Genomic DNA, 57,351 nt, shown 5'->3' with positions numbered 1-57,351 from the left:
TCCTGACCCTGATGCTCTCGCTCCAGGCCTCGTACGCCGCCCCGCTGATCCTCCTCGCACAGAACCGGCAGGCCGACCGCGACCGGGTCAACCTCGAACAGGACCGCAAGCAGAACGAGCGGTCGATCGCGGACACCGAGTATCTGACCCGCGAGATCGCCGCGCTGCGCACCGGCCTCGGTGAGGTCGCCACCCGCGACTGGATCCGCTCGGAGCTCCACGACCTGATGAGGGAGCTGGAGGAGCAGCTGCCGGACGGACGGGGCGTATTCCCGGCGGAACACCCGCGGGGACGTGATGTAAGCGACCGCTGACAGGGCTTTCCGGGGGTGGTTGGAAGCGACGTACCATCGTCGGTATGGCTACGGAAGACGCGGTGCGCGAAGCACTGGCGACGGTGAACGACCCCGAGATCCAGCGACCCATCACTGAGCTGGGGATGGTCAAATCGGTGGAGATCGGTGCGGACGGTGCGGTCGCGGTCACCGTGTATCTGACCGTCTCCGGCTGCCCCATGCGCGAGACCATCACGGAGAACGTGACGAAGGCGGTCTCGGCGGTCGACGGTGTCACGCGGGTCGACGTCACGCTGGATGTGATGAGCGACGAGCAGCGCCGTGAGCTGACGGCCGCGCTGCGCGGCGGCCAGGCCGAGCGTGAGGTTCCGTTCGCTCAGCCGGGCTCACTCACCCGCGTCTACGCGGTCGCCTCCGGCAAGGGGGGCGTCGGCAAGTCGTCCGTGACGGTCAACATCGCGGCGGCGATGGCGGCGGACGGTCTGAAGGTGGGTGTGGTCGACGCGGACATCTACGGCCACTCCGTGCCGCGCATGCTGGGCGCCGACGGTCGTCCGACCCAGGTCGAGAACATGATCATGCCGCCGTCCGCGAACGGCGTGAAGGTCATCTCGATCGGCATGTTCACCCCGGGCAACGCACCGGTCGTCTGGCGCGGCCCGATGCTCCACCGCGCACTCCAGCAGTTCCTCGCGGATGTCTACTGGGGCGACCTGGACGTCCTGCTGCTCGACCTGCCCCCGGGCACGGGCGATATCGCGATCTCGGTCGCTCAGCTGATCCCGAACGCGGAGATCCTGGTGGTGACGACCCCTCAGCAGGCCGCCGCGGAGGTCGCGGAGCGGGCGGGCGCCATCGCCGTCCAGACCCACCAGAAGATCGTCGGCGTCGTCGAGAACATGTCCGGTCTCCCCTGCCCGCACTGCGACGAGATGGTCGACGTGTTCGGCACCGGCGGCGGCCAGAGCGTCGCGGACGGCCTCACACGCACGACCGGCGCCACGGTGCCGGTCCTCGGCGCCATCCCGATCGACGTCCGCCTCCGCGAGGGCGGCGACGAGGGCAAGCCGGTCGTCCTCACCGATCCCGACTCCCCTGCGGGTGCGGCCCTCCGAGCCATCGCAGGCAAGCTGGGCGGCCGCCAGCGCGGTCTCTCGGGCATGTCCCTGGGGATCACCCCGAGGAACAAGTTCTAAGGCTTCTCCGTACGGCGCCGGGGCGCCCCTCTCCGGGGCGCGGGGAACTGCGCGCCCAGCCACGACGAACCCGCAGTCATCCGATCCCGCACGGGGAAGGGGGCGCCGTCCAAAGACGGCGCCCCCTTCCGCATAACCTCGCCGGCTAGGCGTACGCTCCGATGTCCTTGATCAAGGCGAAGCCAAGCCCGTACGCACTCATCCCCCGCCCGTACGCGCCCAGGTGGACGCCCTGCTGGGTGGAGCCCGCGAGGACCCAGCCGAACTCGGACTCGCGGTAGTGGAAGGTGCTGGGCACCCCGTCCACGGGCAGGGCCAGCGTCGACCAGTCGGAGCCGGTGAGGTCGTCCGCGAGGACCCACGCCGCCTCGGTCTGCTGATCCACCCAGTCGTCCCGCAGGGTGTGGTCCATCTGGCCGGGCCACGTGACGGACAGCAGGCCCACGCCCGCGAGCCAGGCCGCGGAGGAGACCGAGGTGGCCTCCAGGAGCCCCGTGCCGTCGGCGCTGCGCCGGACGGGGTTGGCCGCGACGGTGACCACCACCGCGAACCGCTCCTTGGCGTCCTTCGCCGACCCGGATGTCCCCTCGCTGCGTATGGACGGCTCGTCGCCGTGCCCGATCGAGCCGTGCTCGACAGCACCATCAGCCGCAGTGCCGACCTGCATCAGCCAGCGCGGCCCCGTGAAGGCCTCGTCGAGGCCGTACCACGGGAAGGGCGCCAGTAGGTAGCCGTCGACCGTACGCCGGTCGGAGGGGACCTGTTGTCCGTCCTCCGCGTCCGACGCCTCCGCGCCTACCCGACTTGTCGTCTCCATCTGCCCGGCCGCCTCCTCGCTCTCGTCGGACCGAAGCGGCCCGCCCCCCTCGGGCGTCCTTCCGGTCCGGACAACAACTAGGCAGGATAGCCACAGCTTAAGAGCAGGCAGCGAAACCGGTCGGATCGTGGGGCGCGTACGCGTCTGATTCGGACCGCCGTGAACAGGCGGAAACGCAGGCGGCGCAAGGCTTGCGCCTCAGGTGGCGTCCGCGTCGAACGGGGGACGCTCGGCCGATTCGAGCTTCTCGCGCTTCTTCGTCATGTCGACGGTGCCCGAGCCCGACGAGGAGGAGGACGACGAGGATGACGACGCGTCGGACTCGCGGGCGTGCACGGCGTCCGTGACCTCGGCCATCTCCTTCTTCAGGTCGAAGCCGTTGCGGATCTCCTTGAGCCCCAGGTCCTCGTTGTCCAGCTGCTTGCGGATGAACGTCTTGGGGTTCAGGTCCTCGAACTCGAAGTCCTTGAACTCGGGACCGAGTTCCTGGCGGATGTCCTGCTTGGCGCTCTCCGAGAAATCACGGATCTTGCGAATGGTCCGCGAAACATCCTGGATCATCTTCGGGAGCTTCTCCGGGCCGAAGACGAGCACGGCAAGGACAACGAGCGTCACCAGCTCAAGCGGTCCTATGTCATTGAACACCTTGCAGCTCCTCGCGATGTCCTCGGCCCGCGGCGGGTTTGTCCGTGGTCCGGGCCGGGTCCACGGTACCCGCCGTTCCTGTCTGTCCGGTACTGTCCCGGGACCTCCGGCCGCGTGTACACGCCGGGTTTTCCGGGATGTTTGCCTAGTGGGACGGTACTTCGGCCCGCTCCCTGTGAAGTTTCTGTCAATCGCCCCGTCAGCCGCCGTCGGCGGAGCCGAGGACGAGGGTGACCTTCCGCTCCTTGCCGTCGCGCTCCAGCGTCAGCTCCAGGCGGTCGCCGGGACGGTGGGCGCGGGTCTTGACGATGAGCTCCTCACCGGAGTGGACGCGCTGGCCGTCGACCTCGGTGACGACGTCTCCCGCCTCGAGGCCGGCCTTGTCGCCCGGGCCGCCTTGAGTGACCGCCGGGCCGCCGTCCTTGCCCTTGGCGCCGACGCGGGCGCCGTCACCCGCGTAGTCCATGTCGAGCGTGACGCCGATCACCGGATGCGTGGCCTTACCGGTGTTGATCAGCTCCTCGGCCACGCGCTTGCCCTGGTTGATGGGGATGGCGAAGCCCAGGCCGATCGAACCCGCCTGGCTGCCTTCCAGGTCGGAGCCGCTGTCGGCGGAGCGGATGGCGCTGTTGATGCCGATGACACGGGCCTTGGTGTCGACGAGGGGTCCGCCCGAGTTGCCCGGGTTTATCGGGGCATCGGTCTGCAGCGCGTCGACGTACGAGACATCGCTGCCGCCGCCCGACTCCCCGCCCGCGGTGATGGGCCGCTCCTTCGCGCTGATGATCCCGGAGGTCACGGTGTTCTCGAGATCGAAGGGCGCGCCGATGGCCACGACGGGGTCGCCGACCTGGACGTTGTCGGAGTTGCCCAGCGGCAGCGGCTTGAGGCCGCTGACGCCGGTCACCTTCACCACGGCGAGGTCGTAGCCGGTGTCGCTCCCGACGACCTTGCCCTTGGCGGTCTCGCCGCCGCTGAAGGTCACGGTGATCTCGCCGTTCGATCCGGCGGGCTCCACCACGTGGTGGTTGGTGAGGATGTGTCCCCGTTCGTCGAGCACGAACCCGGTTCCGGTGCCCTGCGCCTCCGCCCCGCGCACATGCAGGGTCACCACGCTGGGCAGCGCGCTGGCCGCGATCCCTGCCACGCTGTCCGGCGCCCGCCCCTCGGCCTCCGCCCCGGCCTGCGGCAGCTGGACGTCGTCGATCCCGCCGTTCCGCTCCAGATACGCCCCCACGGCGCCTCCCACGCCTCCGGACACCAACGCGATGAGTACGGCCCCGAGGACCAGCATCCGCTTGACTCGCTTACGCCGCCCGCCCGTGCTTTCGACCGCTGCCCCGTTCTGCTGGAGGGGGGCGGCGGCCCAGGGGTCGTAGTGCTGCCAGGGGCCTTGAGGCTGAGCGCCCTGGGTCTGGGGATCTTGTGCGTGGCCGTGCTGGTGGCTCGTGTGAGGACCGGGCAGCCCCTGCGCCGGCGGGGGGACCGGGGCGGTGGGCGAGGGTATGTGCGTGCCGTAGGCGGGGCTGGGGGTGCCCTGGGCAGGGCCGGCGTTTCCATGGATCGGGGCCGCGACCCCTACCGGGCTGTTCGGCGGCGGAGTTGCGGCCTGCCCAGGCACCGCGCGGTCAGCGGTCGCCCCGGGCATGGCGGTACCGTGCGCCGGTGTCCCCGCCGGAACGGCCGTACCGTTCGCGGGAGTTGTCCCCGGATGCTGCACCGGGGGCGCGGGCGCCCAGGGACCGGGCTCACCGTACGGCGGCGTGCTGTAGGGGTCGGGGTCGTGCAGGGGCTTGGGCCGCCCAGCGGACGCGGGCTCACCGGACGCCGGCTCACGTGAGCCGCGCTCACTGGACGGGCTCGCGCCACCGCGCACCTCGTCCGAAACGGAACCGCCCGACACCGAACCCCCTGACACCGAACCGTGCGAACCACCGTCGGATCCGGCCCGAACAGGCGCGGCGCCCGCGGGTCGCTCCAGCTCGAAGTCTCCGTCGGTGTCGCTCCCGCGAAGCCCGCTCGCGGCGTCCGCCGCGTACCCGGCCGGAGCCGGGGCCGGGGCGCCGTCGACCGGCGCCATCTCGTCCGCGGCGGGGCCGACCTCATCCCGCTCCACCGCGGCAGCGGAATGCGCCCTGGGCCGGCTCCACCACTTCGGCTTCGTGGGCTTCCCCTCGTCCATGCTCTCCCCACACCTGGCCCGCGGCAGGCCCGTAGCCGGTCGCCGCGGATTGTCGACTCCGCGCCCCGGTTCCCTCCAGCGGGCGCGGCCCATCCCTGGATTCAACCAGGTTCACGGGCCGCCGCGCAGACGACGGGGTCAGCGCGAGGAGGGAGGCGCAGCTGAGGCCGACGAGTCGGGCACCGGCACGGCAGGCAGCCCGGACGTCGCGAACTCCGACGCCGTCGACCACGAGGTCAGCGTGACCGGCGGGGGCGTGCTGAGTGGCCGTATGAGCGGGGACATCGCGGCGGCGCCGGCCACCACGGGTGTGGTGAGCTCCGGCAGGGATCGCGTGCCCTCATCGACCGGCTGGGGCACGCCGGGCAGCAGCGGCGCGGACACCTCGGTCGGCGCGCCCAGGTCCGCACTGAAGGAGCGCTGCCCCTGCGCGAGCAGCGGCCCCGTGCCACGGCGGCGCTGCGACTCGGGTGCCATCGCACCGCCCGTGCCCTGGGTGCGCATGGGCGTTACGTTGCTGCCCGAGCCCGAGGGGCCGCCGCGCGCATCCGTGGTGTCAGCGGGCACGCCGGTCGTCACGCCGCCGAGGGCGATCGCGGCGAGCGACACCGCCCCGGCCGCGACGAACGCGAAGCGCAGCCCGCGTGAGGCCGACCGGTCGGCCTCACGTCTGCTGATGTCATGGATACGGAATCCGTGCTGCTCCGACGGCAGCATGGAGGCGTGGGGGCCCGACGGCACGTACTCGAACGGTTCCGGCTTCACTCCGAAGAGGCCGGACGATCCGAAACCCCCTCCGCCCAGCCGAGAGCCGCCCCCGTCCCCGTCACTTCCCCCCGGCAGCCCCTGAAGGCGGGCCAGGAAACTCTCCGAGGGAGGCGGTGGGGCCGCCTCCGCGAACACGTTCTTCAGACGTCGCTGTTCGTCGGCCTCGGCCTTGCACTTCGCACAGGTGGCGAGGTGGGCCAGGACGCGCTCGCGCGTCTCATGACCGAGCTCTCCGTCCACCAGGGCGGAGAGTCGGTCTCCCAGGTGCTGCTCTGCAGGCGTAGGACGTGATCCACTCACGCGGTCGCGCCCCCTCCTCCCAGAGCGGGCACTCCGGTGATCGCGAAGCCGCGCCGCTCGGCGCGGGCCTCGGGCGACCGGTGGGCGAGGGCCTTGCGCAGCTGCGAACGGCCACGGTGGATCCGGCTGCGGACCGTGCCGAGCTTGACGCCCAGGGTCGCGGCGATCTCCTCGTACGAAAGCCCTTCGATGTCACAGAGGACGACCGCGGCGCGGAACTCCGGCGCGAGCGTGTCGAGCGCCTGCTGGACGTCGGCGTCGAAGTGGGTGTCGTTGAAGACCTGCTGCGGGGATGGCTCTCGGCTGGGCAGTCGCTCGGCCGCGTCGTCGCCGAGCGCGTCGAAGCGGATGCGCTGCTTGCGGCGCACCATGTCCAGGAAGAGGTTCGTGGTGATGCGGTGCAGCCAGCCCTCGAAGGTGCCCGGCGTGTACGTCGACAGGGAGCGGAAGACCCGGACGAAGACTTCCTGGGTCAGGTCCTCGGCGTCGTGCTGGTTGCCGGTCAGGCGGTAGGCGAGCCGGTAGACCCGGCCGCTGTGCATGCTGACGATCTCCTCCCAGGTGGGCGGAGTCCACGCCTGCGAGTCCGCTTCGGACGTGAAGGTCGCGGTCTGAGCGGAGTCAGCGGTGCGGGAACGGTCAGCGATGTTGTTCACGGATTTCGGCTCACCCGCTGATCTGAGCAGGCGCCTCAGCACCCCTCCTCGATCCACAGGCGCAGCCGCACCTCCCCTGTCGGCTCTGGTGGTGTCCAGTGGAGCCCCTACCATAGCCACCTCGCCCGTTAGCTCCGGATAAGCGGTTTTACGAGAATTTGATACGCGCTTTTGGGGCTGCGTCAGCACTTGCTCGGCGTCCTGATCCATCTCTTTCCCCCCGCGTCGTTCCGCACCCCTCTAAACGACCGGTCCCATCTGCGGGTTCCCGACACCAACGGATACAGTCACGCCCAGGCAACCACGGGGACAGGAGAGGGCCATTACCGGCAACCGGCAGACGAGCTGGGCGTTCGCCGACGCCTTTGTCGCCGAGGACGACGCGCTGCACTGGGCCCGGGACCGGGCCCAGGAGGTCGGCCTGCGCTCGGTGTCGCCCGGCACGGGCGCCGCGCTGCGGTTGCTCGCCGCCACCGTGGGCGCCAAGGCGGTGGCGGAGATCGGGACCGGAACCGGAGTCTCCGGAATTCATCTGCTGCACGGTATGCGGCCCGACGGCGTACTGACCACCGTGGACACGGAGCCGGAGCGCCAGCAGTTCGCCCGGCAGGCCTTCAGGACCGCCGGCTTCGCCAGCAATCGCGCCCGCTTCATTCCGGGGCGCGCCCTGGACGTGCTGCCCCGGCTCGCGGACGCCGGATACGACCTCGTCTTCTGCGACGGCGACCGGCTGGAATATCTGGACTATCTCGCTGAATCGTTGCGCCTGCTGCGTCCGGGCGGCCTCGTCTGTTTCGAGGGCGTCTTCTCGAACGGCCGGACCGTGGACTCGGGCCCTCAGCCCACGGAGGTACTGCGCCAGCGCGAGCTGCTGCGCGCGGTCCGCGAGAACCAGGAGCTGGTGCCCTCACTGCTGCCGGTGGGCGACGGCCTGCTCTGCGCGGTCAAGCGCTGATTTGGGCATCGAGTTGCCCCCGCCCGGCGAGCGAGCCGAAAAACGGTTGGCAGGTACGCGACGAACCAGGTTTTCGTCCCCGAAAACGCCCCAAGCCGAAAAAGCTGCCCCGGCACCGCAAACCGCGGTGCCGGGGCAGCTAAAAGGTATGTCGCTTCCGCTCAGCCGACGACCTTCTTGAGGGCGTCGCCGAGCGCGTCGGCCTCGTCAGGGGTCAGCTCGACGACGAGCCGACCGCCGCCTTCGAGCGGAACGCGCATGACGATGCCCCGCCCCTCCTTGGTCACCTCGAGCGGGCCATCGCCCGTCCGCGGCTTCATGGCCGCCATGCTCGTTCCCCTTCCTGAAACCAGCTCATCGTCGCCGACGGCCCCTTGATGGGCACGCGTCCTCTCGTCGGACACGCGTCACCGGCATCGAACACATTGCTTCCAGGCCATTATCCCGCATCTCAGGACCCGATGACCAACATCAGTCGGCATCGCTTGCGCAACGCGCTTGAGCAAAACCACTCAATTCGCCGATGTGACTGCGATACTGCGCCACCGCATGGACTTTCGGGCGCAGGAATTCTTTGACGCAGGTCACATCTCCGCACCCTGCCGTCCTTCATGATCTCCGCCATGCTGTCCTCAGACGATGACGGAGCCGCGACAACGGAGGGGACCCACCATGGCCGACACCGTGCTCTACGAGGTGAGCGACGGACTCGCGACGATCACGCTGAACCGCCCCGAGGCGATGAACGCGCTGAACACCGAGACCAAGATCGCCTTCCGGGACGCGGCGCAGGCGGCAGCGACGGACGACTCCGTACGGGCGGTACTGCTCACCGCCGCCGGTGACCGGGCCTTCTGCGTGGGCCAGGACCTCAAGGAGCACGTGGGCGGGCTGCTCGCGGCGCGTGAATCGGGCGGCACCCAGGACCAGGGCGGCGTCATGAGCACGGTGCGGGAGCACTACAACCCGATCTTGCGGGCCCTGACCGGGGCGGCGAAGCCGGTCGTGGCGGCGGTCAACGGTGTCGCGGCCGGGGCCGGCTTCGGCTTCGCTCTCGCCGCGGACTACCGGATCGTCGCGGACACCGCCTCCTTCAACACCTCGTTCGCGGGGGTGGCGCTGACCGCCGACTCGGGCATCTCCTGGACGCTGCCGCGCGTCGTCGGTCCCGGCCGGGCCGCCGACCTGCTGCTCTTCCCGCGCAGCATCACCGCCCAGGAGGCGCACGACCTCGGTATCGCCAACCGCGTCGTGCCCTCCGCCGACCTGGCGGCCGAGGCCCTGAAGCTGGCCCGCACGCTGGCCGAGGGGCCGACCCTGGCGTATGCCGCGCTCAAGGAGTCCCTTGCCTACGCGCTCTCCCACTCCCTGGACGAGACGCTGGAGAAGGAGGACGAATTGCAGGCGCGGGCGGGGTCCTCCGAGGACCACACGATCGCTGTGCAGGCTTTCGTCAACAAGGAGAAGCCGAAATATCTGGGGCGGTGACGCTCTGCCGGGCGGTTACGGGGCGCTTCTGGCCACGCAGTCCGCCAAGTGGTCGTCGACCAGGCCGCACGCCTGCATCAGGGCGTACGCCGTGGTCGGGCCGACGAAGCGGATACCGCGCTTTTTGAGGGTCTTGGCGAGGGCCGTCGACTCGTCGGTGACCGCGGGGACGTCGGCGAGGGTCTTCGGGACCGGTCGGGACTCGCGATCCGGTGCGTACGACCAGATCAGCTCGTCCAGCTCCCCGGGGGACCAGTCGGCGAGCACGCGCGCGTTGGCGAGCGTCGCCTCGATCTTCGCGCGGTTGCGGATGATGCCCGGGTCGGTGAGCAGCCGCTCCTTGTCCTCGTCCGTGAAGGCCGCCACTTCGGCGATCTTGAAGTCGGCGAAGGCGGCGCGGAAGCCCTCGCGGCGGCGCAGAATCGTTATCCAGGACAGGCCGGACTGGAAGGCCTCCAGGCACAGCCGCTCGTACAGAGCGTCGTCGCCGTGGACCGGACGGCCCCACTCGTGGTCGTGGTACGCCACGTAGTCCTCGGTCGACAGGGCCCAAGGGCAGCGCAGGGCGCCGTCGGGTCCCTTCAGGGCGTCGGTCACTGCTGGTCGTCCTCCGTGTGCTTCTCCAGGGAGTGGGACCCCGGCGCCCTGGCTCCGGCCAGCGCGGTCTCCAGGTCGGCGATCCGGGCGTCCCGCTCGGCGATCTCGGCACCGAGGCGGCCCAGGGCATCGTCCACATCCGCCATGCGGTAGCCGCGGACGGCCACCGGGAAGCGGAGCATCTCCACGTCGCCGCGGTGCAGCGGGCGGTCCGCGGGCAGGGGATCCTGGAAGCGCTCGGGCGAGGCCTCGGGCAGGGCGCCGCTCTCCCCGCCGCCCACCACGGACAGGGTCACCGCGCCGACCACCACGACGAGGGCGACGACCAGGAACAAGAACATGAACATCGCTGAGGTCCCCACGCTCTGTTGTCGGCTGCTGCCGACAGCGATTGTTGCCGACGCGGACGCGTCGGCGCGGAAAGTGTCAGGCTCCGATCGTGCCATGCGACTCTGACAGTCAGGGCCGCAGGCGGCCGAACAGCGAGAACTACTCGGAGAGGTCACAGGGGATGCTCAGGCTGGGCAGGCGCGAGTTCGACGCGCACGAGCCGGTGATCATGGCCATCGTGAACCGGACCCCGGACTCCTTCTACGACCAGGGGGCCACGTTCCGCGACGAGCCCGCGCTCGCGCGCGTGGAGCAGGCGGTGTCGGAGGGTGCGGCGATCATCGACATCGGCGGGGTCAAGGCCGGACCCGGCGAGGAGGTGACGGCCGAGGAGGAGGCACGGCGGACGGTGGGGTTCGTCGCCGAGGTACGGCGCTGCTTCCCCGACGTGATCATCAGCGTCGACACCTGGCGGCATGAGGTCGGCGAGGCGGTCTGCGAGGCCGGGGCGGATCTGCTCAACGACGCCTGGGGCGGCGTCGATCCGCAGCTCGCGGAGGTCGCCGGGCGGTACGGGGTCGGGCTGGTGTGTACGCATGCGGGAGGTGCGCGGCCGCGTACCCGTCCGCATCGGGTCGCTTACGACGACGTGATGGCCGACATCCTGCGCGTGACGCTCGGGCTCGCCTCGCGGGCCGTGTCACTCGGGGTGCCCCGTGAGTCCGTCCTCATCGATCCCGGGCACGACTTCGGCAAGAACACGCGGCACAGTCTGGAGGCCACGCGTCGGCTGGGCGAGATGGTCGGGACGGGGTGGCCTGTGCTGGTGTCCCTGTCCAACAAGGACTTTGTCGGGGAGACGCTGGACAAGCCGGTGAAGGAGCGGATCGTGGGGACCCTGGCGACGACGGCCGTCTCCGCGTGGTTGGGAGCGCAGGTGTACCGGGTCCACGAGGTGGCGGAGACGCGGCAGGTACTGGACATGGTGGCGTCCATCGCGGGGCACCGGCCGCCCGCGGTCGCCCGGCGGGGGCTGGCGTAGTAGCGGTTTGCTCGCCCCCGCCTCCCCTACCCGTCCCTACCCGTCCCTTCCCCAGGGGCTTCGCCCCTTCGACCCCACCGGGGCTCCGCACCCGGACCCCGTTTCCGGGGGCCGGGGCGGAGCCCCCAGGGAAGGGACGGGAATTACCGCCCCGCCTCCTTGGACACCAGCGCCACCGCCTCGTCCACGTCGTCCGTCAGGTGGAACAGCAAAAGGTCGTGCTCCGAGGCCTTGCCCTGGGCGATGAGGGTGTTCTTGAGCCAGTCGACCAGGCCACCCCAGTACTCCGTACCGAAGAGCACGATGGGGAAGCGGGTGACCTTCTGGGTCTGGACGAGGGTGAGCGCCTCGAAGAGTTCGTCCAGTGTGCCGAGGCCGCCCGGCAGGACCACGAAACCCTGCGCGTACTTGACGAACATCATCTTGCGCACAAAGAAGTACCGGAAGTTCAGCCCGATGTCGACGTACTGGTTGAGCCCCTGCTCGAAGGGCAGCTCGATACCGAGTCCGACCGAGATGCCCTTGGCCTCGCAGGCACCCCTGTTGGCGGCCTCCATGACGCCGGGCCCACCACCGGTGATGACGGCGAAGCCGGCCTCGACGAGACCGCGGCCCAGCGCGACCCCGACTTCGTACTCCGGCGAGTCGACCGGCGTGCGGGCGGAACCGAACACGCTGATGGCAGGCGGGAGTTCGGCGAGCGTGCCGAAGCCCTCGATGAACTCCGACTGGATGCGCAGCACTCGCCAGGGGTCGGTGTGCACCCAGTCCGTGGGGGCGCGCTCGTCCAGCAGACGCTGGTCCGTCGTACTCGCCTGTACCTGGCCGCGCCTGCGCAGTACAGGGCCGAGCCGCTGCTCCTCCGGTGGCCGCTTGCCGCCCTCGGGGTTACCGGTAGCCATGTGCGCTCCCTCCACGTAGGGGCCTCCCCCTGCTCGAGCAAAGCCGGAAGCTTGGGGAGGTCGTTCCACCTCAGCCTAGATCTACGCCGGTTACGGAGGGGGGACGCGGGCATGTCCGCCGTGAACCGCCCAGGGGGACAGCGATGAGGACATCGACCGCATCGACCGCCACCGGCCGCATCAGGACGTCAGCCAGGCCCGCAGCCGCTCCTCACCCGCCAGGATCTTTGCCGTTTCGACCCGTTCATCCCTTTTGTGTGCCAAGTGAGGGTTGCCGGGACCGTAATTGACGGCCGGGACGCCGAGCGCGCTGAAGCGGGAGACGTCGGTCCAGCCGAACTTGGGCTGCGGGGTGCCGCCGAACGCCTCGATGAACGCGGCGGCCGCAGGGTGGGACAGGCCGGGCAGCGCCGCGCCACTGTGGTCGTCGACCACGAACTCCTCGACCCCGCAGTCCGCGAAGACCTCATGGACGTGGGCCAGAGCCTCCTCCTCGCTGCGGTCGGGCGCGTAACGGAAGTTGACGGTCACCACACACTCGTCCGGGATGACGTTGCCGGACACACCGCCCTCGACGCGGACCGCGTTGAGACCTTCCCGGTACTCCAGCCCGTCGATGACCGGATGACGCGGCTCGTACGAGGCCAGCCTCGCCAGGATGGGCGCGGCCTTGTGGATGGCGTTGGAGCCCATCCAGCCACGTGCGGAGTGCGCACGCTCGCCCTTCGTCTTCAGCAGCACCCGGAGCGTCCCCTGGCAGCCGCCCTCGACCTGCCCGTCGGAGGGTTCCAGCAGGACCGCGAAGTCGCCCTTCAGCCAGTCCGGGTGGGCCTCCGCAACATGCCCCAGACCGTTCAAATGGGCCGCGACCTCTTCGTTGTCGTAAAAAACGAAGGTGAGGTCCCGGTTGGGTTCGGGCACGGTGGCCGCGATGCGCAGCTGTACGGCGACGCCCGACTTCATGTCGCAGGTGCCGCAGCCCCACAGCACGCCGTCCTCGTCGAGACGCGACGGTACGTTCTCCGCGATCGGCACCGTGTCGATGTGCCCGGCGAGGAGGACGCGCTCGGTCCGCCCCAGGTTCGTACGGGCGACGACGTTGTTGCCGTACCGGTCGACCGTCAGGTGCGGCAGGGCGCGCAGCGCGGTCTCGACGGCGTCCGCGAGGGGCTTCTCGCTGCCACTCTCGGAGGGGAAGTCGACGATCTGCGCGGTGAGCCGTGCGGCGTCCAGGGTGAGGTCAAGCGGGGCGTCGGTCATGAAGTCGACCCTAACGCGCGGGGCCGGGTCACCTCACTCGTGGCCTCATGGATCGAATCTCGCCGCCTGTTGACTAATTGTCCACAGTGTCGTTCGGTCCTCAGTTGGCTCCTATACCTTGTTACGCGTGCCTGAACGCCCCACTTCCGTCCGTCGCGGCCGCTTCTTCCGTTTCGGTGCGGCCCTCGCGACGCTGCTGGCCCTCGCGGCGTACCTCGCGGTGCAGTACCTCACGGGGGGCACGGGCGCACCGCGCTGCACGGTCGTCTCGGGCAAGGGCGACGGAGCGTCGTACGAGGTCACGGCGGAGCAGGCGGCGAACGCCGCGACGATCTCGGCGGTCGGCGCCAATCGCGGTATGCCCGAGCGAGCCGTCACGATCGCCCTCGCGACGGCGCTCCAGGAGTCCGGCCTGCGCAACATCAGACACGGCGACCGGGACTCGCTCGGCCTGTTCCAGCAGCGGCCGTCGCAGGGCTGGGGCACCGAGAAGCAGATCATGGACCCGGCGTACGCGGCGGGCGAGTTCTACAAGCACCTGGCCAAGGTGCCGGGGTACTCGCGGCTGCCGCTCACCGTCGCCGCGCAGCGCGTGCAGCGCAGCGGTTTTCCGCAGGCGTACGCGAAGCACGAGCCGGACGCCACGCTGCTGGCCGCGGCACTGACCGGGCGCGCTGCCGCCACGTTCACCTGTGAGGGGCGCCCGGGAGTCCAGCCGGGCGGCCCCGACGCGGTGCGCGCCGCGCTCGTACGGGACTTCGGTCAGAGCGTGTTCCAGCAGGCGGGCGCGGAGCGATATGCCGGCACGGAACGAGGCGCGGGGCCCGATGACGGGGCAGGCAGCGAGGGGAGCACCACGCCGTCCGCCGCCCCCACGCCGTCCACGGCCGGAAGCGGCGCCGGAAACCCCCGCACCGTGACCATCCCCGTCTCCGGCGGGGCTACGGCCGCGGGCGGGGAGCGGCAGCGCGGCTGGGCGCTGGCGCACTGGGCCGTGGCCAACTCCTCCACGCTGCACATCCGGCAGGTCGCCTACGCGGGGCGGGTCTGGACGGCCGGGAACACCCGGAGCGAGTGGCGCGAGGACGGCTCACCTTCCCGGAACACGACGAGCGCCGTCCGCATCGTCGCCGGACTGTAGGACGGACAGCGGCTCGGAAAGCAGCCCGGAAAGCGGGCCGACAACAGAGCCGGCGACAGACCCGGGCAGCAGTACGAGCCCTCACTCGCCGGAGGGAGCAACCGGGGCGCCATGTCCACGGCGCGCACGGGTTTTCGCCCCGCCACTCTCCTTTCCGTCGAATCCCTTGGGGGCAAAGGGCCGTAAGGATTCAGCAGGCGTTGTCGCCAGGCGGTTTTGCCCGTTTTCTCCGCAGCCGATAATGCGACGCATTGCCAACTCTTTACTTTTGGCCACCGCAACCTTCGCGGACTTCGAGCGGTAGTCACTGCGTCCGACGCCGAAACGATCAGCAGCCAGCCGGTCAACTCCCCGTCGTGGTCGGACACTTCACCGTTCTCTCCCGTCTAAGGAGCATCATGTCCCTCCCCCTGACCCGCCGGATCGCCCGTGCCGCGCTGCTCGTCGCAGCGGGAGCGGCGCCCGTGGTCGGTGCGGCCGGCTCCGCCGGCGCGGCCGAACTGCCGGCCACCCCCGACCTCGGCGGAGTGACCACGCTGGACAACGCGGGCCCCACCGCCGACGGAGCCACGCGGCACGTCACCGGACTCGCGGGCGACGCGGGCGCGGGCGACCTGGGCGACGTGGACCGCAAGGAGGTCAAGAAGGCCGCCGGGGATGTCACCGGGTCCGCGGGTGACGCGGTCGGTGCCGCCACGAAGTCGACAGGCGGGGAGCTGCCGACCGACGGCCTCCCCCAGGGCGGCACCCTGCCCACGAAGCAGCTGCCGGTCCAGGACCTGCCGGTCGGCTGACGCTCCGCTCGTACGGCTCGGGTCGTATTGCGTCGCTCATACGGCGAAGGGGTCCAGGTGGCGCACCTGGACCCCTTCGCCGTGCGTACGAAACGGCAGTGCGGGCGCTTACAGGCGCTCCACAGCCGCCCGCACCCGCTCGTCCGTCGCCGTCAGCGCCACGCGTACGAACTTCTCGCCCGCCGGCCCGTAGAAGTCACCCGGCGCGACCAGGATCCCCAGCTCCGCCAGGTGGCCCACCGTGTCCCAGCAGGACTCGTCCCGGCTCGCCCAGAGGTACAGGCTCGCCTCGCTGTGCTCGATGCGGAAACCGTGCTTCAGGAGGGCGTCGCGCAGGGCCGTGCGGCGGGCCGCGTAGCGCTCGCGCTGTTCGCGCACGTGGGTGTCGTCACCGAGCGCGGCGACCACCGCCGCCTGGGTCGGCGCGGACGTCATCATGCCGCCGTGCTTGCGGATCTGGAGGAGGTCGCCGAGCACGGTCTCGTCGCCGGCCAGGAACGCGGCGCGGTAACCCGCGAGGTTCGACCGCTTCGAGAGCGAGTGGACCGACACGATCCCCTCGTACGAACCGCCGCACACGTCGGGGTGCAGGACGGAGACCGGGTCGGCCTCCCAGCCCAGCTCGATGTAGCACTCGTCCGAGAAGACGAGGATGCCGTGCTCACGCGCCCACGCGACGATCCGGGTCAGTTCGTCCTGGGACAGGACACGGCCCGTGGGGTTGGAGGGCGAGTTGAGCCACAAGAGCTTCAGGCCGGCCGGGTCGAGCTCCGTCGGATCCTCGTACGCGACGTGGTCCGCGCGTGCCAGACGGGCGCCGACCTCGTACGTCGGGTAGGCGAGGCGCGGATGGGCGACCTTGTCCCCGGGGCCGAGGCCCAGCTGGGTCGGCAGCCAGGCCACCAGCTCCTTCGAGCCGACGACCGGCAGGACGTTGCGATGGGTGACGCCCCGCGCGCCCAGCCTCCGCTCGCACCAGCCCGTGAGCGCGTCCCGCAGCTCCGGCGTGCCCCACACCGTGGGATAGCCGGGCGAGTCGGCCGCGGCCACCAGAGCTTTCTGGATCAGCTCGGGCACCGGGTCGACCGGAGTGCCGACGGACAGGTCGACGATGCCACCCGGGTGAGCGGCGGCCGTCGCCTTGAAGGGCTCCAGCTTGTCCCAGGGAAAGGTGGGAAGCCGGTCGGAGACTGCGGACACGGGGATCACTTTCTGCTCGGGCAAACGCCTCGGTCCCGTACGGCGACGCGATCGAGGTGATCAGGCCGTACGGGACCGAGGCGGCGCGCGGATGCGGGCCGCTTACTGGTTCTGCGGCGGCAGCGCTGCGATGAAGGGGTGGTCGCGTTCGATCAGTCCCAGCTTGCTGGCGCCACCGGGCGAGCCGAGCTCGTCGAAGAACTCGACGTTCGCCTTGTAATAGTCCTTCCACTCTTCCGGAGTGTCGTCTTCGTAGAAGATCGCCTCGACCGGGCAGACCGGCTCACAGGCTCCACAGTCGACGCATTCGTCCGGGTGGATGTACAAGGACCGGGAGCCCTCGTAGATGCAGTCGACCGGGCACTCCTCGATGCACGCCTTGTCCTTGACGTCGACACAAGGCTGCGCGATGACGTAGGTCACGCTGTCGTTCCTCCTCGATAGGGCGCTGGCGAGCCGTCCACAGGCTCCGCCACCTGGCGCGCGGGAGCGCGGCGTCGTCGATGCCCACACCTAGTATCTCCGTTCCTGGGCATGATCCGAACAGGAGGGTTGGACTGAGCTGTGGAATTCTCCGCGCGCATACGGCTTGAGGTCCGCATTACCCCTGCTGACGTGGGCAAACGCGTCTCCCTACGGCAGCTGGACGAACACGCACCGAAGGGTGAGAAGTTCACCGACACGGTTGGTGTTCTCACATCATGGGACGACGATGTGCTGCTGATCACACGGCGCTCCGGGGAGGTCGTCCGCATTCCGGAAAGCTCGCTCGTCGCGGGCAAGGTCGTCCCGTCCGCACCGGCCCGTCGGCGTGGCCCTTCGGCGACGTACGAGGAGCTGGCACGGGTCGCCGCTCGGGCGTGGCAGCCGGTGGAGCGCACGCGCCTCGGCGACTGGGAGCTGCGAGCCGCCGCCGGTTTCACCCGCCGGGCCAACTCGGTGCTGCCGCTCGGGGACCCCGGTCTGCCGCTCGACGCGGCGCTGGCCTTCGTGCGGGACTGGTACGCGGCCCGGGATCTGCCCGCGTACGTCCAGACCGCGACCGGGGCCGAGGGCACGCAGGAGCTGCTGTGCGCGGAGCTGGCGGAGCGGGGATGGACACGTGAGGTGACCGCCGAGATGTGGATCGGCGCGCTGGCCCCGGTCGGTGACCTCCCGGACCCGGATCGCCCCGTGATCCTCTCCCGCACGGCGGACGAGGCGTGGCTGGGCCGCTACCAGCGCAAGGGGATGAGCGACGTGGCCCTGAAGGTGCTGGGCAGCGGGCCTTCGGTGTGGTTCGCCACGGTGCCCGGCGCCGAGCCGGGCATACCCGCCGCGATCGGCCGCTGTGTGGTCGACGGCCGCTGGGCCGGCTTCGCCGCGGTCGAGGTCGACCCGTCCCTCCGCCGCCAAGGTCTGGCCGGCACGGTCATGACGGCCCTGGCCCGCCAGGCCCTCTCCGAGGGCGCCTCGGCGGCGTGGCTGCAAGTGGAGACGGACAACGCTGCGGCGCGTGCGCTGTACGCCCGCATGGGCTTCACGGCCCACCACGCGTACCACCACTACCGCGCTGGTGGCGAAGGTACGGACGGACGAGCCGATGCCTGAGGCGGCGGCACCGCGGAGGGCGGAATCCCGCCGTACGACGAGAGCAGCCGCGCGACTCGGTGACCGAACCGAACGCCGACGCTCCACGGGCACCCCGGACCGCAGGAGGGCCACGCGCCACGCACACCGGCAGACGGCCCGCGGACGGACCCCGCGACCGCACCCGCGGCATCCCGGCCCACCCGGCCCCGGACCGGAAGGCGCGACCGCGGCCACGACAGCCTCGGCTCCCGACCTCCGCCCCGGCGGGGCGTACGACCGGCAGCCGCACGGAGCGGCACTTGGCCGACAACGGAACCGTCCCGCCCCAGGGACGGCTACGGCCGACGCGCCGGAGGCGCAGGGCAGCGGCCCGGACAGGGCCGGGGCAGGCACAGCCCCCGGCAACCGAATCAGTCCCGGCCCAGGGCGGCCACGGCCGGCGCACCACAAGCACAGGGCAGCGGCCCAGGCAGTGGCCGAGACGTGCGCGCCACAGCAACCGAACCGGCCCCGCCTCGCGGCAGCCACAGCGGGCGCGCCGGAGGCACGGGGCGATGGCCGCGGCGGGACGCGTGCCCCGGCAACGGGCCCGATCCCCACCCCACGGCAATCACCACCAGTGCGCCGGAGGCGCAGGGCTGCGGCTGGGGGCGGGCGCGCCGGAGAGTGAATGGCCGGGGAAACTGGTCGTAAGAGCCACGCAGCGGTAGCGATCGGCGTGAAAGGGCACGAGGCAGTTATGGGTCCCCCTCATCCTCCTGGGCCGGAGCAGAGTGCCGTGTGGCGACAGCGCTTCAGCGAGGAGGCGCGGGCCGACCGGCCCGATTTGTCCATGTTGTGCCTCCTGATCGGCGCCCAAGCAGACGGGGCGCTGGACGAGGCGGGGATGGATGCCGCTCAGATCGAGCTGGACCGGCTGGCCGGGGAGTTGCCGTTCCAGCCGGGCGGGCCGCGCTCCTGGGCCACGGCGCTGGCGGAGCACCTCGGCGAGCGTTGCGGGTTCCGCGGTACGCCCGGGGACTATCAGCGACTGGAGTCCTCGCTCCTGCACGAGGTGCTGCGGCGGCGGCGCGGGCTGCCCATCCTGCTGTCGGTGGTGTGGATGGAGGTCGCACGCCGGGCCGGGGCGCCGGTCTACGGGGTCGCCCTGCCCGGACACTTCGTCGTGGGCTTCGGTCCCCCGGAGCAGCAGGTTCTCGCCGACCCCTTCGACGGCGGCCGCGTGCTGACCGGCCCCGACGCGGAGCTGCTCGTGGCGGGCGCCACCGGCGCGCCCCTGGACCCGTCGATGCTCACCCCCGCCGACCCGCTCGACGTCGTCCTGCGCATTCTCAACAACATCCGCGCGTGGGCCGCCGCCCGCCCCGAACGCGGTGACGTCGCCCTGTGGGCCGTGGAGCTCTCCCTCCTCCTCCCGTCCCACCCCGCCCGCCTGCGCTACGACCGCGCGCAACTCCTCGTCCAGCGAGGCGATTTCCTGCTGGGCGCGGCCGAACTCGACGCGTACGCCGAGATCGTGGCCGGCGTCGATGAACCGGCCGCGGACCGCATACACCAACAGGCCCGCGCGGCCCGCGCGATGCTCAACTGACGTTCCCACACCATGGGTTGCCGACCGCAGCACCACGTCACCGTCGACGCGGTCGACGCGGTCGACGCGGTCGACGCCGTCCTGGTCACCCATGGGCACCCGGGCGGGCATCGCCCGGCTGTTTCTGACCCACCTGTGGCCGGGGACGGACCCGGCGACCGCGGTGAAGGCAGCCGCCGGGGTCTACGACTGCCCGGCCGACGTGGCGACGACCAGGCTCGTCGTGGAGATCTGACCGATCACCCTCGACACGCGGACCATCTGATCGAATCGGCCCGAATCGGAATGAATCTGGCCGAATCCGTCTAGCTCGGGTTCGTCTCGATCACACCCGTGCGTTCGGAGGCCGACTTGCCGAGGAGCGCGGGGCGCAGCGCGTTGACCACGTCCTGCGGCGTGACCGCGGTCTTCCTGCCGGTGCCCCGCGTGATCGTCACGCCCTCGAACGTGGTGCCGTAGAGCTGCTTGAGCGCTTCGAGGTCGTACGTGTCCACGAGCTTGCCGTCGACGGCCTTCACGCCAAGGAACTTCCAGAGGGAGTTCTCCGGGCTGAAGCGGATCTCCGCGGTACCGGCCCTGACGGTGACGATGCCCGACATCGCCGGCTCCGCGAACTTCTTCATCATCGCGTCGACTTCGGCCTTCGAGATCGTCGGCTGCCGCGTGGTGGTGGGGACCTTCACGGGGGCGGGCTTCCCGGTCTCCACCTGCGTGCGGTACGCCTCCTCGACGGCCTCCGTCGACTTCGCTATGGCGATGCCCTTGCCCGTCTTGCCGTACACAGCGACGGCCTTGCCCGACTCGAACTTGATCGTTCCCTCGGTCGCCGAGCCGGTGCCGCCCGCCTCGCGCTCCAGCGCAGCCCGCAGCTTCTCCCCGTCGACGGGCATCACCGGGTCGATGACGCGCTTGTTGCCGAACAGCGAGCCCACCACCGACACGGGGTTGTAGTCGGCGCCCGCCGCGGCACGGACCGTGGCCTGGCTGTCGAACTGGAGGCCCGCCTGATCGGGCTTGAGCGAGACCGTGTCGCCGTCGACCGACAACTGGATCGCCTTGTTCATACGGTCGCCGAAGGCGTCGTTGAGCTTCTTGACGGCGTCGTCGCGAGTGCCGCCGCCGATGTCGACGCCGAGCACCGTGGTGCCCTTGGGCACGTCGGAGTGGTTCATCAGCAGCCCGGCGCCGTAGACCCCGCCGCCGAGGACCACCACACCGACGCCCAGGAGCACCAGCTTGCTGCGCCCCTTCTTCTTCGGCTTGGCCGCGGCGGGCGCGGCCGGCGAGACGGGCTCGGGCAGCTTCGGGGGCTGGTGCGGCAGCGGGCCGTCGGAAAGCGCGCCCGGCCCGAACGGCGAGTTCTGCTGGGACGGTACGACGGGGATGCCGCTGGTCAGGGTGTGTCCGGAGACGTTGTCACCTGGGCCACCGCTGTAACCGGGTGGTTCGGGGGCTGGCTTCTGCGGCGTGAGGATCGCGGTGTCGTCGCTCAGTCCGCCGCCGGGTCGACCGGGGCCGCCGGCCGAAGCACCAGGGCTGCCCGGGCCACCGGGACCACCCGGCGCACCAGGACCACCGGGGCCACCGGGGCCACCAGGACCATCCGGCCCACCCGGGCCCCCCGGACGAGCAGGGCCTCCCGGACGAGCGGGACCCGCATACCCGTCGGGGCTCCCCGGGCCGCCCGGGCCGCCCGGACCTCCGGCACCGGCGGGCGGCGCGAGCGGCCCGTCTCCGGTGACCGGTCCGCCCGTCGGGCCCGAGGGCCCGCCCCGGCCGTTCTCGGAGCCGTCGGAGAAATAGGGCAGGTCATCGCGTCGCGACGAGTCGCCGCCGTCGCCCGCGCCCTTCGCCTTCGGGGGGTACCCTCCGGTGCCGGTACCGAGCGGCCCCGCCGCCAGCGCGCTGGACACGTCGAAGGACCCGGTGCCGCCGCCGTGCCCGGGCGCCACAGCACTCGTACCGCCCGCGCCGGGCAGCCCGGTGCCACTCGTGCCGTTCGCACCGCCGGGCGGACCGCCGATGCCGCCACCGGGCCGGGGCGCTCCACCGGACCCTCCAGCAGAACGCGGCCCCGGAACGGCGGGCCCGCTCGGCGCGCCCGCACCAGCACCAGCACCAGCACCCTGCGTATCCGAGCCCGGCGTGCCTGAACCTCCGGGCAGCCCGGCCCCGTTGGTGCCGCCACCGCCCGGACCGCCCTTGGGGGCACCGGACTTGCGTGGCGCGAACCAGTCGCTCGTCTTCTCCTTCTCCTCCGCGGGAGCGGCGGGTCCGGAGGAAGGGGCAGGGATCGAGGCCGGGGCAGGGGCGGGGGCGGGGATTGAGGCCGGGTCCGAGGCCTTGGGCGCACCCGAGGCAGCACTCGGTCCCGGCTCCGCGGCGGCCGACGCCACCCCGTTCGTACCGCTGTCGGAGGTTTCCGCGTCCCCGACGGGTGTTCTCACGACGACGGGCGGAATGGGCCGCGATCCAGGGATGTTGATCCGGATCCGCGTCGTCAGCGTGGTCTCGGTCTTGCGCTCCTCCGGCCGGTCACCAGCGGAACGCCCCGCGTCGGCACCGCCCTCGGAACCCGTGGGGGTTCCGTAGGGCGGCGTACCCGACGGGTATGCGGCTCCGCCGCGCCCGTTGGGCCCGGAGGACGAACTGTCAGTTTCACGACTCAAGGCAAGCTCTCCTGGTTGGCTCCGCCGCCCATAGACCCCATCGCTGGGGTCCCCCCTGCTCGGCGAAGCCGAGAGCTCGGGGGAGGCTCGGCGCGCGCACCACCATACTGGCCACTTCTTGCGCGTATCCCGCGACCGCTGAGGAAACTCACACCGGACCCGCACGCGCGTTCTGCGGCGAACTAGTACGTCACTTGCCAAGTCGGGCGGCAGGGCCGCCAGGTTGCCGCCCCGCACCAAGGGTGGCGCACATCACAGCCACAGCCATGCCTCCGAGCAGGAAAAGATAGGAACCTGCTCCCACGCCGAAGAGGAAATCGCCTTCCGGACGACTCGCGGTGAGCAGGATGACCGCGATCACCCACCCACCGGCGGGCGCGACCGCCCCGGCCCTGCTGCCCATCGCCCGCGCCCCGCCCAGGAAGAGCCCGGCCGCGCCGGCCAGCGCGAGGATCAACCCGCCCGGGAACCAGCCGGATTGGACCAGCCCGCCCGCGCCCGCGACCACGGCACCCAGGACAAAAAGGCCGAAGTAAGCGGCTGTCCGTGCGGCCGACGGCAGCTTCGGCGGCTGGGCGAGCATGCTTCCGGCACCGGAGCTTCCCGCACCGGAGCCACCCACGCCTGCGCCCCCTACGCCGGAGCCTCGCCCACCGGGGCTTGCCGACCCGGCCCTGTTCGCACCACGCCCGTTCGCCCCCGCCTTGTTCGCACCAGAGCCCTTCTCCCCGGACCTGTCCACGCCAGACCCCGGCTTGCCGGCCCCTGACCTGTTCGCCTTCGCCCTGTTCCGCGTACTCATCAGGCACTCCCCTTGGAAATCCCCGCGGAGATCCCCGCGGAAATCCCCGCGAACAGGTCCGTCTCCCGCGGCCCGGCCTGCACCCCCGCCCGCTCATCGCGCACCAACTCGTAGTACTCCACGACGAACAGCGGCTGGGCGAGTTCATTGGAGAGCGCGAACCACGGCTCGGCGACCTCGATCTGCGTGGCGTGCGCCCGCATCGCGGCGGCCTTCGCGGCGGCGAAGGGCGTACCGTCGATCTCCGTGGTGATCATGGAGTCGTCCACCACACCCGGTACGTCGTCGACGGCGGCGGAGGCGGGGAACGGCAGCTCGTCCAGTACGTCCTTCAGGCGCGCGAAGCCCTTTTCGGCCACGGAGCGCGGCACGCGGTTCCAATAGATCTTGGTGATCGTCCACGGTGTGCCGAGCTCGGGGCGGACGTCCGGCCGGGCGGCCAGGTCGGCGGCGCGCATGGCGACCCGGTGGGCCTGGATGTGGTCCGGGTGGCCGTAACCCCCGTTGGGGTCGTAGGTGACCAGAACCTGAGGACGTACCTCGCGAATCACCCGGACAAGCTCCGCGGCGGCCTCGTCCACGTCCGCCTGCCAGAAGCAGCGTGGGTTGTCGTTGTCGGGGAGGCCCATCATCCCGGAGTCCTGATACCGGCCGGGACCGCCGAGGAAGCGGGCGTCACGCACGCCCAGCGCGTCCATCGCCCTGCCGAGCTCCACCTGGCGGTGGCTGCCGAGGGCCCCGCCCGTCAGGTGCGCGAGCTCGGGCGGGATGACCTCGCCCTGCTCGCCCTGCGTGCAGGTCACCAGCGTGACATGGGCACCCTCGGCCGCGTACCGAGCCATGGTCGCGCCGTTGTTGATCGCCTCGTCGTCCGGGTGCGCGTGCACCAGGAGCAGACGGCGAGCGGAGCGAGATGGGGGTCCCCCCGGCCGGATGCTGGGGGAAGGGGGTTCCGTCATGGACCCCACCCTACGAGGCGCAGGCCGTACGAGGCGCAGGCCGTACGCGCCCCGGGCCGCCCCAGGAGGGCCCGGCGCACACCCCACCAGCGCGGGTCAGAACTTTATGTCCCCGATCATGCCCGCGATGTTCGTCGTCAGCTCGTTGATCGTGGGCGCGATCGTCGAGCTGGCCAGGTAGAAGCCGAGCAGGACGCAGACGACCGCGTGCCCGGCCTTCAGTCCTGATTTCTTGACCAGCAGGAAGACGATGATCGCCAGCAGCACCACCGCCGAAATCGAGAGTGCCACGGCGGCTCACCTCCAAGGATCCCAGGGATGTGGGGGGCAGAGCAGGGAAAATTGTTGATCCGTACAGCAGCCAGCAGGTTCATACCCACGCGGCGCCATTGATCATAACTATCCATGGCTGCGCATCGATCGGCGCACGGCCGCACAAGGGGGCGCATGGCCAATATGGTCGGGGCATGACGACCGAGCCTCTCTCCTTTCCGCGCCGGCAGGCGCGCACCCTGCGGTTCACGCTCGGTGCGCCCCGCGCGTTCACCGTGGCCCCCGACGGTTCCCGTGTCGTGTTCCTGCGGTCTCGCTCGGGTACGGACCGGGCGAATCTGCTGTGGGTCCTCGACGTGGCGGACGGTGACGGGCGGAGCGAGGCGGGGGGCCCTTCGGCCGAAGGACGGGAGCGCGTGGCCGCGGACCCGCGGACGCTGCTCGAGGGGGCGTCCGAGCGGCTGTCGGCCCAGGAGCGGGCGCGCCGCGAGCGCAGCCGGGAGGGCGGCGCGGGCATCGTCGGCTATGCCACCGACAAGGCCGTGGAGTTGGCCTCTTTCGCCTTGTCGGGGCGGCTCTTCACCGCGGAGCTGCGGGCCGGCACGGCACGTGAACTGCCCGTCCCCGGACCGGTGCTGGACCCGCGCCCGTCCCCCGACGGACGGCTCGTCGCGTATGTCTGCGGGGGTGCCCTGCGGGTCGTCGGCGCCGAGGGCGAGGACGACCGGGCGCTCGCGGAGCCGGAGCCCTCGGCGGGTTCGGCGACGGTCACCTATGGGCTGGCCGAGTTCATCGCGGCCGAGGAGATGGGCCGCTCGCGCGGGTTCTGGTGGTCGCCGGACTCGGACCGGCTGCTCGTCGCGCGGGTCGACGACGCGCCCGTACGCCGCTGGTGGATCGCCGATCCCGCGCGGCCGGAGCAGGCTCCGCAGCAGGTCGCGTACCCGGCGGCCGGTACCGGCAACGCGGAGGTACGCCTCTTCGTGGTCGGGCTCGACGGGGCGCGCACGGAGGTCGTCTGGGACCGGGCGCGCTATCCGTACGTGGCACGAGTGCACTGGTCAGCGGCCGGAGCACCGCTTCTGCTCGTGCAGGCGCGGGACCAGAAGAGCCAGCTCTATCTGGCCGTGGACGCCGACACCGGGGCGACCCGGATGGTGCACGCGGACGAAGATCCACAATGGCTTGATCTTTTCCCCGGCGCACCGTGCTGGAGCCCCGGCGGACAGCTCGTACGGATCGCCGACGAGGGCGGGGCGCGGGTCCTCGCGGTGGGTGAACGCCCCCTGACGGGACCGCAGTTGCATGTGCGGGCGGTGCTGGACGTTTCGGACGACGATGTGCTGGTGTCCGCGTCGGCGGGCGAGGCCGCGGCGGCCCCCGAGATCGGTGAGATCCACGTCTACCGCGTCAACGACCTCGGCATGGAGCGGCTGTCGCAGGAGCCGGGGGTGCACTCGGCGGTCCGCTCGGGCAACGTGACCGTGCTCGTCTCGGCGGTGCCCGACCGGCCCGGGGCACAGGTGCATGTGCTGCGCGACGGAAAGCCTGCGGCGACCGTGGCCTCGTACGCCGACCGTCCTGGACTGCGCCCGCGCGTGAGCCTCACGGAGGCGGGCGAGCGCCGGGTGCCGTGCGCCGTCCTGCTCCCCGCGGGCCACACCGACGGCCCGCTGCCGGTCCTGATGGATCCGTACGGCGGACCGCACGCACAGCGCGTGCTGGCCGCGCACAACCCGCACCTCACCTCACAGTGGTTCGCCGACCAGGGCTTCGCGGTGATCGTCGCGGACGGACGCGGCACACCGGGCCGCTCCCCCGCCTGGGAGAAGGCGATCAAGGACGATCTGGCCGCGATCGTCCTGGAGGACCAGATCCACGCGCTCCGGGCGCTCGCCGAGCACTTCCCGCTGGACCTGAACCGGGTCGCCATCCGCGGCTGGTCGTTCGGCGGCTATCTCGCGGGACTCGCGGTGCTGCGCCGCCCGGACGTCTTCCACGCGGGCATCGTGGGCGCGCCGGTCACCGACCAGCGGCTGTACGACACCCACTACACGGAGCGCTACCTGGGCGATCCGAACCGACAGCCCGAGGTCTACGCCGCGAACTCGCTGATCGACGACAACGGTCTGGTGGACGCCGCCGAGCCGGCCCGCCCGATGATGATCGTGCACGGCCTCGCCGACGACAACGTGGTGGTCGCGCACTCCCTGCGGCTGTCCTCCGCGCTGCTGGCCGCGGGCCGCCCGCACGAGGTGCTGCCGCTCTCCGGGGTCACCCACATGACCCCGCAGGAACAGGTGGCCGAGAACCTGCTGCTGCTCCAGGTGAACTTTCTGAAGCGCTCACTGGGCATCGCGTAGCCGGGCAACCGGCCGGGGCGACATGGCGCGCCCCGGCCGGTCTACGGCACCCGCACGGCCGTACGTTGTTCAGACTGACGCGTCCGTATATCGGTACCGCTTCAGCCAAGTTGCCTGCGTGTTAACGCAGTTGACAAGCATTTAACGTGTTATGTCACGGATACGGCCTCCGCGAAATGGCAGGCCGATGCGTGCACCGCGGGACCCGTGTCGTACCGGAACCCGGCGGGCACCGCGAGCAGCGGCACCTCGAGCGCGCACCGTTCCCGTGCCTTCCAGCAGCGCGTGCGAAAGCGGCAGCCGGACGGGATGTTCGCCGGTGAGGGCACATCACCGTGGAGGATGATCCGCTCCCGGTGCTCCCGTGCCTCCGGGTCCGGGACGGGCACGGCGGACAGCAGGGCCTGGGTATAGGGGTGCGTCGGATGGTCGTAGATCTCGGCGTCCCTGCCGGTCTCCACGATCCGCCCGAGGTACATCACGCCGACCCGGTCGGAGATGTGCCGCACGATCGACAGGTCGTGCGCGATGAAGACGTACGACAGGTCGAAGTCGTCCTGGAGCCGGTCGAGCAGGTTGATCACCTGGGCCTGCACGGACACGTCGAGCGCCGAGACCGGCTCGTCGGCCACGATGATCTCGGGCCGTAGTGCCAACCCCCGTGCGATGCCGATGCGTTGGCGCTGGCCGCCGGAGAACTGGTGCGGATAGCGGTTGATGTACTCCGGGTTGAGTCCGACCACGTCCAGCAGGTCCTGGACCTTCTTGCGACGGTCGCCCTTCGGCGCGGCCTCGGGGTGGATCTCGTACGGCTCTCCGATGATGTCGCCCACGGTCATGCGGGGGTTGAGGGAGGTGTACGGGTCCTGGAAGACCATCTGGATGTTGCGGCGTACGGCTTTCAGTGCGCGGCCGGACAGCCGGGTGATGTCCTCGCCCTTGTACTTGATCGAACCCGCCGTCGGCCGCTCCAGGTTGACCAGCATCCTGGCGACCGTCGACTTGCCGCAGCCCGATTCGCCGACGATGCCGAGGGTCTCGCCCCGGCCGAGTGCGAAGTCCACGCCGTCGACGGCCCTGACCGCCCCGATCTGCTTCTTGAAGAGGATGCCCCGGGTGAGGGGGTAGTGCTTGACCAGGCCACTGGCCTCCAGAATCGCCTCAGGCATCGAGCGTCTCCCGCCAGTAGAAGCAGGCGCTCCCGCGGTCCGCGTCCACCTCGGCCGGCGGGGGCTCCTCGGCGCGGCAGATGTCCTGGGCCATGGGACAGCGGGGATGGAAGGCGCATCCCGGTGGGATGGCCATCAGGTTCGGCGGCAGGCCCTGGATCGCGTACAACCCCTGACCCTTCTGGTCGAGGCGCGGGATGGAGGCGAGGAGGCCCTTGGTGTACGGGTGGGCGGGTGCCTTGTAGATGTCGTGGACCGGGGCCGACTCGATGATCCGGCCCGCGTACATCACGGCGATCCGGTCGGCGACGTCGGCGACCACGCCGAGGTCGTGGGTGATGAGGATGAGGCCCATGCCGAGCTCGCGCCGCAACTCGGCGAGCAGGTCCATGACCTGGGCCTGAACGGTGACGTCGAGGGCCGTGGTCGGCTCGTCGGCGATGATCAGCGCGGGTTCGAGGGCCATCGCCATGGCGATCATGATGCGCTGGCGCATTCCCCCGCTGAACTGATGCGGATAGTCGCCGGCGCGCGCCGCGGCGGCGGGGATCCGCACCCGGTCCATCAGCTCGACGGCCTTCGCCTTCGCGTCCTTCCTCGACATCCCCCGGTGGACGGTGAACATCTCGCTGAGCTGGGCGCCCACGGAGAGGACGGGATTGAGCGCGGACAGCGCGTCCTGGAAGATCATCGCCATCCGGGCGCCGCGGATCCTCCGCCGCTCCTGCTCCTTGAGCTTCAGCAGGTTCTGCCCCTGGAACAGGATCTCGCCCCCGGTGATCCTCCCGGGTGGCGTGTCGAGGATCCCCAGGACGGCCTGCGCGGTCACGGACTTCCCGGAGCCGGACTCGCCGAGCACGGCGAGCGTCTCCCCGGCGTCGACACCGAAGGTGACCCCGTTGACCGCCTTGGCGATACCGTCCCTGGTCCTGAACTCCACATGCAGGTCGCGCACTTCGAGCAGCACGGCCGCTCACCTCAGCTTCGGGTCGAGGGCGTCGCGCACGGCGTCGCCGAGCATGATGAACGCGAGCACGGTGATCGCGAGCGCGCCGGCCGGCCAGAGCAGCGCGTGCGGCGCCTGCCGGATGTACTGGGAGGCCGAGGAGATGTCGATGCCCCAGCTCACCGTCGGCGGTTTCAGCCCGACACCGAGGTAGGAGAGGGTCGCCTCCAGCGCGATGTACGTCCCGAGCGCGATGGTCGCCACGACGATGACGGGCGCGACGGCGTTCGGTGCGATGTGCCGCAGCAGCAGCCGGGAGGGGGAGGCGCCGAGGGCGCGGGCCGCCTGGACGTAGTCGTTCTGCCGGGTGGTGATGACGGACCCGCGCGCGATGCGGGAGATCTGTGGCCAGCCGAGCAGCACCATGAACCCGATCACGGGCCAGACGGTGTTGCTGGTCACCACGGACAGCAGCACCAGACCGCCGAGGACGACCGGGATCGCGAAGAAGACGTCGGTGATCCGGGACAGGAGCGCGTCCCACGCCCCGCCGAAGAATCCGGCGAGCCCGCCCAGGAGGCCGCCGAGGATCGCGACCCCGAGCGTGGCACAGACACCGACGGTGACCGACACCCGCGCCCCGTACACCGTCCGTGTGTAGACGTCGCAGCCCTGACCGTCGTACCCGAAGGGGTGTCCGGGCTGGGAGCCCTGCTGCGCCTTGGCGAGGTCGCACTTGAGCGGGTTCCCGGAGGCGATCGCCGAGGGCCACAGGGAGATGACGACCAGGAAGAGGATGATCAGGCCCGCGATGAGGAAGACCGGGTTGCGGCGCAGGTCGCGCCAGGCGTCGGACCAGAGGGAACGTGGCTTCTCCTGCGGCTCCTTGTCGCCCTCCGGGCCGCCGGGTGACCTTCCGCCGGGGGCGGCCGGCGCATGCTGCTCCAAGGTCGTGGCCTCGTCGGCGGCCAGGTCCATCGCACCGCCCACGCCCGTCGCGGCGACGGCTCCCTCGGTCTCGTACGGCTGCTCAGGCATAGCGGATCCTCGGGTCGAGTACGGCGTACAGGAGGTCGACCAGCAGGTTGGCCACCAGGAAGACGAGCACGAGGACGGTCACGAACCCGACGACGGTCTGGGTGTTCTGCCGGAGAATCCCCTGGTAGAGCTGGAAGCCGACGCCGTGGATGTTGAAGATGCGCTCGGTGACGATCGCGCCGCCCATCAACGCGCCGATGTCGGTGCCGATGAAGGTGACCACGGGGATCAGCGAGTTGCGGAGCAGATGCCGGGTGATCACGCGGTGCCGGGGCAGGCCTTTGGCGATGGCGGTACGGACGTAGTCGGCGCGGCGGTTCTCCGCCAGGGACGTACGGGTCAGCCGGGTGACATAGGCCAGGGAGACCGAGGCCAGTACCAGGCCGGGCACGATCAGCTCGCCGAAGCCGGCCTCCGTGGAGACGGACGGTCTGATCCAGCCCCACTCGACGCCGAGCAGCAGCTGGAGCAGCAGACCGGTGACGAAGACCGGCACCGAGATGACGACGAGGGTGGCCAGCAGGACGCCGGTGTCGACGGGCCGCCCGCGGCGCAGACCCGTGGTCACCCCGAGCGTGATCCCGATGACGATCTCGAAGAGGATCGCGACGATCGTCAGCCGGATGGTGACCGGGAAGGCGGTCGTCATCAGCTCGGTGACCTTCTGCCCGTTGAAGGCGGTGCCGAAGTCCCCGGTGAAGACGTTGCCCATGTACGTCAGGTATTGCTGCACCAGTGGTTTGTCGAGGCCGAACTCCGCGCGCAGCCGGGCCGTCGTGGCGGGGTCGCACTGCCGGTCGCCGCACAGGCCCGCGACGGGGTCGCCCATCACGTTCACCATCAGGAAGATCAGCAGCGTGGCCCCGAAGAAGACCGGGATCATCTGGAGCAGACGCCGGATCACATACCGTCCCATGGGGGCTCCGGAGGTAGGGGGCAGCCCTTTCGGGAGGCCGCCCTTGAGGGACAGCCCTTTCGAGGAGCCGCCCGCCGCGGCTCAGTCGACCTTGATCTCGTTGTAGACGGGAACGCTGAACGAGTTGAGCGCCACGTCCGAGAGCCGTTCCGAGTAGCCGGCGCTGCCGTTCTGGTACCAGAGCGGGATGGCCGCCATGTTGTCGCGGACGATCTTCTCGGCCTGCTGGAACCGCTGGACGGACTTGCCGGCGTGGGGCTCGGCGTTGGCCTGGTCGATCAGCTGGTCGTAGTCCTTGTTGGACCACTTGCCGTCGTTGGACGAGGCGTTGGTGTAGTACAGCGGCTGCTGGAAGTTCTGGATCAGCGGGTAGTCCATCTGCCAGCCGGCGCGGAAGGGCCCGGACATTTTCTTGTCGGTGATCTGGTTGCGGAAGTCGGCGAAGGTGCCGACGGGGTTGCCGACACAGGCCTTGTCGTTGTCGAGTGCGTTGTTGATGGAGTTGCAGACGGCGTCGACCCACTCGCGGTGGGAGCCGGTGTCCGAGTTGTAGGTGATCTTGATCTGCCCACCGGGCAGCCCGCCCCCCTCCTTGATGAGCTTCTTCGCCTCGTCGGCGTCGTACTGGCAGGCGCTGCCGCACAGGCCGGCCCGGTAGCCGCCGCCCTTGCCGAGGACGGGTGAGGTCCAGTCGGTGGCGGGGGTGCGCGTCTTCTGGAAGATGGTCTCGGTGATCTGCTCGCGGTTGATCGCCATGGACAGCCCCGTACGGACCTTCTCCATGCCGTCCTTGCCCCAGACCTTGTCGTAGAACGGGAAGGACAGGGTCTGGATGATGCCGGCGGGCCGGTTGATGTACCGGTCGCCGAGGTCGGTCCGGACGTTCTTGAGCTGGGAGGCCGGGACGTCGTCGACCAGATCCAGATTGCCCGCCAGGAGGTCGGTGTAGGCGGTGTTGTTGTCGGTGTAGACCTTGAGGTCCACGCCGCCGTTCTCGGCCTTGTCGGCGCCGGGATACCTGTCCCACTTGCGCAGGGACATCTGCGAGCCCTTGGTGTACGACTCGACGGCGTACGGGCCGTTACCGACGGGCTTCTTCACCCAGGCCGCGTGGTCGTCGAAGAACGCCCGGGGCAGCGGCGAGAAGGCCGTGTAGCCGAGGGTGTCGGGGAAGGACGAGAACTTCTGCGTGAGCCTGACGGTGAAGGTGCGGTCGCCGGTGACCTTCAGGCCGGAGAGCGTGTCGGCGCTCTGCTTGCCGCCGTCCTCCGGGTGCACTTTGTCGTATCCCTCGATGTACCCGAAGAAGTACGCGTTCTTCTGGTTGTTCCTGAGACTGGCGCCGTAGTTCCAGGCGTCCACGAACGACTTGGCGGTGACGGCTTCTCCGTTGCTGAACGTCCAGCCGCTCTTCACGGTGACGGTGAAGTTCTGCGAGTCCGAGGTCTCGATCTTCTCGGCGAGCATGTCCTCGGCCGCGCCGGTCTCGGCGTCGTACCGTTTCAGCCCGCGGAAGACCATGTCGAGGACCTTGCCGCCCTGCACCTCGTTCGTGTTGGCCGGCTCCAGCGGGTTCTGCGGGTCGCCCCACGAGGCGCTCACGATCCCGGAGGCACCCCCACTGTCACCGCCACCACCGCTGCCGCCGCATCCGGTCGCCACGAGGGCTACCGCCGCCGCACCCGCGGCCCATCTGGCGTGTGTGGCTCCACGCATGGAGTGCCTCCTCAGAGTGCGCTGCGGCTCCGGCGCAGGGACGCCGTTCCTTCATACCGGCAAATATCATCCCTTAAAGGATCATTCGCACTTTCACTCCACCCGTCCGGGTGCAGCGGCCGTCCCTCGTGCTTTGGTCACGACAGTCCAAAGCTCAACCAACCGGCCTGCCAGCCTCGAGTCAAAGGACAAAAGACCAGATCAAAGCCACCAAGGATTTATTGACCCGGGGTCACCCGCGATGAAAAGTCGCGCCTGGGGCCGAACAGACCCCAACCCGTGGGGTTCGCATCGTGCGCCCCCGTGACCAGTTCAGGCCGGATGGACCATGACCTCGCCCATGCCCTCCACCGCCCCACTCCCAGCGGTGGCCGAAATCGGCGCCGTACCACCAGCGCCAGCCGCACCCTCCCAAGGCGGCAGCAGCCGTTCCCCCGGCAGGCTCGCCTGGGTGCGCTTCAAGCGGGACCGCACGGGCGTCATATCGGCCGGCGTCGTGATCTTCTTCTTCATGATCGCGATCTGCGCTCCGCTGATCGCGAAGCTGTACGGCAAGAACCCGTACACCACCTACGCCAGCTCGCGTCCGGAGCTCCTGAACGCCTTCTCGTATCCGGCGGGGCCCAACGGCGGCGTGAGCTCGGAGTTCTGGTTCGGCGTCGAGCCGCAGCTGGGGCGCGACGTCTTCACGTTCCTGCTCTACGGCATCCGCACCTCGCTGGGGATCGCCACGGCCGCCACCCTGCTCACCACCCTCCTCGGTGTGGTGATCGGCGTCATCGCGGGCTACCTGGGCGGCAGGACCGACTACTTCGTCGGCCGGGTGATCGACATCCTCCTGTCGTTCCCCTCCACGCTGTTCTTCATCGCCTTCATGCCCGTGGTGTACGGACTGTTCGTCGCCCCGAACGACAACATCCCGACCGGGCTGCGGGCCGCGGCCCTGATCCTCGTGCTGTCCGCCTTCGGCTGGGCGGCCATGGCCCGCCTGCTGCGCGGCCAGGTACTCGGCCTGCGTGAGCGGGAGTTCGTGGACGCCGCCAAGGTGACGGGCGCGTCGCCGCGGCGCATCGTCTTCAAGGAGCTGCTGCCCAACCTGTGGACCCCGATCATCATCCAGTCCACGCTGCTGCTCCCGACGTTCGTGACCACCGAGGCGGGTCTCGCCTTCCTCGGGGTCGGCATCATCGACCCCACCCCGGACTGGGGCGTCATGATCCAGCGCGGCGCCCAGTTCTACACCCAGGACATCACCTTCATGCTCTTCCCCGGCCTGTCCATGGTGCTCTTCGTCCTCGCCTTCAACCTGCTTGGCGACTCGGTGCGCGACGCACTCGACCCGAAGTCCAAGCGCTGACTCTCCCTTTCCGCCTTTCCGGCTTCCCGGCTTTCCGGCCCGGTTCAACGTCGTCCGGCTGGTGCAGTCCGGCCCGCTCCATCCCTAGGTAGGCTCACTGTGTCCTTTTCACGTAGAAACTTCCTGATCGCCACCGGCGTGGCCGCAGCCGCGGCTCCGGTCCTGAGCGCGTGCGGCAGCAGCGACAGCGGCAGCTCCTCGCAGGACAAGGTCCCGACGGTCAGCGGCTCCAAGACCCAGACGATCCCCGTCGGCACGAAGGCCGACTCGACCGGCCCGGCTCCCGAGGTCAAAGGCGCGGTCAAGGGCGGGACGATCTACTCGCTGGACCAGTTCGACATGGACCACCTGGACCCGGCCCAGATCTACACCTCCACCGAGGGGGCCATCACGGTGCCGATCCTGCGCGGTCTCACCGGCTACAAGATCGACGAGAAGGGCGGCTGCACCCTCGTCGGCGACGCCGCCACCGACGCCGGCACCATGAAGGACGGCGGCAAGACCTGGTCCTTCACCATGAAGGACGGCCTGAAGTGGGAGGACGGCTCGGACATCACCATGGACGATGTCCGCCACTCCTTCGAGCGGCTCTTCGCCACCTTCGTCACCGAGGGTCCCCGCTACGTCCAGCAGTGGCTCGTGGGCGGCGACAAGTACAAGGGCCCGTACGGCGGCAAGCACCTCGCCTCCATCGAGATCGACGGCAGCACCGTCACCTTCCGGCTCAGCGAGGCACGCGCCGACTTCAACTTCACGCTGGCGATGCGCGGTTACTCGCTGGTGCCGAAGAAGCACGACACCAAGGAGAAGTACGACAAGCGCCCGTACGCCTGCGGCCCGTACAAGATCGAGAGCCGCCAGGTCGGCAAGGCGATGACGTTCGTGCGCAATGAGCACTGGGACCCGAAGACGGACTCGATCCGCAACGCCTACCCGGACAAGATCGTCTTCCAGTTCGGCTTCCAGGCCCTGGCCGCGACCGACCGCTACATAGCCGACAAGGGCAACGACCAGTACGCGATGTCGATCTACAACGAGGTCGCCCCCGAGCGCATCCAGCAGGTGCTGACCAACGCCAAGCTCAAGCAGCGGGTGCTCACCGAGATCGACACGGTCACCTACTACTGGCCGATCAACACGACCCGGATCAAGGACGTCAAGGTCCGCCAGGCCATCAACTACGCCTGGCCGCTACAGCAGTTGCAGACCATCCGCGGCGGCGCCGCCACCAGTGAGGTGGCCACGACCATCTTCAGCCCGGTGACCCCCGGGTACACCAGGTTCGACCTGTACGACAAGACGAAGAAGCCGGGCGGCGACCCGGTGAAGGCCAAGGCGCTGCTGAAGGAGGCCGGCAAGAGCGGCCAGAAGCTGGTCATCGCCTACCAGCAGTCCGACAACTCCGTGAAGCAGGCCGTCGCCATCAAGAACGCGCTGGAGGCCGCCGGCTTCACCGTCGTCAACCAGCAGCTCGACAAGTCAACCTTCTACACCCAGGTCGGCAAGATCGACAACGGATACGACCTCATGGCCGCGGGCTGGAGCCCCGACTGGCCCAACGGCTACTCGGTCTTCTACCCCTGCTGGGACGGCCACAACATCGGCAACGGCCGCAGCAACTACGCGCAGTTGAACGACACCGGCGTCAACAAGGCCATCGAAGCGACCTCCACGATCGCGAACACCCAAGCGGCCAACAAGGCCTGGGGTGCCGTCGACCGCCAGATCATGGAGCTCGCGGCCTGCGTCCCGGACTACCACTCCATCCGCAACTGGATGCACGGGTCCAAGGTCGGCAACGTCGTGTACGACAGCGGCAACACCTGCATCGCGCTCTGCAAGCTCTACGCCATGTCGTAGGGAGTGTTTCGACACCCCCCAGTCGCGAACGACCGCCCGCCCGGGGCGGCCCCTCACCCGGCCGCCCCGCCGGCCCTCCCCGTCGGCCCTCTCCACTGGCCCCCACCGGCCCTCCCCTCCGGCCCTCCCTTCTTGCCCCCGGCGACGGCGCCCCGTCCGGAAAGTCACGCCCCATGCTCCGCTTCCTTGTCCGCCGAGTCTCCGGCGCAGTGGTCATCCTGCTGATCATCAGCGCCGTCACCTTCTGGCTCTTCTACGCCATCCCACGCGACCCGGCGCTGATGTCCTGCGGCAAGAACTGCACCCCCGAAGCGCTCGCGCAGATCCGGCACAACCTGGGCATCGACAAGCCGATCCCGGTGCAGTACTGGGACTGGCTCGTGGGCATCTTCGCCGGGCGCGAGTACAGCGGCTACGGGTTCTGCCACGCCCCGTGCCTCGGCTACTCCTTCGCCAACCGTGAGCCCGTCTTCGGCACGATCATGGACCGGCTGCCGCTGACCCTCTCACTCGCCTTCGGCTCGGCCGTCGTGTTCCTGATCTTCGGTATCGGGGCGGGAATGCTCGCGGCGCTCAAGCAGGGCCGGTTCCTCGACAAGCTCGCCAGCTCGCTCTCGCTGGTCGGCTCCTCGCTGCAGATCTACTTCGTCGGCTACATCGCGATGTTCCTCCTAGTCGCCAAGCTGGGCGTGCTCGACCAGCCCTCGTACACCCCCCTCACCCAGAACCCGGTCTCCTGGGCCTCCGGAATGCTGCTGCCGTGCCTGACCCTGGCGATCATCTTCACCGCCAACTACACCCGTATGACCCGCTCCCAGCTGGTCGAACAGCTCAGCGAGGACTATGTCCGCACCGCCCGGGCCAAGGGCCTGTCCCGTGCGAACGTCTTCTTCCGCTTCGCCTGGCGCGGCGCGATGGGCCCGATCGTCACCGTCTTCGGTATCGACCTCGGCACCCTGTTCGGCGGCGCGATCATCACCGAGACCACCTTCAGCATGCAGGGCATCGGCCGGCTCACGGTGGACTCCGTCGACAAGAGCGACCTGCCCATGCTGCTGGGCGTCACCCTGCTCTCGGCCGGCGCGATCGTCTTCCTCAACGTCCTCGTGGACGCCGTCTACGCCCTCATCGATCCGCGGATCCGGCTGGCCTAAGGAGAGACAGACCCCATGAGCACCCCCTTCCTCTCCATCAGGGACCTGAAGGTCCACTTCTCCACCGAGGACGGCGTCGTCAAGGCCGTCGACGGGCTCTCGTTCGACCTGGCGAAGGGCCGGACGCTCGGCATCGTGGGCGAGTCGGGCTCGGGCAAGTCCGTCACCAACCTGGCCGTCCTCGGCCTCCACGACCCCGAACACACCGCCCTCGACGGGGAGATCCTGCTCGACGGCAAGGAGCTGCTGACCGCCACCGAACGGGAGCTGGAGCGGCTGCGCGGCAACAAGATGTCCATGATCTTCCAGGACGCGCTGGCCTCGCTGTCGCCGTACCACACGATCGGCACACAGATCGGCGAGACGTACCGCAAGCACACCGGCGCCTCCAGGCGGGAGGCCCGGGCGCGGGCGGTCGACATGCTGCGGCGGGTCGGTATCCCGACGCCGGACCTGCGCGTGGACGACTACCCGCACCAGTTCTCCGGCGGTATGCGCCAGCGCGCGATGATCGCGATGGCGCTGGTCTGCGACCCGGAGCTGCTGATCGCGGACGAGCCGACCACCGCGCTCGACGTGACCGTGCAGGCGCAGATCATGGACCTGCTCAAGGCCCTTCAGCAGGAGTTCGGCACGGCGATCGTCTTCATCACGCACGACCTGGGCGTCATCGCGGACATCGCCGACGACGTACTGGTGATGTACGGGGGCCGGTCTGTGGAGCAGGGCAGCAAGAAGGAGGTGCTGCGCGACCCCCAGCACCCGTACACCCTCGGGCTGTTGGGATCGATGCCGAGCCTCGACGGACCGGTGGACGTGCCGCTCTCCCCCATCCCCGGCTCACCGCCCTCCCTCCTCAACCCGCCGTCCGGCTGCCGCTTCCACCCTCGGTGCGCCTTCATGGAGAAGGTCGACGGCGGACGGTGCACCTCGGTGCAGCCGGTGCTCGAGGTCGCGGACGGACGCGGTACGGCCTGCCACCTCGACCCCGGGCAGCGCCGGGAGCTCTTCGCCGACTTCGCCACGGCCCGCGCCCTCTGACGCACACGCCGACCGACGCACGAGAGACGGAACTTCACCACCATGAGCAGCTCCACCCCCCTCCTCCAGGTCAGCGGGCTGACCAAGCACTTCCCGATCCACGGCGGCTTTCCGATCAAACGGAAAGTGGGCGCCGTACAGGCCGTCGACGGGATCGACCTGCGGGTCGCCGAGGGCGAGAGCCTGGGGCTGGTCGGCGAGTCCGGCTGCGGGAAATCGACCACGGGCCGGCTCATCACCCGCCTCCTGGAGCCCACGATCGGCACCATCTCGTACCGTGGCCAGGACATCACGCACGCCTCGCGCAAGCAGCTCGCCCCCGTGCGGTCCGAGATCCAGATGATCTTCCAGGACCCGTACTCCTCGCTGAACCCCCGGCAGACCGTCGGCAGCATCATCAAGTCGCCGATGGAGGTCAACGGCATCGAGCCGGACGGCGGCCGCGAGAAGCGCGTACGGGAACTGCTGGAACTCGTCGGTCTCAACCCCGAGCACTACAACCGCTTCCCGCACGAGTTCTCCGGCGGTCAGCGCCAGCGCATCGGCGTGGCCCGCGCCCTGGCACTGAATCCGAAGCTGATCGTGGCGGACGAGCCGGTGTCCGCCCTGGACGTGTCGATCCAGGCGCAGGTCGTCAATCTCCTTCAGGAGCTGCGGAAGGAGCTGGGGATCGCGTTCGTCTTCATCGCCCACGACCTGGCCGTCGTACGGCACTTCTCGGAGCGCGTGGCCGTCATGTACCTCGGCAGGATCGTGGAGATCGCGGACCGGGCGGACCTGTACGAGAACCCGCGCCACCCGTACACCCGCGCGCTGCTGTCCGCGGTCCCCGAGGCGACGGCGGACGACGCGCCGGCCCGTGAGCGCATCCGCCTGGCGGGAGACGTTCCCTCACCCATCAGCCCGCCCTCGGGCTGCCGCTTCCGCACACGCTGCTGGAAGGCGCAGGACAGGTGCGCCGCGCATGCCCCGCCCCTGGTCCGGGCCGAGGGCAACAGCGCGGGTCACCTGACGGCCTGCCACTACCCGGAGACGGCACGGCCGCCGGAGGACGGCTGATCCAGGTCCAGCTCGCCCACGACCTGGTCATCGCTCATCTCGCCGGTGCGACGGAATCCGAGCCTCAGGTAGAACCGCTCGGGCCCGCCCTCTCCCTGCGCCCAGGTCACCGTGACGCGCGACTGACCGCGCCTGCGGACCTCCTCGCACACGGCCTCCACCGCGAAGCGGCCGTATCCGCGGCCCTGTCGGCCATCGGCGATGTTGAGCCGCCAGAGCCCGTAGCGGAGCCGGTCCCCCGGATCGTCCGGATCGAAGCGCACGTCGAAGAAGGCCATGACGAACCCCACGAGTTCATCACCGTCGAAGATCAGGCGCGGCCAGGCGGTTTCGGGCCGGACATAGGCCTCGGCCAGGGACTTCACGACCGGGGACACGAAGCGTTCTTGGTCGGGACGCACCCTCAGCGCGCACGCGGCGTCGACGTTCGCCGGGGTCACCTTCTCCAGGCGTACATCCGCCACTCAGCCCAACTCCCCGCGCTCCACGCAGAATTCGTTGCCCTCGGGGTCGGCCAGCACGACCCAGCCCCCGCCGTCCGGCCGCGTGCGGTCGAAGAGCTGCCGTGCGCCGAGGGCGAGCGCCCGCTCGACCTCCTCCGCCCGGGTGCGCCCCTTCGGCTCCAGATCGAAGTGGATGCGGTTCTTCACCGACTTGCCCTCCGGGACCCGCACGAAGAGCAGCGTCGGCCCGCCGTCGGGATCCGCGAGGACCGCCTCCGGGTCCCCCGGCTTGTCGTCGTCGGCCAGGGGAAGCTCCAGCAGCCTGCTCCAGAACAGCCCCAGGTCGTACGGGTCTCCGGTGCAGTCGAAGGTGATGTGCCTGATGCTCAGGGGCAACTGATGTCTCCACACGCCTCGTTGGCCCGCGGCTTCGGCGCGCGGGCACCGCAGCCTAGGCACCTTCGGCGCGCCGAGTCATCCGCTTTTCCTGGGGCAAGGCTCGCGATTCGGCCATGGCCGCACACCGCAACGGCCCGCACACCGCAATGGCCCGCGCCCGGAAGTCCGGGCGCGGGCCGTGCGATTGCCTCTCGGCGCGGACCGGTCAGTCCTGCGCCTCCAGCGCCTTCAGCGCCGGGTCCATCACGACGTCCTCGTCCCGTGCCTCCGTGGTCGGGTCCTCCGGGAAGTGGCAGGCCGTCAGATGACCTTCGCGGTTTCCGGAGAGCTGGATCAGCGGCGGCTCCTGGCTCGCGCACTTGTCCTGCGCCTTCCAGCAGCGCGTACGGAAGCGGCAGCCCGACGGCGGGTGGATCGGCGAGGGTACGTCACCGGCGAGCCGGATGCGCTCCCGGTCCTCGGAGTCCTCGGTCGCGACCTCGGGGACCGCCGACAGCAGGGCGTGGGTGTACGGGTGCCGGGGCCGGTTGTAGATCGAGTCCCGGTCGCCGACCTCCACCACCTTGCCGAGGTACATCACCGCGACGCGGTGCGAGAAGTGGCGCACGATGGCGAGGTCGTGGGCGATGAAGAGGAAGGCGATGCCCAGCTCCTGCTGGACCTTCTGCAGCAGGTTGACGACCTGCGCCTGGATCGACACGTCCAGGGCGGACACCGGCTCGTCCGCCACGATCAGCTTCGGATTCAGTGCCAGGGCGCGGGCCACGCCGATGCGCTGGCGCTGACCGCCGGAGAACTCGTGCGGGAAGCGGTTGTAGTGCTCGGGGTTGAGACCGACGAGTTCCAGCAGTTCCCGTACGCGCTTCTCGCGGCCGCCGTCCGGCTCGATGCCGTTGACCTCCATCGGCGACTTGATGATGCTGCCGACGGTCTGCCGGGGGTTCAGCGAGGAGTACGGGTCCTGGAAGATCATCTGGATCTCGGAGCGGACCGGCGCGAGCTGCCTGCGCGAGGCGTGCGTGATGTCCCGGCCCGCGTAGGTGATCTTGCCGGCGGTCGGCTCCAGGAGGCGGGTGATGAGCCGGCCCGTGGTCGACTTGCCGCAGCCGGACTCGCCGACCAGGCCGACGCTCTCGGCCACGCCGACGGTCAGGTCGATCCCGTCGACGGCCTGCACGGCGCCCACTTTCCGTTTGATCGGAAAGCCGCCGTAGATCGGGAAGTGCTTGGTCAGGCCCTCGACCGCGAGGAGCGTCTCGGCCGACGTACCGGTGGAGCCCTGTTGTGCGGGGAGGGTGAGGTTGTCGCTCATGACTCGGTTCTCCCTAGCGCAGCCGGGGCTGGATCTGGTCGATGAAGATGGTCTGCTTCTGCTCCGCCGTCAGATGGCACGCGGCGGCGCGCCCCTCGGCCAGCGACGGCCGCTCGTCGGTGCAGCGGCTGCCCTCCACCTCGTCCTTGAAGGCACAGCGCGGGTGGAAGGGGCAGCCGGAGGGCGGGTTGAGCAGGGAGGGCGGAGTGCCGGGGATCGGCGTCAGCTCCTCGTGGATGTCGCCGTCCAGGCGCGGCATGGAGCTGAGCAGGCCCCAGCTGTACGGGTGCTTCGGCGAGCGGAGGACGTCACTGACGCTGCCCCGCTCGACGGCCCGGCCCGCGTACATCACCAGCAGGTCGTCGGCCATGTTCGAGATGACGCCGAGGTCGTGGGTGATGAAGATGATCGCCGTACCGAACTCCTGCTGCAGATCCTTGAGCAGGTCCAGGATCTGCGCCTGCACGGTCACGTCGAGCGCGGTGGTCGGCTCGTCCGCGATCAGCAGGTCGGGGTCGCACATCAGCGCCATGGCGATCATCGCGCGCTGGCGCATACCGCCGGAGAACTGGTGCGGGTAGTCGTCGAAGCGCATCTCGGGCTGCGGGATGCCGACCTTCTCCAGCATCTGGACCGCCCGGTCCTTCGCCTCCTTCTTGGAGGCGCCGTTGTGCTTCATGAACGGTTCGGAGAGCTGCCGGCCCACGGTGTAGTACGGCGAGAGTGCCGTCAGCGGGTCCTGGAAGATCATCGCCATCTTGTTTCCACGGAGCTTCTCCAGTTCCTTCTCCGTGGCCGTGACGAGCTCCTTGCCGTCGAGGACGATCTCGCCGTCGACGGTGGTGGTCCTGGGGTTGTGCAGGCCCAGGATCGTCAGGTTGGTGACGGACTTGCCCGAGCCCGACTCGCCCACGATGCCCAGGGTCTTGCCGCGCTCGACGTCGAAGGAGAGTCCGTCGACCGCCTTGACGATGCCGTCCTCGGTGGAGAACTGCACCTTCAGATCGCGGACCGAGAGAAAGCTCTCCGGCCCGGTCGGAGCCGGGGCGTCCGAGGTCTTGGTCAGTGTGGTCACGGTGGTTCGTTCTTCCTAGGAGAGCCGGACGCGCGGGTCGACGTACGCGTACACGATGTCGGCGAGGATGTTCAGGATCAGGATGAAGAAGGCCCCGAACAGCATGACGCCCATCGTCAGCGGGAGGTCCTTGTGGAGCGCGCCGTCCACGGCGAGACGGCCGATTCCCTGCAGGGAGAAGGTCAGTTCGGTGACCACGGCGCCGCCCAGCAGGGCACTGAGGTCGATGCCGAGGATGGTGACGATGGGGATGAGCGAGCCGCGCCAGGCGTAGCGGAAGAAGACGTACTTCTGCGACATGCCCTTGGCGCGGGCGGTGCGGACGTGGTCCTCGGCGAGCTGCTCGATCATGGAGGCGCGCGCCATACGCGTGTACTGCGCGGTGAAGATGGTGGACATCACGACCATGGGGATGGACAGTCCGACGAACCAGCCGATCGGGTCCTCGGTGATGGGGACGTACTTGGGGTCCTCCATCCAGCCCGTGCTGTACACGAGGACCGTCAGCGCGATCGGGCCGAGGAAGTAGATCTGGAACGAGCTGAGCACCATGGACGCGCCCGTGGCGACCTTGTCCACCATCGACCCGCGTTTGTAGGCGGCGAGCATGCCGGCGCCGAGGCCGACGACCAGGAAGACGACCATGGAACCGGCGGTCATCGTGAGGGTCAGCGGGAAGCGGTCCAGGATGGTGTCCCAGACCATGTCGCCCGAGTAGAAGGACTGCCCGAGGCACGGAGCGGCACAGTGGCCGTCGGGGAAGTCACGCCCCGTCACGATGCCGGACATGAAGTCCCAGAACTGCTGGGCGATCGGCAGGTTGAGGCCGAGTGCCTCACGGATGGACTCCAGCCTCGCGGGTGAGCAGTCCTTGCCACAGGCCAGGGAAGCGTAGTCGGACGGCGCGGCGACGAAGAGGAAGAACGTGGTGGCGCCGATGAGGAACAAGGTCAGGGCGGCGCCGACCGTGCGCCGGATGATGAACTGAAGCATGGCGGGGAGGCTGCTCTCTGCGGAGGCGATGGGGGCGGTGTCACGGAACCGCGGGGGTGCGCTCCGCCTGGTGCGCACCCCCGCAATCAGCCGTAGAGAGTTACGACTTCAGGAACAGTCGGGTGACGTCGATGTAGCTCGACTCGGTGCTGTAGCGGGCACCGCCGATGTTCGAACCGTAGAGCTGGAACTGCTTGGAGTACCAGAGCGGCGCGGCCGGGTTGATCTTCTCCAGGATGTAGTGGTGCGCTTCCTTCCACGTCTTCGCGGCCTCGGTCGGCTCCTGGCCCAGGGCCTTCTTGATGAGCTCCTGGACCTTCGGGTCGTTGACGTGGGAGTAGTTCGGCGAACCGTCGGCGACCTGGTCACCGTCGTAGATCGGCGTGACGACCGTGCCCGGCGACGGCCAGTCCTGGCCCCAGCCGGTGATGTACATGTCGTACGGGTTGTCGAGCTTGCCGATCTGCTCGGTGAAGCTCGCCGCGTCGACCTCCTTGGCGACGACCGTGATGCCGACCTTGCTCAGCGCGTCCTCGAGGGCGACCTTGCGCTTCTGCTCGAGCTCGCTGCTGCGGTAGGCGAAGACGAGCTTCTTCTCGGCGGCCGGAACGCCCTTCAGGAGCTCCTTCGCCTTCGCGATGTTGCCGCTCGGCGTCTTCAGGCGGCCGTACGGGTCGTACTTCGGCTCGTAGCCCGGCAGGGTCGGGGCGAACAGGTTCGGGGCCACGTCACCGCCGTACGCGCCGCCCTCACCGGCGATCAGCGACTTGGAGTTCACCGCGTAGGTGACGGCGTCGCGGACCTTCTTGTTCTTGACCCGGTCCAGGTTGAAGTTCAGCGTCATGACGTAGGGCTGGTAGCCCTTGATCGTGCGCTTGTTGACCTCGGGCGTCTTGATGACGTCCTGGATCTTGGTGGACTCGACGGCGCCGGTGAGCTGGATGGCGTTCTTGGCGGCGCCCTGGTCGGCGATCAGCCGGCTGGTCTGGGTCGACTCGGTGACACCGAAGTCGAAGTTCCAGCCGTCCACGTACTGGTTGCGCACGGAGTCGGTCTTCGGGTCCCAGTTCTCGTTCTTCACGAGCTTGAGGGTCTTGCCGACCTTGTACTCGGCGATCTTGTACGGGCCGCTCGAGACCGGGGCCTTGTCGTACTTCGCCTTCGTGTCGGTCGCCTCCGGCACGACGGTGTAGCCCGGCATGGCCAGCGTCTGCGGCAGGTCGGGCTGCGGCGCCTTGAAGTGGAAGATGACGGTCTTGTCGTCCGGGGTCTCCAGGACGTCGTCCGGCAGGTGCTTCTTGCCGAAGCCGCCGTCCGGCAGCGCCTTGCGGTATTTCGGGCCGCTCAGCCAGGTCTGCAGGTAGGTCGGACCATCGAAGATGAACTCCGCGTACTGACGCTCGACGGTGTGGCGGATGTCGGCCGAGGTGATCGCCTTGCCGTTCTCGTCCTTGACGCCGTCCTTGAGCGTGAACTTCCAGGTCTTGCCGCCGTCGGACGACGTGCCCGAGTCGGTCGCGAGGTCACCCACGACCGAGACGTTGCCCTTGCCGTCCTCCTGGAAGTTGGTCAGCCCGCGGAAGAGCAGGTTGGCGACCTGGCCGGCGTCGGAGACGTAGATCTGACCCGGGTCCAGGTGGGAGAGACCCGCCTCCTGGTAGACCTGGATGGTGCCGCCCGCCTTGGCGCCGGGCACCTCCGCGGCCGGGCCGGTCGACGCCTTGGCGTCGCCATAGGTGACGGCCTTCGACTGGACCGCGGCCTCCTTCTGGTCCTTCTTGGAGTCCTTGTCAGAGCTGCTGCCCTTGTTCTCCGAGCATCCGGTCAGGGCGAGGGAGCCGGCCGCGATCGCGACCACAATGGCCTGCCCTCTGCGCGAGTTGAACGACTTCATGAGGCGTATGCACCTACCTGTCGGTTGTTATCCATGAGTACTGCCTGACGCGGCTGGTAGGCCGACGCGGGGGCGGCAGCCACCCCCCACCAATGGACGGTTCAGCGCCCGGACTTGGGGTCGAAGGCGTCCCGGACGGAGTCTCCGAGAAGGTTGAAACACAGGACGAAGACCACCAGTGCCAAGCCCGGGAAGAACATGAACGCCGGGTCCTGCTCGGCGTACTTGGCTCCGGCGGCGAACAAGCGCCCCCAGTCCGGGGTCGGTTCGACGAAGCCGACACCCGCGAAGGAGAGGAACGCGATGGTGAGAATCGTGCTGGGCAGCTGGTACGTGAACTGCACCAGGATCGGCGAGACGACGTTGGGCAGGATCTCCTTGCGGACGATCCGCCAGGGGGAGGCTCCCGAGACCTTGGCCGCCTCCACGAACTCCCGCTCGCGCAGGGACAGCACGGTGGAGCGGACCAGTCGCGCCATACCCATCCAGCCCAGCAGCCACAGCACGATCAGGATCGCCAACGCGCGGAAGTATGTGGGGGTTTCTTCCTGCGGGTCGACGAAGAACGCGGTCACCACGGGCATGAAGGCGATGAAGAAGAGCTGCTGCGGGAAGGCCAGGAAGAAGTCGGTGACCCGGCCGATCCAGTAGTCGGTCCTGCCGCCGAAGTAGCCGCCGATCAGACCGATGACCACACCACTGACCACCAGCAGCACGGTCACGCCCAGCGCCATGAACAGCGAGGTGCGCATGCCGTACAGCAGCATGGCGAACAGGTCGCGGCCGTACTGCGGTTCGACGCCGAACCAGTGCTCCCCGGACACACCGCCGAGGTAGCCCAGCGGAAGTCCGAAATCGTCCAGCACCGGCTGGTCCGCGTACGTCGGGTCCTGTCCGTACAGGGTGTACGGGTTCGTCCCGCTCAGCGAGGTGATCACCGGCGCGAGCAGCGCGATGACGAAGTAGGAAATCACTACCCCGGCACAGAACATGCCGGTACGGTCTCGCCTGAAGCGCTGCCACATCAGCTGACCGGGGGAACGGCCCTCAAGCTTCTTGGGCTTCGCGACCTCGGTCGTCGACGCAAGGTCGGGGTCCAAGGCGACCGTTGACCCGGAGCCCTCGGCCTTGGTTGGACTGGTCATGTGTGTTCTTCCCCCGGGGGATGGAGAGTTGAGCGCAGCACAGATACCGGCGGGTTCTGTGGTTTGGGGGAACTTTCGCCAAGGGAATCAACGCGCGTCAAGTGCGCAGAGCATAGGGATCTCCCTACCGTCCATATTTTGAGCAAAAATTGCAAAGATTGACACCTGGTCGCGCTTGACAGGTGAAAACTGATTCCCCCAAAACGGACATACGTGTCGTCATTTCTGTTTACATGTCCGAAACTTGATCGCCGCGTCACCGGTATCCGAACACGGCTTCACAGGCCCTGCACAGTCAACCGAACTGATCACGCCAGTGCTCCCGCCCGCGGGCACGCCACAGACCCGGCTCCCGCGAGGGAGAGCCGGGTCTGCGCTGCTCAGTGAGGGGGCGTCAGCCGTGCTTGGCGCGGCTCGCGGCACGGGCGCGCTCGCGGGCGTCCAGGTTCACCTTGCGGATGCGAACGGCCTCGGGGGTGACCTCGACGCACTCGTCGTCGCGGCAGAACTCCAGCGACTGCTCCAGCGAGAGCTTGCGCGGCGGGACGATCGACTCGGCCACATCGGCCGTGGAAGACCGCATGTTGGTGAGCTTCTTCTCCTTGGTGATGTTCACGTCCATGTCGTCGGAGCGCGAGTTCTCACCGACGATCATGCCCTCGTACACCTCGGTGCCCGGCTCCACGAAGAGCACGCCGCGCTCCTGAAGGTTCGTCATCGCGAACGCGGTGACGGCGCCGGAGCGGTCGGCCACCAGTGAACCGTTGTTACGGGTCTGGAGGTTGCCGAACCACGGCTCGTGGCCCTCGTGGATCGAGTGCCCGATACCCGTGCCTCGGGTGCTGGTCAGGAACTCCGTACGGAAGCCGATCAGACCGCGGGACGGCACCACGAACTCCATACGAACCCAACCCGAGCCGTGGTTGGACATGTTGTCCATCCGGCCCTTGCGGACGCCCATGAGCTGCGTGACCGCGCCCATGTGCTCCTCGGGGACGTCGATCGTCATACGCTCGACCGGCTCGTGCAGCTTGCCGTCGACCTCCTTGGTGACCACCTGCGGCTTGCCGATGGTCAGCTCGAAGCCTTCCCGGCGCATGGTCTCGACGAGGATCGCCAGCGCGAGCTCACCACGGCCCTGGACCTCCCATGCGTCCGGACGCTCGGTGTCGAGCACGCGGAGCGAGACGTTACCGATCAACTCGCGGTCGAGGCGGTCCTTGACCTGGCGGGCAGTGACCTTGCGGTCCTTGACGGCGGACTTGGCGTCCGCGCCCTTGCCGGTACCGCCGCGGCCGACCAGCGGCGAGGTGTTCGTACCGATGGTCATGGAGATCGCGGGCTCGTCGACCGTGATCAGCGGCAGCGCGATGGGGTTCTCGGGGTCGGCGAGGGTCTCGCCGATCATGATGTCCGGGATACCGGCGACGGCGCAGATGTCGCCCGGCCCGGCCATCTCGGCGGGCTTGCGGGTGAGCGCCTCGGTCATCATCAGCTCGCTGATGCGTACGTTGGCGACGGAGCCGTCACGCTTGATCCAGGCGACCGTCTGCCCCTTGCGCAGCTCGCCCTGCTCGACGCGGAGCAGCGCGATACGGCCGAGGAAGTTGTCGGCGTCCAGGTTGGTGACATGCGCCTGGAGAGGGGCCGACTCGTCGTACGTCGGGGCCGGTACGTGCTCCAGGATCGTGGTGAAGAACGGCTCCAGGCTGTCACTGTCGGCCGGGACGGTGCCGTCCGCCGGCTTGGTCAGCGAGGCGACGCCGTCACGGGCGCAGGCGTAGACGATCGGGAACTCGATCTGGTCCTCGTCGGCGTCCAGGTCCAGGAAGAGGTCGTACGCCTCGTTCACGACGTCGTCGATACGGGAGTCCGGGCGGTCCGTCTTGTTGATGCACAGGATGACGGGCAGGCGGGCCTGCAGGGCCTTGCGCAGCACGAAGCGGGTCTGCGGCAGCGGGCCCTCGGAGGCGTCCACGAGCAGGACGACCGCGTCGACCATCGACAGACCGCGCTCGACCTCGCCGCCGAAGTCGGCGTGGCCGGGGGTGTCGATGATGTTGATCGTGACGACGTCGCCGCCCTGCTTCGGGTGGTACTTCACCGCCGTGTTCTTGGCCAGGATCGTGATGCCTTTCTCACGCTCCAGGTCGTTCGAGTCCATCATGCGGTCGTCGAGCGACTCGGCGGCGTGCGCGGCGAAGGCACCCGCCTGCTTGAGCATGGCGTCGACCAGGGTCGTCTTGCCGTGGTCGACGTGGGCGACGATGGCGACGTTGCGGATGTCGTGGCGCGTGGCCATAGTGAGGCGCTTCTCCCGGAGTGAGTGAACGGCCGACGCGTACATCTGTGTTACGCGGGCCCTGCCGGGCTGGACATGCCACGGCCTTACCCCATCGTACGGGGACGCTGCCGCTGGGGCCGAACCGGGCGGGACGAGGTCGTTCTCACACCGCGGGCCGGTGGGGCCGGTCGCGCCCACGCGGCGGAGCCGCATATGTCACAGCGCCGCGCCCCTGACGGGGCGCGGTGCCTGCTCAGGAAGACGGGCCGGCCTGCGGCTTCGCGCCCTTCTTCAGGAAGCCCATGTCCTCGTAGATCGGGGTCTGGAAGCCGAAGGCGCCCGCGTTGGCGAGTTTCGGGCGGACGGCTGTCAGCTGGGGGCGCTGATAGAGGGGAATCGAACCGGCGGCGGCCCAGATGCGGGCGTCGGCCTTGCGGATCAGGGCCCGGGACTGCTCGGCGTCCAGCTCGGCGATGGCCTCGTCGAAGAGCTGGTCGACCCGATCGGTGCCGACCCGGGTGTAGTTCTGCTCGACGTTCAGGGAGCCGTCCGCGGCGGGGACCGGCTTGGCGTAGATGGGCCGGGCGTCGGTGGCCGGGAAGGCGGACGCGGGCCAGGAGTAGAGCGCCAGGTCGTACTCCCCCGACGCGATGTGGTCCTGGAAGTAGCTCTCGTCCGCGACCTTGGAGAACTCCGTACGGATGCCGATGCGCCCCAGCATCCGCGAGATGCGCTCGGCGACCGCGCGCAGCGGTTCCGTTCCCGGGCCGGACGGAAGCACGAAGCGGAGCGACAGCGCCTTGCCGTCCTTGGCGAGGGGCGCGGCCTTGGGGCCCGCCGGGGCGGCCGTGCCCCTCGGCGCGTACGCCCCCGCCGGCGCTCCACCTTCTTTGCGCCATTCCTTCCCGTCCTGGGCCTGCCTCTTCTCCTCGCTCCCCTTCTCCGCCTCCCGCGCCTCTGTCCTGGACTCGTGCTCGGACTGGCTGGTCCGCTCCTGCTCGGCCAGCACGGCGGCCTGGCCGAGCAGCGCCCGCCGCAGCTCGGTCATGGGAGCGGGCGCGAGAACGAGGGAGCCGGCGGCGGCACCGGGCTTGTGGTCGCTGTCGCCACGGGAGCCGGAGCCTTCGGTGTGGGAGCGGCCTGGTGCCAGGTCGTACGCCTCGCCCGGTTTCCCGTCCTCGCCGACGATGTACGTACCCTCGTCGGTCTCGGAGTCGTCCGGCTTCTCGGAAGCCTCGCTCCCGGAGCCGTCCGGCTTCTTGGAGGCCTCGCCGCCGGCCGCGTCCGCCGGCTTCTTCTCCTTGACGGGTCCGCCCCGTACCCACCCCGCGTCGGACAGCAGCGCCTGCGCCTGTGCGGTGTCCTGGCTGCCGAGCGCGGCACTGTTGTCGGCGTAGCCGGGCTGTCCGGCGAGCGCGAGATGGCTGCCTACGGGTTCGGCGGGCAGGCCGAGCGGCTTGAGCACCACCCGGGCGAGCTCACGCCGGTCGAGGGCGCGGGCCACGGCACGGCGGACGCGCTCGTCGGCGAGCGGGCCCTGGGCGCCGTTCAGCGCGAGCTGTGTGTAGGCGGGTTCGAGGGACTTGCGGACCACGAAAGCGCGCAGGGCCGACTGCTCGTCGGCGTACTTCGCGATCGCCTTGCCCCGCTTCTCGCGGACGGCCATCTCTTCCTCGGCCGCCTTGGCGTCTGAACCGTGCGCGATCGCCCAGGAGCGCAGCGCCTTGCCGGGCGTGAGCGCGGCGCCGGGGCCGTGGGCGAGCGGGGCGCCTTCGCCGGCCGCCTTGTCGCGGGCGGCCAGGGTGATGCGCCGCGCCTGTGCGGGGTCGATCTCGGCCAGATCGATCCGGCCGTCGGCGAGCGCTTCGGTGCGCTTCGCCCTCGGCACGGCGCGCAGCACCAGCTCGGAGAGCTTGGCACGGTCGCCCCACCAGCGCGGGTTCCGCTTCAGCGTGACATCACCGGCCTTGCGGTCGATCTCGTCGATCACGAAGGGGCCGGCGGTGACCTTCAGCTTGCGGCGGGCCCCGTCGTTGAACGTGTCCGGGGAGCCCATGATGTCCTTCGGGTACAGCGGCGAGAACAGCGACCGCCAGTCCGCGTACGGCTTGCTGAAGGTGACCCGTACCTCGAGGTCGTCGGCGCCGCGCTCGATCTTCTCGATGCGGTCGTACCCGGCGTTGCGGGCCGTCCAGTACGCGGTGTCCTTGCCGGACAGGGCGCGCCACTGGGCGACGAAGTCGGCGGCGCCGATCTCGCGGCCGTCGCTCCAGACGGCCTGCTGGTTGAGCTTGTAGAGCACGACCTGCTTGGGCTCGCGCTTGACGACCTTCGCGGACTCCAGGTAGTCGGGGTTGCGCTCGGGGCGCCCCGCCCTGTCGAGCCGGTACATGGAGGGCAGGACCGCGCCCGCGATCCGGGAGGTGGTCTCGTCGGCGTCCGCCTGGAAGGTGTTGAGGGTCTCCGGGACAGCGTCCACGGCCCAGCGCACGGTGCCGCCGTCGGCGATCAGGGCGCGCCCGGCGGGCGCGATGTCCTGGCCCGCGGTGGGCCGGCCGGCCTTGTCCTCCTCCTCCGCGCTGCAGGCGGCGAGAGCCGGCACCGCGAGCACGCCCGCCGTGAGGAACGCGACCGAGCGCATCACGGCGCGCGGTCCGACGCGGTCGTGGGACATGACTGGTACCTCCGGGGCGCTGTGATCCGATTTGGTGGGCTAGATCACACTTGTCCGTATAATGAAGTTGATCAGATGTATCGCCCCACTGAAGGGGGCAGCTCCGGAAAACGGGTGACGACACGGCGACGGAGTGAGAAAAGCCACCCATCTGGCCCACAAAAGGCGAGTGAGCCGAAGGGGCGCGCGCTCAGGGCGCGTGATGGGTGACACGAGCTGTTAATCCATGCAGATCCCTTCCCAGGGGGCGATGTGACGCGCGACACTCGCAGGCGCATGAACGTTGACGCCTTGGACCGCAGGGTCCGCGGAAGTGAGGGCAAGTCATGTCCGTGCACGATGACCTGACAACCGTCCAGCGCTGTCTCGACGACCTCTTCCGGTCCGTGGGTCGCCTGGAACAGCAGATCGGTGGCGGTCTGGAGATGCGCCGCGTGCGCACCGACGCCGACCACCTGCGCGAGAGCGTCGCGCTGCTGCGCGACGCCGCCCCCGGGATGTCCACATCGCGGCGGCCCGACCTCGTCCCCATCCCCGACACCCCGTACGACAACACTCTGTGGACGGACTCGGACGACGAGGGTCTCGGCGCCCGCGACCGGCACGCACCCTGATCCGACTGGAGTCCACACCCTTGGCCACTGGTACGGAACCCCATCTGAACAGCGGCGGTGTAAGAACACCGACACGCGCCGCGATCGACCGCCCGCATCTGCGGACCGACCGCTGGTGGCTGGCGCCCGCCGTCACCGCGGCCGGGCTGCTGGCCTTCGTCGTCTACTCGACGTGGCGGGCGTTCGCGAACACCGACTACTACGCGGCGCCCTACGTCTCGCCGTTCTACTCGCCCTGCCTGGCGGAGAACTGCGAGCCGATGAGGAGCGGCCCGAACTGGGAGATCTTCGGCGGCTGGTGGGGTCTGTCCCCGGCCCTGCTCATCCTGATCTTCCCGCTCGGCTTCCGGCTGACCTGCTACTACTACCGCAAGGCCTACTACCGGGGCTTCTGGGCCTCGCCCCCGGCCTGCGCGGTCGCCGAGCCGCACAAGAAGTACACCGGCGAGACCCGCTTCCCGCTGATCCTGCAGAACATCCACCGGTACTTCTTCTACGCCGCGCTCCTGGTCGCGTGCATCCTCACGTACGACACCGTGCTCGCCTTCCGCGACGAGCACTACGAGTGGGGACACATGGGTGTGGGCACCCTGGTTTTCCTGGTCAACATCGTGCTGATCTGGGCGTACACGCTCTCGTGCCACTCCTGCCGGCACATCGTCGGCGGCCAGCTCAAGCACTTCTCCAAGCATCCTGTGCGCTACCGCATGTGGCAGTGGGTCGGGAAGCTCAACGCCCGTCACATGCAGCTCGCCTGGGTGTCGCTGGTGAGCGTGGCGCTCGCCGACTTCTACGTGTACCTGGTCGCGTCCGGCGCCTTTGACGATCCGAGGTTGTTCTGATGTCCGTTGTGGATCGGCAGGAGTGGGACGTCGTCGTGGTCGGCGCGGGCGGCGCCGGCCTCAGGGCCGCCATCGAGGCGCGGGAGCGGGGCGCGCGTACGGCCGTGATCTGCAAGTCCCTGTTCGGCAAGGCGCACACCGTGATGGCCGAGGGCGGCATCGCGGCGGCGATGGGCAACGTAAACGCCGGGGACAACTGGCAGGTCCACTTCCGCGACACCATGCGTGGCGGGAAGTTCCTCAACCAGTGGCGGATGGCCGAACTGCACGCGCAGGAGGCCCCGGACCGCGTGTGGGAGCTGGAGACCTGGGGCGCCCTCTTCGACCGTACGAAGGACGGACGGATCTCGCAGCGGAACTTCGGCGGGCACGAGTACCCGCGCCTCGCGCACGTCGGCGACCGTACGGGACTGGAGCTGATCCGCACGCTCCAGCAGAAGATCGTCTCGCTCCAGCAGGAGGACAAGAAGGAGACCGGTGACTACGAGTCGCGCCTGAAGGTCTACCAGGAGTGCACGGTCACCAGGATCCTGAAGGACACCGCGTCCGACAGCGGCTCCGGCACGGGCCGCGTCTCGGGCGCCTTCTGCTACGACCGCGAGACCGGGCGCTTCTTCGTCCTGGAAGCCCCTTCGGTGGTGATCGCCACCGGGGGCATCGGCAAGTCCTTCAAGGTGACGTCGAACTCGTGGGAGTACACGGGTGACGGGCACGCGCTGGCGCTGCTGGCCGGGGCTCCCCTGCTGAACATGGAGTTCGTGCAGTTCCATCCGACGGGCATGGTCTGGCCGCCGTCCGTGAAGGGCATCCTCGTCACGGAGTCCGTGCGCGGCGACGGCGGGGTGCTGCAGAACTCCGAGGGCAAGCGGTTCATGTTCGACTACATCCCGGACGTCTTCAAGGAGAAGTACGCCGAGTCCGAGGAGGAGGGCGACCGCTGGTACGAGGACCCGGACAACAACCGGCGCCCGCCCGAGCTGCTGCCGCGTGACGAGGTGGCGCGGGCCATCAACGCCGAGGTCAAGGCGGGGCGCGGTTCCCCGCACGGCGGGGTCTTCCTGGACGTGTCGAAGCGCATGCCCGCCGAGGTCATCCGGCGCCGGCTGCCCTCCATGTACCACCAGTTCAAGGAGCTCGCGGACGTCGACATCACCGCCGAGGCGATGGAGGTCGGGCCGACCTGTCACTACGTGATGGGCGGTATCGCGGTCGAGTCGGACACGGCGGCGGCGCGCGGTGTGCCGGGGCTGTTCGCGGCCGGCGAGGTCGCGGGCGGCATGCACGGCTCCAACCGGCTCGGCGGCAACTCGCTCTCCGACCTGCTGGTCTTCGGCCGACGGGCGGGTCTGCACGCCGCCCAGTACGCCGCGGGGCTCGCCGAGGGGCGCCCCGCCGTGGACGACGTCGAGGTCGACGCGGCGGCCGCGGAGGCGTTGCGGCCGTTCTCGGCGGAGGAGGGGCCGCAGGCCGGCGCGGAGGCCGGGCGGCCGCCCGAGAACCCGTACACCCTCCACCAGGAACTCCAGCAGACCATGAACGACCTGGTCGGCATCATCCGCCGGGAGGCGGAGATGGAGGCGGCCTTGGAGAAGCTGGCGGAGCTGCGCGTACGGGCGCGGCGGGCCGGCGTCGAGGGGCACAGGCAGTTCAATCCGGGCTGGCATCTCGCCCTCGACCTGCGCAACATGCTGCTCGTCAGCGAGTGCGTGGCGCGGGCCGCGCTGGAGCGTACGGAGTCGCGGGGCGGCCATACCCGCGAGGACCATCCGACGATGGAGCGGGAGTGGCGGCGTCTCAATCTGCTGTGCCGCCTGGCCGACCCCACGGGTGAGCTGGCGGCCGCGGACCCGGTGCGCGGCCAGATCCGTCTCGCCCGGGAGACCACCGAGCCCATCCGCCCCGACCTGCTCGCCCTCTTCGAGAAGGAGGAGCTGGTCAAGTACCTCGCCGAAGAGGAGCTGTACGAGTGAGCAGCTATGAGGCCCACTTCAAGGTGTGGCGTGGGGACGTCTCGGGCGGTGGCCTGGAGGACTTCAAGATCGAGGTCAACGACGGCGAGGTGGTGCTGGACATCATCCACCGGCTCCAGGCGACCCAGACACCGGACCTGGCCGTGCGGTGGAACTGCAAGGCGGGCAAGTGCGGTTCGTGTTCCGCGGAGATCAACGGGCGGCCACGGCTGATGTGCATGACGCGTATGTCGATCTTCGGGCGGGAGGAGACCATCACGGTGACTCCCCTGCGGGCCTTTCCCGTGGTCCGTGATCTCGTCACCGACGTCGGCTTCAACTACACGAAGGCGCGGGAGGTGCCGTCCTTCGTGCCGCCCGCCGATCTCGGTCCCGGCGAGTACCGCATGATGCAGGAGGACGTGGACCGCTCTCAGGAGTTCCGCAAGTGCATCGAGTGCTTCCTGTGCCAGGACACGTGCCATGTCGTCCGCGACCACGAGGAGAACAAGACGGCGTTCGCGGGCCCGCGCTTCCTGATGCGCGTCGCCGAACTGGACATGCACCCCCTGGACGCGGCGGCCGAAACGGGGCTGGACCGCAAGACCACCGCCCAGGACGAGCACGGGCTCGGCTACTGCAACATCACCAAGTGCTGCACCGAGGTCTGCCCCGAGGGCATCAAGATCACGGACAATGCGCTGATTCCCTTGAAGGAGCGCGCGGTCGACCGTAAGTACGATCCGCTGGTGTGGCTCGGGTCGAAGATCAGGAGGCGGCAGTCGTAGGGGCTGCGCGGCGGCGGTCGCGGCGGGCGCGGTGCATGAGGGCACCGCCGACGACCAGTCCCGCGCCGCCGATGATGCTGGCGGCGAGCCAGAAGACGGTGGGGCCGGTCAGGGCCAGGGTGATCACCGGGAGGGCGAGAGACACGGCGAGCAGGAGCATGCCCTGCCCCCACAACCGTGGCCGGAACACACGGCGGCGCTCCCACCCCGGCACCCACCCCGTGTGTATGGCGGCGGTGCCGACGGCCGTCATGATCCCCAGGACCAGCCCTTCGGCCAGCCCCGCCGTGTAGTGCCAGTCCATCGTCCGCCGCCCGCCTGTCGTCCGCTCCGTCGTCACCCTGAGAGTGACACGTAGGGGTCCGGATGCTCCAGCAGCGTGAGGGCCCTTTCGATGCTCGCGCGCGTACGCACCCCGGTCGCGGAGCCGCATGCACGGCCATACGCTCCCAAATGTGACGTCTTCCTTGCCCCGGGGCCGAGCGCGACGAAACCCGTCCCACATACCCGTGCGGGTGGCACACGTCGTGGTGGGCGGGATGGTCGGGGTGGCGTGGCTGGTCGTGCCCTGGATGACGGACACGGGTGCGGAGGGGCCGCCGGCGACGGCCGTGAGCACACCGCCGGCGGCGCGTGCGGCCACCCCGGACACCTTCGGCACCGCCGACACACAGGACGCACGGGACACACAGGACACGCAGGACGCACAGGGTATCCAGGGTGTCCAGAACATCCAGGACGGCCGGCACGCCCAGGACGAGGACGGGACGGCCACCGCGGATCTCGTCCTGCCGCTTCTCGCCGCGGGCACGGCGGGTGTGCTCGCGGCGTACGGATACGCCCGGCGCAGGCGGCGCGCACGCACGCGCACGACTCCCGGCGGCGGGCCCCCCGGACCCGTAACGCCCCTCTCCGAATCCGACGTGCGGACCCGGACGCTACTGGTCGAGGTCGACGACAGCGTCCGCACCAGTCAGGAAGAACTCGCCTTCGCCGAGGTTCACTTCGACGCCGAGGCCGTAGAGCCCTTCGTCCGGGCCGTGTGGGACGCCGAGGCCGAGCTGTCGGCCGCCTTCCGGCTGCGGCAGCGGTACGACGAATCCGTGGCGGGCGAGACGCCGGAAAGCGACCCGCTGGAGAGCGACGCGGCCCGGCGGGAGACGCTCCGTGACATCGCCGCGCAGTGTACGGACGCGGGACGACGGCTCGACGCGGAGGCCGCCGCGTTCGACCGGCTGCGCGCCCTGGAGCGCGACACGGGCGCGGCCCTGGACCTCGCGGAGGCCTGCTTCCGGGAGCTGGCCGCCCGTACGGGCGCCGCTGAAGCCGTGCTCGCCGACCTCGGCAGGCGGTACGCCCCGTCCGCCGCCCGACCTGTCATCGGCCACGTCGAACAGGCCAAGGACCGGCTCCTGTTCGCCACGACCCACCTCAACCGGGCCCGGCAGTCCACCGACATGGGCGACCCCTACGGGGCGGCGCCGCATCTGCGGGCCGCCGAGGGCGCCGTGTCCCAGGCCGCGGTGTTCGTGGACGGCGTGGAGCGACTCGCGGCGGCGCTGGCGGCCGCCGTGGAGGCGCTGCCTGTCGCGCTCGCCGGGGCGGAGGCCGCCGTCACCGACGCGGGCGGGCCGCTGGAGCGTACGTCCACCCGGATGCCCGTGGGCGAACTGCGGGCGCTCGTCGCCCATGCCGCGGCGGTCCTGGCCGGCGTACGAGAGGAAATGGCCGCCGGACCGTACGACCCGCTCGATGCCCTCCGTCGCATCGTCCGGGCCACCGCGCCCCTCGGGGCCGGCCGCGCCGACGCCGTCCTGGCCGCGGCCCTGATCACCGCGCGCAGCGCCACCGCCGCCGCGGCCGGCTTCGTCACCACGCACCGGGG

52 protein-coding genes (1 of these 52 only partly in view) are annotated in these 57,351 nt (G+C 69.7%); 21 read left to right on the top strand and 31 right to left on the bottom strand.

Going from position 1 to position 57,351, the window contains the following annotated elements; translation table 11 throughout:
* Together FE633_RS34835 and FE633_RS34830 are read left to right on the top strand one after the other, a co-directional pair.
* Positions 1-314, top strand: partial view of a DUF1003 domain-containing protein gene (locus tag FE633_RS34835; protein WP_138049172.1) — the 3' portion only. The gene continues 265 nt to the left of window position 1, outside the view; the window shows 314 of its 579 coding nt (coding positions 266-579); its start codon lies beyond the left edge, outside the window; the stop codon is at positions 312-314.
* A 44-nt stretch (positions 315-358) separates the two neighbouring features.
* A complete protein-coding gene (locus tag FE633_RS34830; RefSeq protein ID WP_138049171.1) occupies positions 359-1,492 on the top strand; it encodes an Mrp/NBP35 family ATP-binding protein in 1,134 nt (377 codons plus the stop codon).
* Positions 1,493-1,637: 145 nt separating this feature from the next.
* Here the strand turns inward: FE633_RS34830 and FE633_RS34825 are convergent, their stop codons facing one another.
* The 5 genes from FE633_RS34825 to sigE all read right to left on the bottom strand — a co-directional run bounded on the left by FE633_RS34825 (position 1,638) and on the right by sigE (position 6,902).
* Positions 1,638-2,309 carry a hypothetical protein gene (locus FE633_RS34825; protein ID WP_171060240.1) on the bottom strand — a complete coding sequence of 224 codons (672 nt, stop codon included), beginning with the start codon at positions 2,307-2,309 and terminating at the stop codon, positions 1,638-1,640.
* 198 nt (positions 2,310-2,507) lie between these two features.
* Positions 2,508-2,954 (bottom strand): sec-independent translocase, encoded by a 447-nt coding sequence (locus FE633_RS34820; protein WP_138049169.1) that lies wholly within the window; start codon positions 2,952-2,954, stop codon positions 2,508-2,510.
* Positions 2,955-3,153: 199 nt separating this feature from the next.
* The gene (locus tag FE633_RS34815; RefSeq protein WP_138049168.1) at positions 3,154-5,136 is read right to left on the bottom strand and encodes a S1C family serine protease; all 1,983 of its coding nucleotides are present in this window, start codon (positions 5,134-5,136) and stop codon (positions 3,154-3,156) included.
* A gap of 138 nt (positions 5,137-5,274) precedes the next feature.
* Entirely contained in the window at positions 5,275-6,204 is a 930-nt protein-coding gene (locus FE633_RS34810) for an anti-sigma factor family protein (protein ID WP_138049167.1), read from the bottom strand.
* Positions 6,201-6,902, bottom strand: a complete 702-nt coding sequence (sigE, locus tag FE633_RS34805) for an RNA polymerase sigma factor SigE (RefSeq protein ID WP_119106193.1) — start codon at positions 6,900-6,902, stop codon at positions 6,201-6,203. The genes FE633_RS34810 and sigE overlap by 4 nt, the downstream gene beginning before the upstream one ends.
* A gap of 214 nt (positions 6,903-7,116) precedes the next feature.
* Here sigE and FE633_RS34800 point away from each other — a divergent pair, with 214 nt between their 5' ends.
* A complete protein-coding gene (locus tag FE633_RS34800; RefSeq protein ID WP_138049166.1) occupies positions 7,117-7,815 on the top strand; it encodes an O-methyltransferase in 699 nt (232 codons plus the stop codon).
* Positions 7,816-7,976: 161 nt separating this feature from the next.
* Here the strand turns inward: FE633_RS34800 and FE633_RS34795 are convergent, their stop codons facing one another.
* A complete protein-coding gene (locus tag FE633_RS34795; protein WP_003966491.1) occupies positions 7,977-8,144 on the bottom strand; it encodes a DUF3117 domain-containing protein in 168 nt (55 codons plus the stop codon).
* A 343-nt stretch (positions 8,145-8,487) separates the two neighbouring features.
* Between FE633_RS34795 and chcB the strand changes: the two genes are divergently transcribed.
* Positions 8,488-9,303 (top strand): 2-cyclohexenylcarbonyl CoA isomerase, encoded by an 816-nt coding sequence (gene chcB, locus FE633_RS34790; protein ID WP_138049165.1) that lies wholly within the window; start codon positions 8,488-8,490, stop codon positions 9,301-9,303.
* Positions 9,304-9,318: 15 nt separating this feature from the next.
* Here the strand turns inward: chcB and FE633_RS34785 are convergent, their stop codons facing one another.
* On the bottom strand, positions 9,319-9,900 hold the full coding sequence (locus tag FE633_RS34785; RefSeq protein ID WP_138049164.1) for a DNA-3-methyladenine glycosylase I: 582 nt from the start codon (positions 9,898-9,900) through the stop codon (positions 9,319-9,321).
* Positions 9,897-10,247 carry a DivIVA domain-containing protein gene (locus FE633_RS34780; protein WP_138049163.1) on the bottom strand — a complete coding sequence of 117 codons (351 nt, stop codon included), beginning with the start codon at positions 10,245-10,247 and terminating at the stop codon, positions 9,897-9,899. The genes FE633_RS34785 and FE633_RS34780 overlap by 4 nt, the downstream gene beginning before the upstream one ends.
* Before the next feature lie 164 nt (positions 10,248-10,411).
* Between FE633_RS34780 and folP the strand changes: the two genes are divergently transcribed.
* On the top strand, positions 10,412-11,272 hold the full coding sequence (gene folP, locus FE633_RS34775) for a dihydropteroate synthase (RefSeq protein WP_138049186.1): 861 nt from the start codon (positions 10,412-10,414) through the stop codon (positions 11,270-11,272).
* 143 nt (positions 11,273-11,415) lie between these two features.
* Here the strand turns inward: folP and FE633_RS34770 are convergent, their stop codons facing one another.
* Both FE633_RS34770 and dapE read right to left on the bottom strand, forming a co-directional pair.
* Positions 11,416-12,174, bottom strand: coding sequence for an LOG family protein (locus FE633_RS34770; protein ID WP_138049162.1), 759 nt, complete (start codon positions 12,172-12,174; stop codon positions 11,416-11,418).
* A 180-nt stretch (positions 12,175-12,354) separates the two neighbouring features.
* Positions 12,355-13,434: a succinyl-diaminopimelate desuccinylase gene (gene dapE / locus FE633_RS34765; protein ID WP_138049161.1), complete on the bottom strand. Its 1,080-nt coding sequence runs from the start codon at positions 13,432-13,434 to the stop codon at positions 12,355-12,357.
* A gap of 127 nt (positions 13,435-13,561) precedes the next feature.
* Between dapE and FE633_RS34760 the strand changes: the two genes are divergently transcribed.
* Positions 13,562-14,575 (top strand): VldE C-terminal domain-containing protein, encoded by a 1,014-nt coding sequence (locus tag FE633_RS34760; RefSeq protein WP_171060238.1) that lies wholly within the window; start codon positions 13,562-13,564, stop codon positions 14,573-14,575.
* A gap of 398 nt (positions 14,576-14,973) precedes the next feature.
* Complete coding sequence (locus FE633_RS34755; protein ID WP_138049160.1) at positions 14,974-15,369, top strand: ATP-binding protein; 396 nt, start codon at positions 14,974-14,976, stop codon at positions 15,367-15,369.
* Between the two features lie 108 nt (positions 15,370-15,477).
* Here FE633_RS34755 and FE633_RS34750 read toward each other — a convergent pair whose 3' ends face one another.
* The gene (locus FE633_RS34750) at positions 15,478-16,569 is read right to left on the bottom strand and encodes a bifunctional succinyldiaminopimelate transaminase/glutamate-prephenate aminotransferase (RefSeq protein WP_119101026.1); all 1,092 of its coding nucleotides are present in this window, start codon (positions 16,567-16,569) and stop codon (positions 15,478-15,480) included.
* Positions 16,570-16,671: 102 nt separating this feature from the next.
* The gene (gene fdxA / locus FE633_RS34745) at positions 16,672-16,992 is read right to left on the bottom strand and encodes a ferredoxin (RefSeq protein ID WP_018089397.1); all 321 of its coding nucleotides are present in this window, start codon (positions 16,990-16,992) and stop codon (positions 16,672-16,674) included.
* 141 nt (positions 16,993-17,133) lie between these two features.
* On the opposite strand from fdxA, the gene FE633_RS34740 reads away from it, so the two are divergent.
* The 3 genes from FE633_RS34740 to FE633_RS47495 all read left to right on the top strand — a co-directional run bounded on the left by FE633_RS34740 (position 17,134) and on the right by FE633_RS47495 (position 19,967).
* Entirely contained in the window at positions 17,134-18,159 is a 1,026-nt protein-coding gene (locus FE633_RS34740) for a GNAT family N-acetyltransferase (RefSeq protein ID WP_138049159.1), read from the top strand.
* A gap of 721 nt (positions 18,160-18,880) precedes the next feature.
* Entirely contained in the window at positions 18,881-19,732 is an 852-nt protein-coding gene (locus tag FE633_RS34735; RefSeq protein WP_138049158.1) for a SirB1 family protein, read from the top strand.
* Positions 19,733-19,823: 91 nt separating this feature from the next.
* Positions 19,824-19,967, top strand: a complete 144-nt coding sequence (locus tag FE633_RS47495) for a hypothetical protein (RefSeq protein ID WP_171060237.1) — start codon at positions 19,824-19,826, stop codon at positions 19,965-19,967.
* Between the two features lie 70 nt (positions 19,968-20,037).
* Here FE633_RS47495 and FE633_RS34730 read toward each other — a convergent pair whose 3' ends face one another.
* From FE633_RS34730 to FE633_RS34715, 4 genes are all read right to left on the bottom strand, one after another.
* A complete protein-coding gene (locus tag FE633_RS34730) occupies positions 20,038-22,401 on the bottom strand; it encodes a hypothetical protein (protein WP_138049157.1) in 2,364 nt (787 codons plus the stop codon).
* A 190-nt stretch (positions 22,402-22,591) separates the two neighbouring features.
* A complete protein-coding gene (locus FE633_RS34725) occupies positions 22,592-22,984 on the bottom strand; it encodes a DUF6113 family protein (RefSeq protein ID WP_138049156.1) in 393 nt (130 codons plus the stop codon).
* 218 nt (positions 22,985-23,202) lie between these two features.
* The gene (gene mshB / locus FE633_RS34720) at positions 23,203-24,162 is read right to left on the bottom strand and encodes an N-acetyl-1-D-myo-inositol-2-amino-2-deoxy-alpha-D-glucopyranoside deacetylase (RefSeq protein ID WP_138049155.1); all 960 of its coding nucleotides are present in this window, start codon (positions 24,160-24,162) and stop codon (positions 23,203-23,205) included.
* A gap of 96 nt (positions 24,163-24,258) precedes the next feature.
* Positions 24,259-24,453, bottom strand: coding sequence for a hypothetical protein (locus tag FE633_RS34715; protein ID WP_138049154.1), 195 nt, complete (start codon positions 24,451-24,453; stop codon positions 24,259-24,261).
* A gap of 176 nt (positions 24,454-24,629) precedes the next feature.
* On the opposite strand from FE633_RS34715, the gene FE633_RS34710 reads away from it, so the two are divergent.
* On the top strand, positions 24,630-26,798 hold the full coding sequence (locus FE633_RS34710) for a S9 family peptidase (RefSeq protein WP_138049153.1): 2,169 nt from the start codon (positions 24,630-24,632) through the stop codon (positions 26,796-26,798).
* Positions 26,799-26,947: 149 nt separating this feature from the next.
* On the opposite strand, the gene FE633_RS34705 is transcribed toward FE633_RS34710, so the two are convergent.
* From FE633_RS34705 to FE633_RS34685, 5 genes are all read right to left on the bottom strand, one after another.
* On the bottom strand, positions 26,948-27,967 hold the full coding sequence (locus FE633_RS34705; protein WP_138049152.1) for an ABC transporter ATP-binding protein: 1,020 nt from the start codon (positions 27,965-27,967) through the stop codon (positions 26,948-26,950).
* Complete coding sequence (locus tag FE633_RS34700; RefSeq protein WP_138049151.1) at positions 27,960-28,934, bottom strand: ABC transporter ATP-binding protein; 975 nt, start codon at positions 28,932-28,934, stop codon at positions 27,960-27,962. Before FE633_RS34700 ends, FE633_RS34705 begins: the two co-directional genes overlap by 8 nt.
* A 6-nt stretch (positions 28,935-28,940) precedes the next feature.
* Positions 28,941-29,951 carry an ABC transporter permease gene (locus FE633_RS34695; protein ID WP_138049150.1) on the bottom strand — a complete coding sequence of 337 codons (1,011 nt, stop codon included), beginning with the start codon at positions 29,949-29,951 and terminating at the stop codon, positions 28,941-28,943.
* The gene (locus FE633_RS34690) at positions 29,944-30,867 is read right to left on the bottom strand and encodes an ABC transporter permease (RefSeq protein WP_138049149.1); all 924 of its coding nucleotides are present in this window, start codon (positions 30,865-30,867) and stop codon (positions 29,944-29,946) included. The genes FE633_RS34695 and FE633_RS34690 overlap by 8 nt, the downstream gene beginning before the upstream one ends.
* 81 nt (positions 30,868-30,948) lie before the next feature.
* Positions 30,949-32,583: a peptide ABC transporter substrate-binding protein gene (locus FE633_RS34685; protein ID WP_138049148.1), complete on the bottom strand. Its 1,635-nt coding sequence runs from the start codon at positions 32,581-32,583 to the stop codon at positions 30,949-30,951.
* A 328-nt stretch (positions 32,584-32,911) separates the two neighbouring features.
* On the opposite strand from FE633_RS34685, the gene FE633_RS34680 reads away from it, so the two are divergent.
* The 5 genes from FE633_RS34680 to FE633_RS34660 all read left to right on the top strand — a co-directional run bounded on the left by FE633_RS34680 (position 32,912) and on the right by FE633_RS34660 (position 39,054).
* Positions 32,912-33,940, top strand: a complete 1,029-nt coding sequence (locus FE633_RS34680) for an ABC transporter permease (protein ID WP_138049147.1) — start codon at positions 32,912-32,914, stop codon at positions 33,938-33,940.
* Positions 33,941-34,039: 99 nt separating this feature from the next.
* Complete coding sequence (locus FE633_RS34675; RefSeq protein ID WP_138049146.1) at positions 34,040-35,800, top strand: ABC transporter substrate-binding protein; 1,761 nt, start codon at positions 34,040-34,042, stop codon at positions 35,798-35,800.
* A gap of 173 nt (positions 35,801-35,973) precedes the next feature.
* The gene (locus FE633_RS34670; RefSeq protein ID WP_138049145.1) at positions 35,974-36,954 is read left to right on the top strand and encodes an ABC transporter permease; all 981 of its coding nucleotides are present in this window, start codon (positions 35,974-35,976) and stop codon (positions 36,952-36,954) included.
* Positions 36,955-36,969: 15 nt separating this feature from the next.
* Positions 36,970-37,995, top strand: coding sequence for an ABC transporter ATP-binding protein (locus FE633_RS34665; protein WP_138049144.1), 1,026 nt, complete (start codon positions 36,970-36,972; stop codon positions 37,993-37,995).
* Positions 37,996-38,037: 42 nt separating this feature from the next.
* Positions 38,038-39,054 carry an ABC transporter ATP-binding protein gene (locus FE633_RS34660; RefSeq protein ID WP_138049143.1) on the top strand — a complete coding sequence of 339 codons (1,017 nt, stop codon included), beginning with the start codon at positions 38,038-38,040 and terminating at the stop codon, positions 39,052-39,054.
* Here FE633_RS34660 and FE633_RS34655 read toward each other — a convergent pair.
* The 9 genes from FE633_RS34655 to FE633_RS34615 form a co-directional block, all read right to left on the bottom strand.
* Positions 39,018-39,518 (bottom strand): GNAT family N-acetyltransferase, encoded by a 501-nt coding sequence (locus FE633_RS34655; RefSeq protein ID WP_138049142.1) that lies wholly within the window; start codon positions 39,516-39,518, stop codon positions 39,018-39,020. The two genes, FE633_RS34660 and FE633_RS34655, sit on opposite strands and share 37 nt — an antisense overlap.
* Positions 39,519-39,893: a VOC family protein gene (locus tag FE633_RS34650; protein ID WP_138049141.1), complete on the bottom strand. Its 375-nt coding sequence runs from the start codon at positions 39,891-39,893 to the stop codon at positions 39,519-39,521.
* 208 nt (positions 39,894-40,101) lie between these two features.
* Positions 40,102-41,208 (bottom strand): ABC transporter ATP-binding protein, encoded by a 1,107-nt coding sequence (locus tag FE633_RS34645; protein ID WP_138049140.1) that lies wholly within the window; start codon positions 41,206-41,208, stop codon positions 40,102-40,104.
* A 13-nt stretch (positions 41,209-41,221) separates the two neighbouring features.
* Complete coding sequence (locus FE633_RS34640) at positions 41,222-42,283, bottom strand: ABC transporter ATP-binding protein (protein ID WP_138049139.1); 1,062 nt, start codon at positions 42,281-42,283, stop codon at positions 41,222-41,224.
* Positions 42,284-42,298: 15 nt separating this feature from the next.
* Positions 42,299-43,276, bottom strand: coding sequence for an ABC transporter permease (locus FE633_RS34635; RefSeq protein WP_138049138.1), 978 nt, complete (start codon positions 43,274-43,276; stop codon positions 42,299-42,301).
* Positions 43,277-43,376: 100 nt separating this feature from the next.
* Positions 43,377-45,170 carry an ABC transporter substrate-binding protein gene (locus FE633_RS34630; protein ID WP_171060236.1) on the bottom strand — a complete coding sequence of 598 codons (1,794 nt, stop codon included), beginning with the start codon at positions 45,168-45,170 and terminating at the stop codon, positions 43,377-43,379.
* Between the two features lie 101 nt (positions 45,171-45,271).
* Positions 45,272-46,315: an ABC transporter permease gene (locus FE633_RS34625; RefSeq protein WP_138049137.1), complete on the bottom strand. Its 1,044-nt coding sequence runs from the start codon at positions 46,313-46,315 to the stop codon at positions 45,272-45,274.
* Positions 46,316-46,709: 394 nt separating this feature from the next.
* Positions 46,710-48,617, bottom strand: coding sequence for a translational GTPase TypA (gene typA / locus FE633_RS34620; protein WP_138049136.1), 1,908 nt, complete (start codon positions 48,615-48,617; stop codon positions 46,710-46,712).
* Positions 48,618-48,852: 235 nt separating this feature from the next.
* Positions 48,853-51,273: an ABC transporter family substrate-binding protein gene (locus FE633_RS34615; protein WP_138049135.1), complete on the bottom strand. Its 2,421-nt coding sequence runs from the start codon at positions 51,271-51,273 to the stop codon at positions 48,853-48,855.
* 326 nt (positions 51,274-51,599) lie between these two features.
* On the opposite strand from FE633_RS34615, the gene FE633_RS34610 reads away from it, so the two are divergent.
* Genes FE633_RS34610 through FE633_RS34595 form a run of 4 tightly spaced genes read left to right on the top strand, consistent with a single transcriptional unit; the run spans position 51,600 to position 55,466 of the window.
* Positions 51,600-51,887, top strand: a complete 288-nt coding sequence (locus tag FE633_RS34610; protein WP_138049134.1) for a hypothetical protein — start codon at positions 51,600-51,602, stop codon at positions 51,885-51,887.
* A gap of 20 nt (positions 51,888-51,907) precedes the next feature.
* Positions 51,908-52,729 carry a hypothetical protein gene (locus tag FE633_RS34605; protein WP_138049133.1) on the top strand — a complete coding sequence of 274 codons (822 nt, stop codon included), beginning with the start codon at positions 51,908-51,910 and terminating at the stop codon, positions 52,727-52,729.
* On the top strand, positions 52,729-54,699 hold the full coding sequence (locus tag FE633_RS34600) for a fumarate reductase/succinate dehydrogenase flavoprotein subunit (protein ID WP_138049132.1): 1,971 nt from the start codon (positions 52,729-52,731) through the stop codon (positions 54,697-54,699). Before FE633_RS34605 ends, FE633_RS34600 begins: the two co-directional genes overlap by 1 nt.
* Positions 54,696-55,466, top strand: coding sequence for a succinate dehydrogenase/fumarate reductase iron-sulfur subunit (locus tag FE633_RS34595; RefSeq protein WP_138049131.1), 771 nt, complete (start codon positions 54,696-54,698; stop codon positions 55,464-55,466). The genes FE633_RS34600 and FE633_RS34595 overlap by 4 nt, the downstream gene beginning before the upstream one ends.
* On the opposite strand, the gene FE633_RS34590 is transcribed toward FE633_RS34595, so the two are convergent.
* Positions 55,447-55,806, bottom strand: a complete 360-nt coding sequence (locus tag FE633_RS34590; protein WP_138049130.1) for a hypothetical protein — start codon at positions 55,804-55,806, stop codon at positions 55,447-55,449. The genes FE633_RS34595 and FE633_RS34590 overlap by 20 nt on opposite strands.
* Positions 55,807-55,981: 175 nt before the next feature.
* Between FE633_RS34590 and FE633_RS34580 the strand changes: the two genes are divergently transcribed.
* A partial coding sequence (locus FE633_RS34580) for a hypothetical protein (RefSeq protein ID WP_171060235.1) occupies positions 55,982-57,351 on the top strand: 1,370 nt, incomplete at its 3' end.

It is taken from the genome of Streptomyces montanus, assembly GCF_005786655.1.
Lineage (GTDB): Bacteria > Actinomycetota > Actinomycetes > Streptomycetales > Streptomycetaceae > Streptomyces > Streptomyces sporangiiformans.
Note: the sequence above shows the minus strand (reverse complement) of the source record. Positions and strands in the feature narration are given on the sequence as shown.

Coding starts and splice junctions, on each gene's coding strand:
- FE633_RS34635 (WP_138049138.1), bottom strand. CDS start 43,276: ATGCTTCAGTTCATCATCCGGCGCACGGTCGGCGCCGCCCTGACCTTG.
- FE633_RS34825 (WP_171060240.1), bottom strand. CDS start 2,309: ATGGAGACGACAAGTCGGGTAGGCGCGGAGGCGTCGGACGCGGAGGAC.
- FE633_RS34755 (WP_138049160.1), top strand. CDS start 14,974: ATGTCCCTCCCCCTGACCCGCCGGATCGCCCGTGCCGCGCTGCTCGTC.
- FE633_RS34705 (WP_138049152.1), bottom strand. CDS start 27,967: ATGCCTGAGGCGATTCTGGAGGCCAGTGGCCTGGTCAAGCACTACCCC.
- FE633_RS34795 (WP_003966491.1), bottom strand. CDS start 8,144: ATGGCGGCCATGAAGCCGCGGACGGGCGATGGCCCGCTCGAGGTGACC.
- FE633_RS34685 (WP_138049148.1), bottom strand. CDS start 32,583: ATGCGTGGAGCCACACACGCCAGATGGGCCGCGGGTGCGGCGGCGGTA.
- FE633_RS34630 (WP_171060236.1), bottom strand. CDS start 45,170: ATGAAGTCGTTCAACTCGCGCAGAGGGCAGGCCATTGTGGTCGCGATC.
- FE633_RS34615 (WP_138049135.1), bottom strand. CDS start 51,273: ATGTCCCACGACCGCGTCGGACCGCGCGCCGTGATGCGCTCGGTCGCG.
- dapE (WP_138049161.1), bottom strand. CDS start 13,434: ATGACCGACGCCCCGCTTGACCTCACCCTGGACGCCGCACGGCTCACC.
- FE633_RS34610 (WP_138049134.1), top strand. CDS start 51,600: ATGTCCGTGCACGATGACCTGACAACCGTCCAGCGCTGTCTCGACGAC.
- FE633_RS34660 (WP_138049143.1), top strand. CDS start 38,038: ATGAGCAGCTCCACCCCCCTCCTCCAGGTCAGCGGGCTGACCAAGCAC.
- folP (WP_138049186.1), top strand. CDS start 10,412: ATGCTCAGGCTGGGCAGGCGCGAGTTCGACGCGCACGAGCCGGTGATC.
- FE633_RS34770 (WP_138049162.1), bottom strand. CDS start 12,174: ATGGCTACCGGTAACCCCGAGGGCGGCAAGCGGCCACCGGAGGAGCAG.
- FE633_RS34725 (WP_138049156.1), bottom strand. CDS start 22,984: ATGCTCGCCCAGCCGCCGAAGCTGCCGTCGGCCGCACGGACAGCCGCT.
- FE633_RS34665 (WP_138049144.1), top strand. CDS start 36,970: ATGAGCACCCCCTTCCTCTCCATCAGGGACCTGAAGGTCCACTTCTCC.
- FE633_RS34815 (WP_138049168.1), bottom strand. CDS start 5,136: ATGGACGAGGGGAAGCCCACGAAGCCGAAGTGGTGGAGCCGGCCCAGG.
- FE633_RS34830 (WP_138049171.1), top strand. CDS start 359: ATGGCTACGGAAGACGCGGTGCGCGAAGCACTGGCGACGGTGAACGAC.
- FE633_RS34625 (WP_138049137.1), bottom strand. CDS start 46,315: ATGACCAGTCCAACCAAGGCCGAGGGCTCCGGGTCAACGGTCGCCTTG.
- FE633_RS47495 (WP_171060237.1), top strand. CDS start 19,824: ATGGGCACCCGGGCGGGCATCGCCCGGCTGTTTCTGACCCACCTGTGG.
- FE633_RS34680 (WP_138049147.1), top strand. CDS start 32,912: ATGACCTCGCCCATGCCCTCCACCGCCCCACTCCCAGCGGTGGCCGAA.
- FE633_RS34670 (WP_138049145.1), top strand. CDS start 35,974: ATGCTCCGCTTCCTTGTCCGCCGAGTCTCCGGCGCAGTGGTCATCCTG.
- FE633_RS34600 (WP_138049132.1), top strand. CDS start 52,729: ATGTCCGTTGTGGATCGGCAGGAGTGGGACGTCGTCGTGGTCGGCGCG.
- FE633_RS34780 (WP_138049163.1), bottom strand. CDS start 10,247: ATGTTCATGTTCTTGTTCCTGGTCGTCGCCCTCGTCGTGGTGGTCGGC.
- mshB (WP_138049155.1), bottom strand. CDS start 24,162: ATGACGGAACCCCCTTCCCCCAGCATCCGGCCGGGGGGACCCCCATCT.
- typA (WP_138049136.1), bottom strand. CDS start 48,617: ATGGCCACGCGCCACGACATCCGCAACGTCGCCATCGTCGCCCACGTC.
- FE633_RS34690 (WP_138049149.1), bottom strand. CDS start 30,867: ATGGGACGGTATGTGATCCGGCGTCTGCTCCAGATGATCCCGGTCTTC.
- FE633_RS34645 (WP_138049140.1), bottom strand. CDS start 41,208: ATGAGCGACAACCTCACCCTCCCCGCACAACAGGGCTCCACCGGTACG.
- FE633_RS34710 (WP_138049153.1), top strand. CDS start 24,630: ATGACGACCGAGCCTCTCTCCTTTCCGCGCCGGCAGGCGCGCACCCTG.
- FE633_RS34695 (WP_138049150.1), bottom strand. CDS start 29,951: ATGCCTGAGCAGCCGTACGAGACCGAGGGAGCCGTCGCCGCGACGGGC.
- FE633_RS34735 (WP_138049158.1), top strand. CDS start 18,881: ATGGGTCCCCCTCATCCTCCTGGGCCGGAGCAGAGTGCCGTGTGGCGA.
- chcB (WP_138049165.1), top strand. CDS start 8,488: ATGGCCGACACCGTGCTCTACGAGGTGAGCGACGGACTCGCGACGATC.